Here is a 46,406-nt window from a genome sequence, read left to right as displayed (position 1 = left end):
CACGTTCGGCGACGTCCCGCACGACGACGCCGGCCGTCCGGTCTCGTACGCGCAGGCCATCCGGCAGGTCGTCGACGAAGCCGTCCTGGCCGACCAGATCGGCGTCGACGCCCTCGCGCTCGGCGAGCACCACCGCCCCGAGTACGCCATCTCGACGCCCGAGACCGTGCTGGCCGGCATCGCCACCCGCACCGACCGCATCAAGCTCGGCTCCGGCGTGACGGTGCTCAGCTCCGACGACCCGGTCCGCGTCTTCCAGCGCTTCGCGACGCTCGACGCGCTCGCGGACGGGCGGGCCGAAGTCATCCTGGGGCGCGGCTCGTTCACCGAGTCGTTCCCGCTGTTCGGCTACGACCTCGCCGACTACGACGTCCTCTTCGAGGAGAAGATCGAGCTCTTCGCGAAACTGGTGGAGGAGAAGCCCGTCACCTGGAGCGGCACCGTGCGGTCGCCGCTGACGGACGCGGACGTCTTCCCCAAGACCGAGTCGGGGCTGACCACCTGGGTCGGCGTCGGCGGCTCGCCGCAGTCCGTCGTGCGCACGGCGAAGTACGGTTTCCCGCTGATGCTCGCCGTGATCGGCGGCAGCCCGGAACGCTTCGCGCCGTACATCGCCCTCTACCAGCGGGCCGCCGAGCAGTTCGGCACGACGGCGCACCCCGTCGGGATGCACTCGCCCGGCCTGGTCGCCGACACCGACGACGAGGCACGCGCACAGCACTGGCCGCACTACCAGGAGATGCGGGACCGGATCGGCGCGCTGCGCGGCTGGCCGCCGATCACTCGGGGCGAGTACGAGCGCGAGATCGAGCAGGGCTCGCTCTACATCGGGTCGCCCGAGACGGTCGCGCGCAAGATCACGCGGGCCGTGCGGGCGCTCGACATCGGCCGCTTCGACATGATCTACGGCTCCGGCACGGTGCCCGTCAGCACCCGGCTGCGCTCCGTCGAGCTGTACGGCACCAAGGTGATCCCGATGGTCCGCGACATGCTGGCCGGCTGACGACAGCGACGATCCACGAGTGAGGAGGACGACGACATGACGGTCCACGACGTACGCACCCTCGGCATCCTGGGCGCGGGCAAGGTCGGCACCGTGCTCGCGCGGCTCGCCGTGCGCGCCGGGTACCGGGTGCTGATCGCCGGTTCGGGCGACCCGGCGACGATCGCGCTGACGGTCGAGGTGCTCACGCCCGGCGCGGTCGCGGTCACTGCCCGGGAGGCCGCGGCCGGCGCGGACGCCGTCGTTCTCGCGCTGCCGCTCGGCAAGTACCGCACGGTTCCTGCCGACGCCCTGCGCGGCAAGCCGGTGATCGACGCGATGAACTACTGGTGGGAGACCGACGGCGTCCGCGACGACCTGACCGACCCCCGGACCTCGTCCAGCGAGATCGTGCAGGAGTTCCTCACCGGGGCGCACGTGGTCAAGGCCTTCAACCACATGGGCTACCACGACCTGGAGGAAGGCGCCCTGCCGCCCGGCGCCGCGGACCGCAGGGCCATCGCGCTCGCCGGTGACGACACCGACGCCGTCGACGTCGTCGCGCACCTGGTCGACGCGCTCGGCTTCGACCCGGTCACGGCCGGCCCCCTCGCCGAAGGAGCCCGCCTGCAGCCCGGGAACGAGACGTTCGGCGCGAACGTGGGCGCCGCCGAGCTCCGCGCGCTGCTCGACCGGTCGGCGCCCCGCACCCCGGCCCCCGAACCGGACGCGCCACCAGGAAGGTGACGACGGAACCCCGGCACCGAACTCCCCGTACCGTTTCCGGCACAGAGCGAGGATCGGGAGGAACACGTGCTGGGCCTTGTGCTGGTGGTGCTGCTGGGGGTCGCCGTACTGCTGGGATCCGCCTGGGGGGAGCGGCTGCGGGTCGCACCTCCCGTCGTCCTGCTCGCCCTCGGTGTGCTGATCGGCTTCGTGCCGTCGCTGCGTGCCGTGGAACTCCCGTCCGAGGTGGTGCTGCTGCTCTTCCTGCCCGCGCTGCTGTTCTGGGAGAGCCTCAACACGTCGCTGCGGGAGTTCCGCCGCCATCTCACCGACGTGACGCTCGCCGCGACGGTGCTGGTGCTCGCCTCGGCGGGCGCCGTCGCCTGCGTCGCCCACGAGGTGGGCCTCGACTGGGGACCGGCGTGGGCGCTGGGTGCCGCCGTCGCACCGACGGACGCGACCGCCGTCGGCGTCGTCGCCCGGCTGCTGCCGCGCCGCGACATCACGCTGCTGCGCGCGGAGAGCCTCCTCAACGACGGTACGGCGCTGGTGGTCTACGGCATCGCGGTCGGCGTCACCGTCGGCACCGAGCACGTCACCGTGCCCCACGTCAGCTGGCTGTTCGTCCTCGGGTACGGCGGCGGCGCTCTTATCGGGCTCGTGTCCGCCGTCCTGATGCAGCGGCTGCGGTCGAAGACGGCTGACGGGGACGCGCTGCGCGGGCAGGTGCTGCTGTTGCTGACGCCGTTCAGCGCGTACCTCGTCGCCGAGTACGCCGAGGCGTCCGGGGTGGTCGCGGTCGTCGTGTGCGGCCTGATGCTCAGCCAGAGCGGGCCGCGCACCGTGCGCGCCGAGGTCCGGGTGCAGGCACAGAACTTCTGGACCGTCGCCACGTACCTCCTCAACGGCTCGCTGTTCGTCCTGATCGGCGTCGAACTCGTGCACTCCGTCATGGAGTTGAGGGGCGGCCAGCTGCCCCGGGCGTTCGGGGCGGGCTTCGCCGTCGCGGGCACGCTGATCGCGGTGCGGTTCGCGTACTACTTCGTGGTCGCCGGGTTCTTCCGGGTCGCCCGGCGCGGGACGGCGCGCGCGTCGGGGACGACGTACTCGGCGCGGCGGCTCACGGTCAGCGCCCTGTCCGGGTTCCGGGGCGCGATCTCGCTGGCTGCCGCGCTCGGTGTCCCCGCGACGCTGGAGGACGGCTCGCCCTTCCCCGACCGCGAGTTGATCGTGCTCGTCACCGGTGTCGTGATCGTGGTGACGATGGCGCAGTCGGTGATCCTGCCCTGGGTGGTGCGGTGGGCGCGGATCCCCGTGGACCGGTCGGTGGTGCGGGAGGAGTGGCGCGCCGAGTCCGACGCCCTGAACGAGGCGCTCGCCGCGCTCCCCGTGCTCGTCGAACGGCTGGACACCGCGCCCGAGGTCGCGGAGGCGGTCAGGGTCGCCTGGCAGGCGGAGGCCGACGCGCTCGCGCTGCGCTGCCAGGCGGAACCCGCCGACCTGGTCCTCCACCCGCAGCGCCTCACCGACGACGCCACCGCGCTGCGCCTGGCGATCCTCGCCGAACGCCGGGCGGTCGTGGTCCGGCTGCGCGACCGGGGCGACATCGACGACACGGTGCTCCGCCGCGTCCAGGGCCGGCTCGATTCCGAGGAACTCCACCTGCTGCGCCACGTACCGGTCGACTGAGACTGAACTGAGGGACTGACTCACTGACTGACTGAATCATTGACTGACTGATTAACTGACTGGCACAGGTCCGCCTCCCGGCAGCCAGTAGCCTCGGCCGGCATGGGGATACGGATCGATGTCGAAGTGAGTTACCCGATCAACGACGAGATGGAGCGGGTGCTCGGACTGGCGGAGGCGGTCGACGAGCCCGTCACCCTCACGATCGCGTGGGAGGGCGGTGTGGCCGGGACGCACGGCGTGCTGGTGCCGGCGGCCATGCTCGCGCTCTGGGAACACTGGGCGCCGACCGCTTACCCCTCGGACCGGCCGGATCAGCCGGGTCAGCCGGAACTGGCGCATCCGGCGGAGTTCGGCCCGTTCACGCTCTACCGCCGACGGGTGGGCGGGCGCACGGCGGTCGCCCGTGACGGCGTGGTCGTCGCCGAACTCCTCGACCCGGCCGAGGCGCACTGGCTCGCGGAGAAGGCCCGCAACGTCCGCCAGGGCTTCATGGATCCGAAGCAGAAGGCGGCGTTCGAGGAGTTCCTCGCCCGGCAGGCCGCGCGCGAGGAGCAGTGACGCAGGAGCAGCTGGGGCGGAAGGGCGGGGCGCCGGGATGACCGGCGGCCCGCCCGGGCGCCGGTGGGTTTCAGTCCTGCGGCGGGGGCGGCGGGGTCGGTGCCCCCGCCGGGGGAGCGATCTTCGCGTACGTACGGGAGACGGCGGTCTCGCCGCCCGCGTTCTCGTCGTGCTGTTCGGGCCGGTCCTCGGGCGGCAGCAGCGCGGCACGCTTGGCGCCCGGGTCCCAGCCGGTCTCCACGACCCGCTTCTGCCACACGATCGCCCCGCCGAGGATGACGAGTCCGACCACGAGCATCAGGACGATGCCCGCCACGGTGCCGGCCTTGGCGACGTTGCCGAGGATCAGGCCGAGCCAGCCGAAGTCGGCGTCACCGAACGTGGTGTTGGCCGAACCGAACGAGCCGAGGACGCCGAGCAGGAACGCGGGCAGGAAGGTGATCAGGACGCCGTTCAGGAACGAGCCGATGGCCGCTCCCCGCCGGCCGCCGGTCGCGTTGCCGAAGACGCCCGCCGCACCACCCGTGAAGAAGTGCGGGACGAGTCCGGGCAGTACCAGGGCCGTGCCGAAGGCGGGCTTGAACACGCCGACGAGCAGCCCCAGGCTGACCAGGCCACCGACGAACGAGCAGATGAAACCGACGAGCACGGCGTTCTGCGCGTACGGGAAGACGATCGGCGCGTCCAGGGCCGGGATGGCGCCGGGGACGACCTTCTGCGCGATGCCCTGGAAGGCGGGGACGAGCTCGCCGAGGATGGTGCGCACACCGAACAGGATCACGGCGACGGCGATGCCGAACTGCAGACCCTGGCCGAGCGCCGCCATCAGGTAGTTGCCGACGTCGGCCGAGCCCGCGCCGCCGTCTGTGGCGAACGCCTTGAACGCCTCCTTCTGCCCGACCTTGGCGAGGAAGATGATGGCCATGATCATGTAGATCAGGACCATCGACAGGGCGGTGGCCACCATCGAGTCGCGCAGGAAGCGCAGCCCTTCGGGCAGGTTCATCTCCTCCGTGGAGCGGCTCTTCTTGCCGACCACCTGACCGGTGGCCCCGGAGACGATGTACCCGGCGGTCCCGAAGTGCCCGACGGCGACCGTGTTGTTGCCGGTGACGCGCTTGGTCCACGGATGCGCGAAGGCGGGCATGGAGACCAGCATGATGCCCAGGAGCACCGCGCCGACGACGACCACGACCCAGGAAGTGACTCCCGCCGTGGCCATCACCATCGTCAGCAGGGTGGCCATGAAGAGCATGTGATGCCCGGTCAGGAACACGTACGACAGCGGGGTGAACCGGGCGAGGAGCAGGCTGATGAGGAAGCCGAGGATCATCAGCCACGCGACGCGCGAGCCGTACTCGGCCTGGGCGATGCCGACGATCGCCTCGTTCGTGGGGATCACGCCGTGCGAGCCGGTCGCACCCGTGATCATCGTGCCCAGTGGTGCGAGTGAGTTGGTGACCAGCGTGGCGCCCGCGCCGATCAGCAGGAACCCGAGCGTCGCCTTGATGGCGCCGCCGATGATCTGGCCCGTCGTCTTCTTCAGGGCGATGAGACCGACGGCCGTGATGATGCCGATGAGGTACGCGGGGACGCTCAGGATCTCGTTGACGATGAACTTGGCGATGTCCACGAGGACATTCATGGGAACTCCGAACGGGGAAAGGGCAGGTGGAGCGGGGGCGGCGTCGTGGGTCAGACGTCGTAGAGGTCACGCAGCGCGGCGTCGACCTCCTTGGTACTGGTGAAGTCCTCGATCACCCGCACCGGGATGCCGACGTCGCCGAGCGTGCGCCCGATCTCCCGCGACGTCATGATCGCTACGGCCTCGGACGCCTTGCCCTTCGCGGAGATGGTGTCGGTTGCCTCGGTGGTGATGTACCGGCCCCACTTCCACCGGTCGAGCACCTTGTCCAGCGTGGACTTGAGGAACAGGCTCGTGCCGACGCCGTTGCCGCACACCGTCAGGATCTTGTGCATCCCATGGCCCGACCTCTTGGGCGCGGCCGCCTCGCCGCCCTCGGACGAGGACGTGGGGGAGGAAGCCGTGCCGGTCGAGGCCGCGTCGCCCGCGAGGATCTGCCGCAGTGCCTGGGGTGTCGCCGCGTGGTCGAGGGCCGCGGAGGTGTCGGAGTCCGCCAGCAGCCGGGCCAGCGCACCCATCGCCTCGGTGTGGGCACCGGCGTCGGTGGCGGCGAGCGCGACGACGAGGTGGACCGGATCGTTGGTCTCGTGACCGAAGTTCACCGGGGAGGCGAGCCGCACCCAGGACATGCCGGTGCGGCGCACCGCGGGCGAGGGCCGGGCGTGCGCGAAGGCGAAGCCGGGCGCGATGACGATGTACGGCCCGTTCTCCGCGACGTTGCGGATCATCTCCTGTGTGTACGTGTCCGTACTGACACCGGTCTCCACCAACAGGTTTCCGGCCGTCCGCACCGCGGCCTGCCAATCGGGCGCGGCGACGTCGAGACGGATCGCCTCGACGGGGATCAGTTCACTCAGTTCGCTCATGGAAGCAGTCGTGTGGACATCCCGCGCCGCCGCACGGACGCCACACCGGGCGTTACTGATTCGTTATTCCTGCTGGCCCGGTCGGGGGACCTCCTGCCGTCAGGTGGTCGGGGGCCGGTGAAGGTTCGTGCTCGCTCCGGGGCCGGCCCGAGACATCGGGCAGATGGTCCGGCCCGTTCCCTCTGCTTCCCCGTTGTTCCCCATGCCCGCACGGTAGGTGATGCCGTGTCCGATCGGTGTCAGTGTGCGTGCGGGCGGCCTCTGGGACATGAGGAGTCAGGGTGGGAACGGACCGTCTCAGGCCGATTCCGGCGCGGCCGGGGTGGTGACGGGTGACGGCGTCGCCGGAGCGGGGGAGGCCGCCGTGTAGAAGACGGACGTGCCCTGCTTGCTGCGCTCCGCGTGGCCCTTGGCGACCAGGGCCTCCACGGTGCTGCGGACCACGGTCGTCTTGATGGTGCGGTCGGGGTGGGCCTGCGTGAGGGACTGGGTGATCTCGGTGGCGGACCGGGGCTCGCTCTGCTCGGTCAGGCAGGAGCGCACCAGGTCGACGAGTGTGGGGCCGGAGTCCTTGGCGGCGGCCTTGGCGGGCTTGGACGACTTCACGGCCTTGGCCGTCCTGCTCGCCCTGGCCGGCTTGGGCGCCTTGGTCGAGTTGGCCGAGCCGGCCGACTTGGCCGCGGAGCGAGTGGACGGGACACGGGACTTGGGCGCGGCCTTCGCCTTCGACCCGGCCTTCGACCCGGCCTTCGACCCGGTCTCGGACTCGGCCGACGCGGTCTCCTCGGCCTTGGACTGTGCGGGGATGGCGGCCGCCGGGGCGGCGGGGAGTTCGGTGTCACTGCCGGAGAGTGCCTGCTGCATCCCGGCGAGCAACTCCTGGTCCCTGCGCAGGATCTCCAGCCGCTCCTCGAGTGCGGCGATCTCCGTGTTGACGCTCGCGAGGTCGGAGGTGAGCTGGGAGGTGTAACGGCTGGTGAGGTCGGAGGAAGGCTGGGCGGAACTGTTCGGCATGGTGGGGCCCTTTCGTCAGTGCGTCTCGCGGAAGCCTGGGTACACACCCGCCACGGGGCGTGACCAGTCCCGGCACAAGTGGACGGTGCAACTCCTTTGGCCTGCCCGAGTGTAGGCCGACAGTCAGTGAGTGAACCCTTCCGGGCGGATCGAGTGGCTCGTCTCCGTCGAGAACCGGGCTCCGCGCACGTGCGGCCACTCGACTGTTCAGTGAACTGGCATACGGGTACCGGCAGGTGTCACCTCGTGTCCCGGTGGCCGGTCGGCCGTTGGGGGAGTCGTGAGCAGCACACCCGACAGCGGCACCTCAACTGACCTGGCAGCATGCGACTGGGCCGCGTGGCGTGGCCGCAGAGTCGTCCTCGACGACCGTCGGACTGGTGACGACGACAGCCCAGGGTGCGGGACGCAGTACCAGGGGGTCGTCAGTGACATCGACGTAGGTGACACGGGCGCGGTCGAGTTGACCCTGACCCGCTACGACGGCAGCACGCGACTGCTTTGCCCTGTCGGCAGGTTCACCGTGACCGACGGCGACACCGGCGACGTCCTCTACACACCCGCCCGCCCGACCGCACCGAGGATCCCACTGGAGTTCATCGAGGCGGTGCGCAGTGTCGCCCCCGAGCGCTGGGACGACCTGGAGCGGTTGATGGCGACGATGTCGGATGACGGACTCCCGCCGCGCGAGGCCGAGGAACTGGTCGACACGGCGACCCACGTCGAGTGGGAGTGCACCCGCGAGCGCGACGTCCTGGACGATCCCACGTCACCGGCGACGTCGTACGCGCAGGCCGCACGCCATGTCGTCGAGACGTGGGAGGCCACTGCCCGGCCTTCTCGGGCGTGACCGGTTCCGGTTGCCGGGGACCGAGCGGGCGGCTTAGCTTCGTCGGATGGTGCACAGTGCCGCGAAGGACGTCGACGCATACCTGACCGAGGTGCCTGACGAGCGCAGGGACGCCCTGACCGAGCTGCGGCAGCTGTGCCGCCGGGAGCTGACGGGTTTCACGGAGGTCATGGCGTACGGCATGCCCGCGTACGAGCGCGACGGTGTCGCCGAGATCGCCTTCGCCAGCCAGAAGCAGTACGTCTCCTTCTACCTGATGCGCAGCGACGTACGCGAGGCGTTCACCGAACGCCTCGCGACTCAGGACATGGGCAAGGGATGTCTGCGGTTCCGCAAGGTGCAGTCCATGGACTTCACCCTCCTGCGGGACCTGCTGCGAGCGACGGCGACACGGCCGGGCACCGTCTGCTGAGCCGGTCCGCCCGGGTGGTGTCCCTTCGCATCCCGCGATCAGCCTCTCGAATATTCGGGTGCTCGACCTCCGGCAGAGGAGGCAGGATCCCGGCATGGTCACCGAGATCCACGGATTGATCGAATGCAGGCCGGGCGCGCGCCTGCAGCCGGTCGGCGGCGGTACCCGAACCCGCGCCCAGGTCGCGGGCGATGCCACGCACTGGGGGCCTGCCTGGAGCGTGATGCGGCTGCTGAGCGAGCTGCACGGTGCGGCCAACGTGCGTCTCGTCGTCTGGTTCGTCTGACTGCAGGGCGATTTCGTGCGGAGGCCCCTTGTTCGTGTTCGTCTGTGCCCGCTGCGACGCGGAGCTGACCGCCCCGTTGACCGAGGTCGCCCTTCCGGTCCACGCTCACCAGATCTACGGGAACGGGGCACAACTCCCGGTCCTCATGGAGGCGGGGACGTTTGCCGTGGACCCGGAGCCCTCGGGGCCGCCGTGGCGGATGGGGGACGAGGTCGATCCGGGCGAGGCCGCGGCACGCGGTCTCTACGCGCCGGTCCTTTCCCTGTCCATGGGAGCTCCTGGCGCGGTCGTCATCGCCCCGGGTGATGTCCGGGGCACCCGCCTGGTTCCGGAGCGGAGTGGCGGGGCCTGTTGCGGCCTCGATGGAAGGGACGGGCCGAATGCGGCCTGCTTGGCGTGCGGTCTGCCGGTGGCGACGCGGCTCGACGACTGTTCGCTCTGGCAGGCGGTGTGGCTGGTGCCGACTGCCGTGCGCCGTGTACGCGTTGACGGCGCGGCCGACGCACCGCTCGCCTGGGACGACGTGGTGAGGGCGGCGAACAGCACGCCGCCGATGGAGCCGATCGGTACGTGGGGAGGCGGGCGCTACGGAACGGGTCATTACTGGGCATGGAGTCCGCAGTGGCAAGCTGCGGCCGGCAAGGCTCTCGCCCATCTGCTGGCGGCGTCCGCAGGGCGCCCTGTCACGGTGCCGGGCGGCCTGACCGCCGACGTGTTCCAACGCGCCCTCGACGTCATGCTTCCCGCGGGCGGCCCGAGTCGGCGTGCGGTGCTGGCGGGTCCGGGACGGCCCGCACCTGACGCGGGCGCCGACATCCTCCTCGTACCGACCCATCCGCAGACGGGCCTGACCTGGACACCGCCCGACCCGACGGCAGCGCCCCACCTGGTTCCGCTGCCGCTCGGGATCTGGCTGTGGCTGACCTCGCCCCGGCCGAACCTGCCGATCCCCGCTTCCGGCGGTCTGCCCGGCGGCCTTCTGCGCGACGACCCGCTCCCACCGCGCCCCAACTGCCTTTTCCACGCGGACCCGAGAACGTTCCAGGACACGGTGGCCCGACTGCCGGCCGCCCGTGGCCGATGGCTCCACGAGATCCTCCAGAAGCTTCCGGAGTACACGTCGCGCGGTCTCTTCTAGCGGACTCGTCGACGAGCGGCAGCACCCCGGATCAGGTGGTACTCGTCCGCGCGGCGGTCCCGCTCCTGCGCTGGTTGGCGTGGAAGCGCGCCTTCTTCTGGCGGTTCCCGCACGTGTTCATGTCGCACCATTTGCGGGTGCGGCTCTGGCTGCTGTCGAAGAAGGCCGCGCGGCAGGTCGGTGACGCGCACAGGGCCAGCTTTCCGTCGCGCTCGCCCGCCACGATGCTGATCGCGTCCGCGGCGATGACGCCCAGGGCGTCTTCCACGCAGGAAGCCGGGTCGAGGTGCCATCGACGCCTTCCCTCGGGTGTCAGCACGGCTGCTGCCCGGCCTCGAACGCTGAAGTCGTTGAGGACGTCGACAGCGGACGCGGGGAGTGCCTCCTGGAGCGCGGCCGCCGTCGCCGCGGCGTGCACCGCTTCCCTGAGTTCCCTGGCGCGTTCGAGCTGGGCAGTGGTGCAGGAGTCCACGGCCAGGCCGCTCACCGCCAGCCAGTCGACGAGCCGCTGCGGCGTGGGAATGCGCTCCACAGGGGTGCCGTGACGCTCCGACAGGGTGCCCGTGAAGCTGGTCGCCAGCACGGTGCCGAGGCGGAATTCAGGGAACGCAGCGGGCATGGAACCACCTTAGCCCAGGCGGAAGTTCCGGTTTCCGACGCCGCGACCTGCGGCCTTCCCGGAGCACCTCGGCCGGCCGGTTGAAGGCGCCATCGATGCGTGCTAGAACCGGCTTAGCCGGTTCCGCGATGGCCAGGAGGTTCCATGTCCCGTCCAAGCAGCGACGTGCAAGCGTTTGAAGCCCGTGCGACTGACGCCGACCTCGACGATCTGCGCGCGCGACTGGCCGCGGCGCGGCTGCCGGAGGCCGAGACGGTCCACGGCGCCGGACCCGGCCCCGGCCGATGGGGCCAGGGCGTTCCCCTCGCCGACCTCGTCGACGTCGTGAACTACTGGCGCACCGGGTACGACTGGCGGTCGTTCGAGGAGCGCCTCGACCGGATCGGCCAGTTCCGCACGACCGTCGACGGCCTGGGCATCCACTTCCTGCACCGCCGGTCCCCGCGCGCCGACGCCACCCCGCTGATCGTGACGCACGGCTGGCCGGGCAGCGTCGCCGAGTTCGTCGACGTGGTGGACGAGCTGGCGGATCCGAAGGACGCGGACGCGCCCGCGTTCCACGTCGTGGTCCCGTCGCTGCCGGGCTTCGGTTACAGCGACAAGCCGGCCACCACCGGATGGGGCACCGAACGGATCGCGGCCGCATGGGTGGAACTGATGGGAAGGCTCGGCTACCGCACCTTCCTGGCCCACGGCGGTGACTGGGGCGGCAACATCACCACCGTGCTCGCCGGCCGGTTCCCCGCGCACGTCCTCGGCATCCACACGACGTTCGCCGAGGGGCCGCCCGGACTGTCCACGGACGGGCTGACGGCGGTCGAGCGCCGGTGGACCGAGGAGACCCACCACTTCTGGCGCCAGCGTGCCGCGTACGCGAAGCAGCAGGCGACCCGGCCGCAGACCATCGGCTACTCGCTCGTCGACTCGCCGGTCGGGCTGCTCGCCTGGATCCTCGACAAGTTCGCCGAGTGGTCGGACACCGAGGACAGCCCGTTCGAGACGATCTCCCGGGACCGGATCCTCGACGACGTCACCCTGTACTGGCTGACGCGGACCGGAGCGTCGGCGGCCCGTATCTACTACGAGAGCCACAACTCCCTGGACCCCGAACTCCGGGTCGACGTCCCGGCGGCCATCACCATGTACCCCCGCGACATCGAGAAGTACCCGCGTGCCTGGGCGCAGGAGCGGTACCGGCAGATCGTCCGGTGGCGCACGCCCGAAGCCGGGGGACACTTCCCCTCGCTGGAGGTCCCCGAGTACTTCGTCGAGGACCTGAGGGAAGGTCTCGCGGCAGTACTGGCGGCCGCCGGCCGCTGAACGCCGGCGCGACACGACACGACACGACGACGCCTCCGTGTCCGCGACGCGGAGGGGCCCGCCCAGTAGCGTCGGCCGGGTGAGCGGAGACGATGCGAACCGGCGGTGGACCCGGTCCATGCCCGAGGCCTACGAGCGCTACTTGGTACCGGTGTTCTTCAGTCCTTTCGCCGCCGATCTGGCGGCCAGGGCGGCGGCGTTGCGGCCTCGTGCCGTCCTCGAACTGGCCGCCGGGACAGGGGCGTTGACGTCGGAGCTGCTCGCCGGGGCGCCCGACGCCTCGGTGGTGGCGACCGACCTGAACGAGGCGATGGTCGAGTGCGGGTCGGCCAGGCAGCCGCGGGCGAGGTGGCGGCAGGCCGACGCCCAGGAGCTGCCGTTCGCGGACGGCGCCTTCGACCTCGTCGTCTGCCAGTTCGGGGTGATGTTCTTCCCCGACAGACCCGGCGCCTACGGGGAGGTGCGCCGGGTCCTCGCCCCGCAAGGGCGATTCCTGTTCAGCAGCTGGGGCCCGCTGGCCTCGCACGGTTTCGGGGCGGCGTTCCAGGCCGCCTTGGAGGCGGCGGTCCCTGACGGGGCGCCCACCTTCCTGCCCGACGTGCCGCACGGGTACAGCGATCCGGACGTCGTGGCCGCGGACCTGGCGGCCGCCGGGCTGCTGCTGGACTCGGCGGAGGTAGTGACGCTGGACGGCGTCGCGGAGTCGGCGGCGTCCGTCGCCACCGGGTTCCTCACCGGCACGCCGGTGAGCGCGGCGGTGGCGGCTCGCGGCGATGCGGAGGCCGTCCGGGCCGCGGTGACCCGGGAGATGACGGACCGGCTGGGAGCAGGACCGGTGACGGCGTCGATGTCGGCGACGGTCTACACGGCCCGGCACGACGTCTGAGACTGTCAGTGGGGTGCGGTGGAATGGTCGCGTGACCGTACACGACGTGGCCCGGGCGCTGCCGGGCATCGAGGAGCTGCGCGACCACTGCCGTGGCCTGGCGACGCTGGACGCCGTGCTCAGCCCGGAGTGGGAGTACCGGTTCTTCTCCGTCGACGCGCACTGGGCCGAGGGCGAGCAGCTGGCGTCGATGCGCGACGGGACGGGCAGCGAGTTCTCGATCGTGTTCTCGGCCGCCGGTGCGTACGTGCGCGGCTTCGACCACCAGTCCCTCATGAGCCCGTGGGCCCGTACGGACGTCCCCGCGGTGTGGCCCGGCGTGCTGGACGAGGTGCCGGACGTCTTCCGCGCGTACGTCTGCGAACCGGCCTTCTGCGAGAAGGACGGAGTGCCCACCGTCACGTGCTGCCTGTGGCGGGAGGCGGGCGACACCGCCTGGCGGGCGGGCGCCGTAGGGTTCCCCGAGAGCGGCGACGGTGATCCGGACGGCGCGGACGTCCTCTTCGAGCTCCTCGTCGACCGCTCGCCGCAGGCCTATGCGGCCTGGGCGTCGGACTACTTCGAGACGTCCGTGGACGCCGAGGCGGTCCGTGCCGTGTTGACCGGGCGCCCCCTGACGCGGCAGCTCGTCGCCGCGCTGAACCCGGACGTCGAACTCGCCGATCTGGCCGCGGACATCGAGCGGATCGGATGACCCGCAGCCCCGCAGCCCCCGCAGCCCCGGAGACCCACAGGCCCCGTCAGGAGTGCAGTGTGGTCCGCGGCGTGCAGCCGTACTCGGCGCGGTACGCGGCGGAGAAGCGGCTCGGGTGGAGGAAGCCCCACTGGGCGGCGATCTGGGTGACGGTCACCCCGGTGAGCGGGTCGGCGTCCTTGAGCGCGGCGTGGGCGTGGCCGAGGCGGACGCGCCTCAAGTAGGTCATCGGCGTGGTGTCCAGGTGCTGCCGGAAGGCGGACTGCAGGGCGCGGGGCGTGACCTGGGCGGCGGCCGCGATGTCGCTGAGGCCGATGTCGGTGTGCGCGTGCTCGTCGATGTACACCGTCGCGCGGGCCGTCGTCGAAGGGGTGGCGTCACGGGTGTCGGGCAGGGTCGGCTCCTGGCCCACGACCGTGTTGGGGAAGACCTGGAGGACCGCCCCGGCCAGCAGCCGGGCCGCTGGGCCGATCAGCAGTGGGCCCGCGTCGGCCCCGAGTTCGCAGACACTGCCGGCGTAGGCGCGCATGCGTTCCCAGTGGGCGGCGTGTTGCGGATCGGCCGGGACGAGGCCGGTGAACCGCAAGGGGCGCACGCGGCGTGCGTCGACGGTGGCCGCGGCCTGGGCGAGGAGACCGGCGGGCAGGGTGACGGCGGATGCGAGGACATCCGCTGCGGTGCCCGAGCACTCCTGCATCGGCACGTGGCCCACGTAGACGTCTCCCGCGGCGTAGTTGCCCTCCTGCCGGCCCATGCGGCGCCGCGCCTGGCCGCTCTCGATGCTCACCACGACCAGAGTGCCCTGCGGCTCCTTGGCGAACTCGAAGTGCGCGGGCAGGGCCATCTCGCTGTACTCGAAGGCGTCCGCGTCGAAGCGCCGCATGTGGTGCTCCCGGTCGCGGGGCAGTGACCTCGCGCGGAACTCCCGCCCGTAGGCAGCCTGCAGCAGACCCTGCGCCTCGTGCCCCGAGCGCGTACGCGTCTCGGTGAGTCGTACCGGCCCGTCGCTCACAACTCCGACTCCGATTCAGGCCATTGGCGCACGCTAGCCGTCGAACTGGCATATGCCTCCATAGATTACCCGGCGAGCGTGGACCGTGCGGGGCTTCCGTCCCGATCCGAAGGTCAGAGCGCGGTGAGTTCGGCGCGGCCCTCGGTGATCTCGGAGGCGACCTCCGCGATCTTCCGCTGATGGGAGCGGGCGTAACTGCGCAGGCGGGCGAAGGCCTCGTCCAGCGGGACGCCGAACCGGACCGACAGCATCCCCTTGGCCTGCTCGATGACGACCCGGCTGGTCAGCGCGTGCTGCAGCTGTGCGGCCAGGGCGCGACCGTGCTCCACCTCCCGCAGCAGGAACAGCGCGTCGGCCGTCATCCCCGTGTGCGAGCGGACCATCGTCAGAGCCCGCTCGTCCAGGGACAGTCCCGGGCCGCTGACCAGGATGAGCGCACCGACCGGGGCGCCTGCACCGGACAGCGGCAGCGCCGTGACCCGACCCACTCCCAGCGCCCTGGCCCGCGGCACCCAGCGGGGCCAGCGCACCCGGGCCGGCGTGCCCGTCACGTCCAGGTCGACGAGCGGACGGTCCGCGATGCGTGCCTCGGGTCCCGGGCCCTCGTTCCACGCCGCGGCATCGGCCGTCAGCGCCCGGACCGCGCTGCTGGTCCCCTCCGCCAGGACCGCGCCGCCACTCCGTGGCACGTAGTGCACGGCCGCGTCGGGGACACCTGCCAGCTGCCGGACGCTTTCCACGAACGTGGCCAGCACTCTCGTCACGTCGTGCGGCTCACGATCCGCTTCGCCTATCAACCGCGCAGCCGCAGAAGCGAGTTCCACATCCAACAACATCACGACAACCCCTCGAACCATCCCGCGGGCGCACCCGTCATCCCGGGCCGGAGCCGCAGGCCGACTCCCCACCGTCATCATGACGACCACAGGCCCCGTCGCGCCGCCCGCAAAACGACGGGCCGACGGTCAACTGTCCGCAAAACGCACAGGTCTGCAGACGTTCGCCCGTCGTCGGCCCGTCACCAGCCGGTCAGCAGCAGGTGGTTGACGGCCAAGGCCACCACGGCCTGCGCGGCGAGCCATCCTCGCGGCCCGGGCAGGAACGCCCCGGCGGCCAGCAGCCACAGGGCGAAGGGCAGCCAGATGCGTTCCGTCTCCGCCTTGCTCATGCCGGACAGGTCGGCGAGGAGCAGGGCCAGCAGTGCGCCAAGGACCAGGACGGCGAGGCGGATCCGGGGTTCGGCGAGGCGCGCGCGGAGTCCGGCGCGCGGCAGCAGTTCCGCCCCGGCGCGGCGCAGACCCGCCACCGTCGCCGGTCCCGCGATCAGGACCGTACAGGCGAGATTGGCCCACGCCCAGTACCAGTAGGGCCGGATACCGCCCGCGCCCTGGTAGTAGCGGGTGACCAACAGGCGGTAGGCCTCCCACCAGTTGAAACCGAGGAGAGTGAACAGCGCGGGGACGACGAGCAGCCCGCCGAGCAGCGGCAACGCCAGCCGCACCGGTCGCTCGCGGACGCGCCGGTGGCCGATGAGCAGCACCGCCCCCGCGATGACGGCGAACAGCGTGAGGCCGTAGCTGAGATAGCAGGTCAGACCGAACAGGAGACCGGCGCCCGCCGCCCACCACGGGGAGCGCCCGGTGACGGCCAGGGCGAGCAGGGCCACGGCCCAGGCGGCGACGGCCGCGAAGTACGCGTCGGCCGACGCCCCCATCCACACCGCGGCCGGGGCGAGGACCAGGAACGGCGCCGCACGCCGCGCCAACTCCTCCGAGGCGAGCGCCCGTACGGCGATCAGGACCGCCACGCAGGCGCTCGCGCCGGTGACCACGCACCACGTGCCCGCCCATCCGCCGCCGCCGAGCCCGGCCCGGTCGAGGAGGACGAAGGTGAGCGGGGCGGCCGGCGGGTGGCCCGCGGTGTGGGCGGGCCAGTGGTCGGGGGAGTCGATGAGGATGTGGTGCGTGTAGTCCCGCAAGGTCGCGGGGATGTCCTGGAAGCGGTCGATGACCTGCAAGTACTCGTACTTGGTGGTGAGCCGGCGGGCGACGCCCCGGTGCCAGCCGTCGATGAGGGCGAGGGAGAGGATCCAGACGGTCGCCGTCGCCCAGGACACGGCGAGCAGGGTCCGCCGGCGCAGCCGCGCGGCGAGGGCAGGACCGTACGCCACGACAGCCGCCGCCACCACGAGTGCGGCCGGAGTGCCGGGGCCGACGTGCGGCAGCCAGTTGGCGTACAGCGGCGGCCAGCCGACGTGCAGGGTGTGGGCGGTGCCCTCGACGTGCCGGCCGACCAGCACGGCGGCCACCACGAGGACGGCGCCGGCCGATGCGGCGCACACGTCCCGGCGGCTGCCGCCGGTGTCCGGCGCGGGACGGGACGAGCGCAGGGGGCGGGCGGAGCGGCTGGTGCGGATCACAGGGGAACGCTAGGCCGAGGAAGGACGCGGACCCGGCCGTCCGGGCCGGACGTCAGCGTTTCGTCATGAGTCGCGCACCCTTTTGCCGGGGGTCGCCGTCCTACCGTCACAGCATGCGCGACTCCCTCCGTCTGCCCACCTCGCCCGGACTCTGGCGCAGCCCGCTGCGCGGCACCCGGTTCACGTCGGTGCTCGGCCTCGTCCTGCTCGTCGGCATCGTCGTCGTGTTCGTGACGGGGCTGCTCTCGTACGCGGCGTACAACCCGGACCTCGCACCGGTGAACGACAAGACTCCCGGCAAGGGGCTGCTCGGCTTCTACCTGTTCTCCTGGCCCACCGACCCGTACTGGCTGTACCGGCTCACCCAGGGCGTGCACGTCACGCTCGGCATCACCCTGATCCCGGTGCTGCTCGCCAAGCTGTGGTCGGTGGTGCCGAAGCTGTTCGAGCTGCCGCCGGTGCGCTCCGTCGCCCACGGTCTGGAGCGGCTCTCGCTCGTCCTGCTCGTCGGCGGTGGACTGTTCGAGTTCACGACGGGCGTGCTCAACGTCCAGCTCGACTACCTCTTCCCCGGCTCCTTCTATCCGCTGCACTTCTACGGGGCGTGGGTGTTCTTCGCCGCGTTCTTCGCGCACGCGGCGCTGAAGGTGCCGACCGCACTGCGCACCGTCCGCCGCATGCGGGCGGGCGAACAGGCCGACGGGGGCGAGGAGTCGACGCCGCCGGACCCGGATCCGCCGACCGTCTCCCGGCGCGGTGCGCTGGGGTTCGTCGCCGGGGGATCACTGCTGCTGTTCGCCACGACCGCCGGGCGCAGCTTCGACGGACTGCGGGGTACGGCCCTGCTCGCCCCGCACGGCGGCGCGGAACCGGGCAGCGGGCCGAACGGCTTCCAGATCAACAAGACAGCGGCGTACGCGGGCATCCGCACCGCCGACACCGCCGCCGACAGCTGGCGCCTGACGGTGACGGGACGCGGCGGCACGGTCCGGCTCAGCCACGCGGAACTGGACGGACTCGCCCGGCACAGTGCCGATCTGCCGATCGCCTGCGTCGAGGGCTGGTCGACGTCCGACCAGCGGTGGCGCGGGGTGCGGCTGCGCGACCTCGCGGCGCTGGTCGGCCACGACGGTGACCCGCCGGACGTGCTCGTCGAGTCCCTGCAGACGCACGGCGCGTTCCGCCACGCGGCGCTGCGCGCCAACCAGGTCGCCGATCCGCGCTCCCTGCTCGCGCTGTACGTCAACGGCGCACGGCTGTCCCCTGACCACGGTTACCCGGCGCGGATCATCGTGCCCGCCGCGCCCGGTGTGCTGAACACCAAGTGGGTGGCCCGGCTGACGTTCGGAAGGCCCTGACCATGGATCGCAGAAACCTCCTGCGGGACCCACGCGCCGCACTCCACCGCATCCGGGTGCCGCGCGTGCTCCGGCTCCCGCTCGGCAGCCCTCTTCAAGTCGCCCTGCTGATCTGTTCGTTCGCGCTCGCCGCCTATGCGGGCGTGCGGCTCCTCGACGGTGACTGGCTCGGGGTGACGGTGTGGATCGCGGGGGCGGCGCTGCTGCACGACCTCGTGCTGGTGCCCCTGTACTCGGCCGCCGACCGGGCACTGCTCGCGGCGGCGGGCGCGATGGGACAGCGGGCGCGGGTGGGGTACGTGCGGGTCCCGGCGGCCCTGTCCCTCCTGCTGCTGCTCGTCTGGTTCCCGCTGATCAGCGGGATGACGGACACGCGCTACCGCTCGGCGACCGGAGTGCCGCCGGACGCCTTCCTGCCCCACTGGCTGCTGATCACCGCGGCCCTGTTCGGCGGCTCCGCGCTGTTGCTCGCGGGTTCGGTGCTGCGGGAACGCAGGACGACGAAGCGGCGGCGGCCGTCGCCGTGACGAGCGGGTCCTGAGCGTGTTCCATGAACCGTGGCGGACCTGCGCACGGTCCTGGCCGAGGCGGCTGTGCTGCGGGAGCCCGTCGGGCATCGCGGTGCCGCGCTACGGCTGCTCGGCGCCCTCGCGTTCACCGGCGCTGACCAGGCCGGTCTCGTAGGCGACGATGACGGCCTGGACGCGGTCGCGCAGGGCGAGTTTGGCGAGGATGCGTGCGACGTGGGTCTTCACGGTGGCCTCGGCCAGGTGCAGCCGGGCGGCCAGTTCGGCGTTGCTCAGGCCGCGGGCCAGCAGGCCGAGGACCTCCAGTTCGCGTGGGGTGAGCGAGGCGAGGTCGCGGTGGAGCGCGGCGGTGTCGGCGCCGTTCCGGGTGAACCGCTGGACGAGGCGACGGGTGATGGTGGGCGCCAGCAGGGCGTCACCGGCGCGGACCGTGCGGACGGCCGCGGTCAGATGCTCGGGCGTGACGTCCTTGAGGAGGAATCCGCTGGCTCCCGCGGACAGGGCCGCGTAGACGTACCGGTCGAGGTCGAAGGTGGTCAGGATGATGACGCGCGGCGGGTCCGCGGCGTCCGTGAGGATGCGCCGGGTGGCTTCCAGGCCGTCCATCTCGGGCATCCGCACGTCCATCAGGACCACGTCGGGGCGGGTGCGGCGGACCGCGTCGACCGCTTCCGCCCCGTTCGTCGCCTCGGCGACGACGTCGATGCCGTCGGCACCGAGGATCATCCGGAATCCGGTGCGGACCAGGGTCTGGTCGTCGGCGAGGAGCACCCGCAGGGGCTCGGTCACGGTGTCTCCAGGGGGATGAGGGCTTCCACACGGTAGCCGCCGGTCAGGCGTCGGCCGGTGTGCAGGGTTCCGTCGTAGACGCCGAGGCGTTCGCGCAGCCCGATCAGACCCCGGCCCCCTCCGGTGCCCGCGCCCGGCCGGCCGCCGGTGTCGGTGACTTCCACCCGCAGGCGCCGGGTGCCGTAGTCCACGGTGACGGCCGCGTCGGCGCCGACCGCGTGCTTCACCGTGTTGGTCAGGGCCTCCTGGACCACGCGGTAGGCGGCGAGTTCGAGGCCGGGCGGGAGCGGCCGGGGCGGTCCCGTCACGGTCAGGGCGACCTTCAGTCCGGTGGCCCGGACCCGGCCGATCAGCGACTCCAGCTGGTCGAGGCCGGGTTGCGGGGCCAGATCCGCGACGGGGCCGGCCGTGCTCGCCCCGTCGTCCGCTCCCGCGTCGCGTGTGTCGTCGTCGGGCAGGGTGAGCAGTCCCATGACGTGGCGCAGTTCGGTCATCGCGGCCCGGCCGCCCGCCTCGACGGCGAGCAGCGCCTCGCCGGCCTGCTCGGGAGAACTCTTCATGATCTTGCGGGCGGCGCCGGCCTGGATGACCATCACGCTGACGTTGTGCGTGACGACGTCGTGCAGTTCGCGGGCGATCCGGGCCCGTTCGTGCTCGACGGCCCGGCGCAGCGCCGCCGCCTGTTCGCGTTCCAGGGCGGAGAGCCGGGTGCGGCCCTCGTCGGTCCGCAGCTTCCACGTGCGCAGGCCCACGGCGGCCAAGGCCATCGGGACCAGGATCAGCAGCGCGATGTACTCGTTGGGCACGATCGGCGTCACCGAGTTCCCGGCGGTCCCGACCAGCAGCACCGACACCGACAGCGCCGTCAGCGCCGCCACCCGGTACGGGCTGTGGACGGCGGCACTGTAGACGGCGATGACGAACGCGTAGAAGGTCAGCCGCATGACGCTCTGCGGCGTCGCCAGGGTCGCGGCCGTCACGACGCCCAGCACGGCGAGCGGATAGCGGCGGCGCAGCGCCAGGGCGCCGGAGGAGACGGCCGCGAGGGCCGTCATCGAGGCGAGGCCGCCGGGCCCGGACGGGCGTGGCACGACGACCGCCACGCCGGGGGCGATCTCCCGCACGACGACGTTGCCCGCGTTGTCGATGCCGTAGTAGACCGTGACGACGGCGAGGACCAGCGCCACCAGGACGTCGAACTGCCAGGCCCGCCGGGTGGGTCGCAGCGGCGGACCGCTCGGCGTCCGGGCGTCACGGACCGTCCGGATCGCGGCCTTCCGCAGCGGCTCCAGCGTCGTACGTACGTTCATCACCGGCTCATTGTCGTCGCCGTGCGCACCCGGGGGAGTCCGTCTCGGTGGTCATTCCGGGCGCCGCGGATACCCCGCTCGCCTACATCGCAGGGATGACGTGGGCGCGGGTCGTTCCAGCGCGGTACGGCAAGGGGTCCGGGCGGGCGACGCGGTCCGGCCGGGCCCGCTCCTAGCGTTCGGGCAGCCAACCGCCCGTATCCGAGGAGCCCTTCATGACCATGCCGGTGATCGAACTGCGCGGGGTGAGCCGCCGCTACGACGACGGTCCGCCCGCCCTGGACGACGTGTCGCTCACCGTGGAACCCGGCGAGGCCGTCGCGATCCTCGGCCCGTCGGGCAGCGGCAAGTCCACGCTGCTCAACCTGATCGCGGGCCTGGACCGGCCCGACGCGGGCACCGTCACCGTCGACGGGGTGCGGGTGGAGCGGCTGGGCGAGGCCGGATCGGCCCGGTACCGGCGGTCGAAGATCGGCATGGTCTTCCAGTTCTTCAACCTGCTCGACGACCTGACCGTCACCGACAACGTCGTGCTGCCCGCGCGTCTGGCCGGCACGGGCCGCCGCGTCGCGGACCGGCGGGCCGCGGAACTCCTGGAGGGCCTCGGCGTCGCCCGGCACGCCCGGACCCGCCCGGGCCGGCTGTCCGGCGGCGAGCGGCAACGTGTCGCGGTGGCCCGGGCGTTGATGAACCGCCCGCCGCTGCTCCTGGCCGACGAGCCGACCGGCGCACTGGACACGGCCGCCGGCCAGGACGTCAGCAGGCTGCTCACGGAACTCAACGCGCAGGGCCAGACCGTCGTCGTGGTCACCCACGACCTGGCGCTGGCCCGGTCCTGCACGAACCGTACGGTCCGGCTCGGCGACGGCCGGATCACCGAGGACGTCCGGGTGCCGGTCCTCGCCCCGGAGGCCGCCCGATGAGCACGCTCGGCACGGTGGTGCGCGCGGGGGTCGGCCGACGCCGGGTGCAGACGCTGGTGATCGGGCTCGCCACGATGATGGCGGTGGCCGCGTCGGTCCTGGGCGGAACGCTGATGGTGATCTCCGGAGCCCCCTTCGAGGACGCCTTCCGCAAGCAGCACGGCGCCCACCTGTCCGTCCGGTTCGACGCGAGCCGGGTGACCGCCGCCGAGCTCGCGAAGTCCGCGGCCGCCGACGGGGTCAGCGGCGCGGCCGGGCCGTTCCGCACGGCGACGGTCGTTCCCCGGCCGGACGAGGCGGGTCCTGGCTGGCCGATGACCGTGGCCGGCAGGTCCGGCCCCGGTCACGGCGTGGACGCGGTGGCGCTGCTCGACGGCCGGTGGCCGGCCCGGTCCGGCGAGATCGTGGTGTCCGCCGACTCCGCCCTCATCCCGACCCTGGGCAGGAAGCTCGCCTTTTCGCAGCCGCCCGGCGGGCCGACGCTGACGGTCGTGGGCGTCGCCCGCTCGGTCACACGGACCGCCGACGCCTGGGTGCTGCCCGCGCAACTGCCGGCACTCACCGCGCCGGGCGACGGCGGCTACCAGATGCTCTACCGCTTCACGGACGCTGACACCCCGGCGCAGGTCACCGCGGGCGGCCGGGCCGTGACCGCCTCGCTGGAGCGGGGTGCCGCCGTCGGCCGGCAGTCCTGGCTCACCGTCAAGAAGAACGCCGAGCGGGACACCGCCCTCTACGTCCCGTTCCTCATCGCGTTCGGCGCCCTCGGCCTCGTCATGTCGGTGCTCATCGTCGGCAACATCGTCGCGTCGGCTGTGGGCACGGCCACCCGCCGCATCGGCGTACTCAAAGCCGTCGGCTTCACCCCGGCCCAGGTCGTGCGCGCCTACCTGGGCCAGGCGCTGATCCCCGCCGCCGTCGGCGCGGCCCTCGGCCTCCTCGCCGGGCACCTGCTCGCCGTCCCCGTACTGGCCGAGGCCGAGGAGGCGTACGGATCGTCGTCCCTGGCCGTCGCCCCCTGGGTGGACCTGACGGTGCTCGCGGGGATGCTCGGTCTGGTGGCGGTGACGGCCTGGACCAGTGCGCTGCGGGCCGGCCGGCTGCGGACGGTCGACGCGCTCGCCGTCGGGCGCACCGCGCAGGCAGGGCGCGGCCGTTGGGCGGGCAGGATCGCCGGACGGCTGCCGCTGCCGCGGCCGGTCGCCCTCGGACTGACCCGGCCGCTTGCACGGCCCGGCCGCGCGCTCGCCATGGGCACCGCGATCCTGTTCGGCACCGTCGCCGTCACGTTCACCGTCGGCATGGGCGCCTCCCTCGGGCAGGTGATGAAGGCCAAGGCCCACGACGCGGCGGACGTCGTCGTGCCCGCGCCCGTGCCCGACTTCGGACCGCCCGGCCACGTCCCCGGGAAGAAGCGGCCGAAGACCGATCCCGCCGCGGTCGCCGCGGCCGTCGAGGACACCGCGGGAACGGGCAGGTACTACCGCGCGTCGACGGTACGGGCCACGATGTCCGGCGTGACCGGTACGGTCGACGTGGTCGCCTTCACCGGCGACGCCTCCTGGGGCGGCTACGCGATGGTCGCGGGACGCTGGTTCCACGGCCCCGGCGAGGCCGTGGTCCCCACCCCGTTCCTCGCCGCCACCGGCACCCGCATCGGCGACACCATCACCCTCGACGGCATGGCCGAACCGGTCACGGCCCGCATCGTCGGCGAGGTCCTCGACCCCCGCAACGAAGGCATGCAGGTCTTCACCGACGCCGCCACCCTCACGGCCGCGCACCCTGATCTGACGGACACCAGCCATCACGTCGCCGTGACCGCGGGCACCGACATCACCGGCTACGTCACCACGCTGAACAAGGAGTTGGCGCCCCTGGGAGCCACCGCACGGGCCGGCAGTCCCGACGGCGGCAGCGACATGGTCGCCACGCTCAACGCGCTGTCCGCGATCCTCACCCTGATGCTCGTCGCCGTCGCCGCGCTCGGCGTGCTCAACGGCGTCCTGCTCGACACCCGCGACCGCGTCCGGGAGATCGGCGTCCACAAGGCCCTCGGCATGACCCCGCGCCAGACCGTCGCCATGGTGCTCACCTCCGTCGTGGTGACCGGACTCGCCGGCGGAGCCCTGGGCGTACCGCTCGGCATCGCCCTGCACGGCCGGATCCTCCCGGCGATGGCCGACGGCGTGGGGCTGCGCCTGCCCGATTCCGTCCTGTCCGTCTACCACGGTCCCGAACTGCTGCCGCTCGCACTCGGCGGCCTGCTCATCGCCACGCTGGGCGCCCTCCTGCCGGCCGGCTGGGCCGCCGGGGCCCGCACCGCCACGGCTCTGCGCACCGAGTGACGCCGCGCAACCGAAGCCGCGGGGACCGGACTTGCGATCCGCCGGGCAGACCAAGGGGCGGCGTGCTCTACTCACGGTCATGCCGCTGCTCCTGCTGGACCTCGACAACACCCTGGTCGACCGCGACACCGCGTTCTGCGACGCCGTCGCCGAGTTCCTGGCCGCGTACGACCTGCCGCGGTCCGAACTCACGTGGATCAGGGGCCTCGACGAGGGCGGCTACGCCCCTCGCGCGCAGGTCGCCGCGGCGATGAACCGCCGGTACGGCCCCGCGGTGCCCGCCACCGCCGTCCAGTCCTTGCTGGACGGCGGTGGCGACGACCGGGTCACGGTGGCGGAGTCGACGCGCGAGGCGCTGGAGAAGGCCCACGCCGCCGGGTGGGTGAGCGTGATCGTCACCAACGGCACGACCGCGCAGCAGGAGTCGAAGATCCGCATCACCGGCCTCGACCGCCTCGTCCGGGCCTGGGTGGTCTCCGAAGCGGTGGGCCACAAGAAGCCCGAGCCCGAGATCTTCCACGCCGCGGCACGGGCGGCGGGACAGCCCCTCACGGGTGCGTGGATGGTCGGAGACTCCGCGCACGCCGACATCGCCGGCGCCAACGCCCTCGGCCTGCTCAGCGTATGGGTGTCGAACGGGCGCATCTGGACCGAGGAGAGCCACCGCCCCACGCACGTCGCGGCCCACGTGGGCGCAGCGGTCGAGCACGTCGTCGGCACGCTGTCGGCGTAGGGCGGGCTCCGGGGGCGATCGCGCCAGCGAATCCGGGGCTCACATCCGGGAGCGCAGGACGTCCACCTCACAGCCGGGCGCCGCCGGGTCGAAGCCGTGCTCGACCAGCCAGCGGACGATCAGCAGGCTGCGCAACGACCACCACGCGCGGATCACGTCGAGGTCGACGGCGGCGCCGTAGCCCGCGAGGAGGTCGTCGAGGTGTTCCTCGTGGCCGAGCGTCAGGGTCGCGAGGTCGAACAGGGCGTCTCCACGGCCCGCTTCGGACCAGTCGATGATGCCGGTGACCTCGTCGCCGTCGACGAACACGTGGGCGATCTGCAGGTCGCCGTGCGTGAACACCGGCGTCCAGGGACGCAGCGCGGACCCGGCGATCTCGCGGTTGCGCGTGACCAGGTCGGCGGGCAGGACGCCGTTCTCGACGAGCCACGCGCACTCGCCGTCGAGATCCGCCGTCAACCGGCCGACGCCGGGCCCGGACCAGGGCGGCAGTGGCGCGTCGTGCACCTTACGGACGGCGGCGCCCGCCGCGGCCCACGCCGCCGACGACGCGGTCGTCGGCTCGCCGAGACGGCCGAGCGGCGTCCCCGGGACCGCGGCGATCGCGAGCACGGGCGGCCTGCGCCACAGGACCCGCGGAGTCGGGACCGGCGCCAGGGCCATCGCCTCGACCTCGACGTCCGTGCGCGCCTGATCCGCGTCCACCTTCAGGAACACGTCCCCGACCCGCAGCGTCGCGCGCTCGGAATGGGCGACGACGACCTCGACCTCATCCATGGGGACCAGTATCCCGGGGCAACAACGCCCGCCGGGGGTACTGCAGGAATACTGCGGGGCATGGAACTGCGTGGGGACAACGTCCTGTTGCGGCCCGTGACGGCGGACGACGGAAAGATCCTGCACGGGATCGTGCGGGAGCCGGAGGTCGCGGCGTGGTGGTCGCCGCCGGACGACTTCGACAAGATGCTCGCCGTCGTCCACGAGGGCGAGGTCATCGGAGCGGTCCAGTACGACGAGGAGGCCGATCCCGAGTTCCGGCGGGCCGGGATCGACATCTTCCTGTCGGCGCGCCACCACGGCAGGGGACTCGGCACCGACGTCGTACGAACTCTCGCCCGGTGGCTGGTACATGAGCGCGGCCACCACCGGCTGACCATCGATCCCGCGGCGGCGAACACCGCGGCGATCCGCAGCTACGGCAAGGTCGGCTTCAAGCCCGTGGGGATCATGCGGGCGTACTGGCTCGACCACCGGACGGGTCGCTGGGAGGACGGCCTGCTGATGGACCTGCTCGCGGCGGAACTCACCTGACCCGACCGGACCCGACCTGACCTGACCTGACCGATCGGCCGACGACCTTCGCGAATCGCAGCAGGAAGCCGCCTCACTGGCCCACACTTTTCCCTACGTGAGAACGCACGGACGGCGGGGGTGAACGACCATGGCGGACGGATCGCGGATCCTGCTGGTCGACGACCACGAAGACACACTCGTGGCCCTGGAGGCGGCCCTCGCACCGCTCGGGCACGCCGTGGAACGGGCCGGCAGCGGCACCTGCGCGCTCAAGGCGGTGCTGAAGGGCGGGGTGGGTCTGATCGTCATGGACCTGCGCATGCCCGTGCTCAGCGGGATGGAAGTGGCGCGCTATCTGCGGCGGTTGGACCAGACGTGCCACATCCCGATCTTCCTGGTCACGGGGATGCGGTTGGACGACGACCTGACGGCGGAGGCGCTGGAGGTCGGCGTCGCCGACATCGTGAGCAAGCCGATCGACCTCAACGCCCTGCGGGTCAAGGCCAACTACGTGATGTGCAGGGGCGGGCAGACCGCCGGGCCGCGCTGAGGGCTCCATATCCCTCTTGTCGCGAACCTTCGGGAAAACCCAGAAGGTCGCGCCAGTGGCGGATTGTCAGCCCTAACATCCCCTCACGCGCACACGTCCCTGGGGAGGCGGCATGGTGTGGTTTCGCCCCGCACAGCACGTCCAGTTGAAGGTCACCGGTTCGGAGAAGCTCGCCGTCGTCCATGTGGCAGGTGAGTTGGACGTCGCGTCCGTGCCCGCCGTGGACCGGGAGGTGCAGCAGCTGATGACCGAGGCGGACGCCGTGGCGCTGGACCTGAGCCGCGTCACCTTCTGCGGGGTGGCCGCGGTGAACTGGCTGACGGACCTGCTCTGCCGGCCGGCCACCGCGGGGCGGGTGCGCGTCGAGCGTGCCCACAGCGAGGTCGTACGGATGCTCCGGCTTCCCGGCGAGCCGACCACCCTTCAGATCGCCCAGAACTGCCTGACGGCCGTCGGGATCCCGGACCGCCGTGACGACATCGCCTACCTCGACGAGCTGCTGAGCACGGCCCTGCGGATCAGCGGCACCGGCAAGGGCAACGCCCAGCTGTACGTACCCGAGCGCCGCGCCCTGGTCATCGCGGCCCAGCACGGCCTCCACCGGCCCTTCCTGAGCTACTTCGAGGCGGTTCCGGACGACGACGAGCAGACGAGCTGCGGCACCGCCGCGGGGGACCGCGCAGCCGTCTTCGTGGAGGAGGTGGCGACGTCGCCCATTTTCTGGGGCACGCCGTCGCTGGACGTGCTGGACGAGGAGCACGTGGCCGCCGTCGCCTCCGTGCCGATCACGGCTCCGGGCGGCCGGCTGATGGGAGTCGTGTCCGTGCACGCGGCGAGCCCGCGGCGCTGGAGCCTGGAGCAGCGCCGGGCCCTGTCCAGCCTGGCCCGGGCCAACCAGTCGTCGCCGCGCCCCCGCAAAGCCCTCGTCTGACATCCGGTTGACCCGCGACTACGCGGTCTTGACCGCTCCGCCGTCGATGAGGTGGTCGGTGCCGGTCGTCGCTGCGGCGCGGGGCGAGGCGAGGTAGGTGACGAGGGCCGCGACCTCCTCCGGTTCGACGAGCCGGTCGATGAGCATGCCCATCTGCGTGGGCAGCGCGGCCAGCAGGTCGGCGTGGGGGATGCCCAGCGTCGCGGCGAGTTCGGCGCCGTAGCCGGTCGGGCTCTCCCACATCGCGGTGCGGACCGGCCCCGGCGAGACGGTGTTCACACGCACGCCCCGCGACCCGAACTCCTCGGCCAGCGCCTTGCCGAAGGCGGTGACCGCGGCCTTGGCCGTCGTGTAGGCGACCGGCCCGCCGTGCGGTACGCGTGCACCCATGGACGACACGTTGACGACCGCGCCGCGTGCGGCCAGCAGTGCGGGGAGGGCGGCGCGCGTGACGCGGACGGTGGCGAGGAAGTTCAGGTCCATCACCTGCGACCACTGGGCGTCGGTGAGGTCGAGGAAGCCGCCGCTCAGTCCGCCGTCGCCGCCGCCGACGTTGTTGACGAGGACGTCGATCCCGCCCAGCGCCGTCACGGCTTCGGCGACCAGGCGCTGGGCTCCGGCCGGGTCGGCGAGGTCGACCTTGACGGGTACGACGCCGAACGCTTCCAGCTCCGGGGTGACGGTGCGGGCGGCGGCGACGACGCGTACGCCCTCGGCGGTCAGCGCGCGGACGACCGCAAGACCGATCCCGCGGCCGGCACCCGTGACGAGGGCGGTCTTGCCGTTCAGGTGCAGGTCCATGAGTTCCTCCGTAAAGAACTGCGTCTCGGTTGATGCAATGAAAGTAGAACGTGCGACAGGGCTGTTGCAAGTAGGTCTTGAATGGCGACAACCTTGTTATCGATGGCGGGAGTTGTCAGCGGCCGGGCGTACGGTCGCCGCATGACTGATCATCAGTGGGCGGGTGTGCGACGGCGGATCGAGGCGACGGGTGCCCGGTCCGGCGCTGCGGTGTTCGGGGCGGCGCAGCACGGATGGGTGCTCGAGAAGCCGCTCTCCGAAGGGGAGTTGGGTGAACTCGAAGCCCAGATCGGCGTGCGGCTGCCGGAGGAGTACCGGACCTTCCTGCTGCACGTCGGCGCGGGCGGCGCGGGCCCCGCGCACGGCCTCTTCCCGGTGCGCCGCATCCAGGAACGCTGGCGATGGGAAGGGGATGGCGCGGACATGACCGACCTGTCCCGACTGGCCGAGCCGTTCCCCGATCACGGGCCCGACCCCGAACTGCTCGACGCCCTGCTGTCCGAGCGTCCCGAGGAGGAGGACTTCGACGTCATCGAGGACTTCGACGACGCCATCGAGGCGTGGGACGAGCGCTGGGACGCGGTGATGTTCGCCCCGGAGCGCACCGTCGGCGCCGTCACCATCTGTCATCTGGGCTGCGCCCAGCGGGAGTTGCTCGTCATCAGTGGCCGGCACCGCGGTACGGTCTGGTCCGACCGCCGCGTGGACGACGTCGATCTCGAACCGCTCCTCGACGACGACGGCCGACCCCTGACGTTCGCCCGCTGGTACACCGGCTGGCTGCGTGACGCGGCCGAGCGACCCTGAGAAGATCAATCCCGTGACTGAGCCTGAGCACCCGACCGCTCGCGAGGCCCCGTGGGCGGGCGAGCAGACCCTGTACGACGTCGTCCCCCATCTCGACGCCCTGGTGGAGACGATCGGCCGGGACCTGGTCCTGGGGGAGTTCGCGCTGGCGCGCGACACGGCCCACGCGGCGGCGCAGATGCTCGTGGAGCAGGGGGAGCCGTCGGGGATCCGCGACGAGGCGACGGCGCTGCTCGTCGTCCGCGCACTCGCGGAGGCGGCGGCCGCCACGGAACGGGCGATCGACGCGGCGGGTTCGTAGCGCCGGTGGCCGGTGGCCCGTGATCGGTGGCCCGTGATCGGTGGCCCGTGATCGGTCGCCGCGTCCGCGGAAATGCAGTTGTCCGGGGGCGGGGTGGGTGGAGAGGGTGGCCGGGTGAGATCCGATCTGTGGCCGCGCCTGCTGACCTGGGACGAGGTCGATCCCGCCCGGCATCCCTTCGACGCAGGCACGGCCGCTCGTGACGTACGCCTGCTCGGCCCGGCCCGGTGCGTACCGCGGCGCCCCGATGTCCCCGTGGCCGATCCGGCGATGAGCGCCTGGAGCTTCGGCGACGGCAAGCTGTGGGCGGATGCCATGACGTACGCGCTGATCGAGCGGTACGGCCGGTGGGCCGCGGGCTGGCGGTGGGCGCACGACGAAGGCGACTTCGACGGCGGGCCCGTCGGGAGCTGGTGCTGCCCGCGGGACTCGATCACCACACCGGAGGAGACGCTCGACCGGGTCGTCGCCGCGCTGTGCGAGTGGCGGGCATGGCTGGAGGGCCTCGCCGCGCCGTTCGAGGCGTACCCCCTGGACCCCGCCGCCGTACAGGACCAGCGGATCCTGTGGGAGCGCGCCGCCAGGAGACTGATCGAGCGGGTCGCCGACCGCACGGGCTGCGGCAGCGGCTGGCACGCGCACTGCCGACAGGTGCTCAGCTGGTTCCTCACCCGGTGGGGAGTCGACCCGGACGTGGCGCGGGAGTTGGTCGAGTCGGCCGTCGGCGGGCGGTTCCACAGCTGGACGGAACCCGACACCGTGGTGATCGACGACGTCTCCGAGCGCCTCGCGCTGCTGCTGCCGGCGGACGACCGGCCGCGGCCGTCGTCCGATCGGGCCGCCGACCACCTGGAGGAATGGCTCGCGGTACGCGGTGCTGTCACCTGGTCCGAGGTACCCGCCGACCCGGACGAGGGAGAGCCCGTGACGGCGGTGTGCGACGGCGCGGCCGAGGACATCCGCGCCTTCGACGCCGCCCTCGACCCGGCCCGCGCCCAGGGCCTGCTCACCGCACTCGACCTGCTCCGCGCCGACGCGGCGCGCGGCACCCGGCTCGACTTCGAGCTGCTCCGGTCGTGGCAGCGGCACGTCCTGGACGCCCCTGAGCCGCCCGCGTTCCGCACTCTGCCCGCGTTCGCCAAGGAAGGCCGCGAACGCTACGGCATCGCCGCGGACACCCGAGAGCGCCTGGACGCCTGTCTGCACGAGAGCGCCAAGGACCACGGAGCACCCCTCGCCCTGGCCGCCCGCGCCGCGCGCGCCTACCTGGACGTCTGCTTCTTCCACCCCTTCGACGACGGCAACGCCCGCTCCGCCTTCCTCGCCCTCGTCTACGTCCTGGCGCGCGAAGGCGTCACCCTCGACAGCGTCTCCCTCCTCCGCCGCGTCGCCTTCCAGGCCGGCAGCGCGCAGGACGCCCTGAGCCTCACCCGCTACGTCGGCCTGCACATCGCGGGGGTGCGGCGGCCGGCGTCGAGCTGACATTCGGGGGCCCTGATCTGTCGTAGGGGCAAGGCGGCCCGAGCCGGCTCGGGCCCGAACCCGGAAAGGGCAGATCATGACGTTCACCTCGCACACCCTGCACCTCACCGCGCGCGGCACGGACGAGGCATCCGCCTGGTACCAGCGGGCGTTCGGGGCCGAGGAGCTCACCCGGCTGGTGGTCCCCGGCGGCCGGCTGATCCACGTCCAGGTCCGCATCGGCGCGCTCACCCTGATGCTGGCCGACGAGTTCCCCGAACTGGAGTCCTTCGGGCCGCTGCACTTCGGCGGCACGTACGGGGCCGTCTACCTGCACGTCGACGACGTCGACGCGGCCTGGCAGCGGGCCGTCGAGGCCGGAGCCACCGTGATCCGGCCATTGAGTGACGCCTTCTGGGGCGAGCGGGAGGGGCAGCTGCTCGACCCGTTCGGCCATCGATGGGGCCTGACGCAGCACCTCCGCGACGTCCCGACGGCCGAACTGCAGAAGCTCACGACCGAGGCGTTCTCGCAGGACAGCTGACCGCGTCGCCATCGACGGCGGACGCCAACAGCACGCACCCACAGCCGAGTTGGGGCCGGGCGCGGAATCCGGTCGGATCATGGCCGAGACGCACGGCCTCCATTGACACGCCTCCGGGGACTTCGTAGCTTCTCCAATCGTCGGGAATGCCGATGATTTGAGTTCTAGATCGTTAAGATTTCGGGGGAACGATGTCCGAACGAACGACGTCGACCGGCGGTCGGGGCTGGACCCTGGCCGTGGTGTGCGTGGCCACGTTCATGCTGTTGCTCGACCTGACCGTGGTGAATGTGGCGCTGCCCGACATCAGGGATGCGTTCGACGCGAGCTTCACCTCGCTCCAGTGGGTGCTCGACGCCTACGCGCTGGGGCTCGCGGCGGTGCTCCTGACGGCCGGCTCGCTGGCCGACCGGCTGGGCCGCAAGCGGGTCTTCAACGTGGGATTCGTCGTGTTCCTGCTGGCGTCACTGGCCTGCGGCCTGGCGAACGACGTCGCCGTGCTGTCCGTGGCCCGAGGCGTCCAGGGCCTCGGCGGGGCCGTGCTCTTCGCCGTCGGGCCGGCCCTCATCGGGCAGGAGTTCCAGGGCAAGGACCGCGGCAAGGCCTTCGGGATCTTCGGCGGTGTGGTCGGACTGTCCATCGCCTTCGGGCCGCTCATCGGCGGCGCCCTCACCGATGGGCTGAGCTGGCGCTGGATCTTCCTGGTGAACGTCCCGGTCGGGCTGCTCGCCCTGGCCGTGAGCGGGCTGCGGATGCGCGAGTCCCGCGCGGAGGCCGCCTCCGCCGTCGACTGGTGGGGCATGGTGCTCTTCACCGGCGCGCTCACCCTGCTGGTCCTCGCGCTGCTGCGGGGCGAGGACGAAGGGTGGGGCAGCGCGCCCATCCTGGGGATGTTCGCGGCCTCCGCCGTCCTCCTCGCCGTGTTCGCCGTCGTGGAGCGGCAGCGCGGCGAACGGGCCATGTTCCAGCTGGCGTTGTTCAGGAACGTGACGTTCAACGGGGTGTCGGTGGTGACCCTGGTCTGCGCCGCGGCGACGATGTCGGCGATCTTCCTCCTCGTCTCGTACGTGCAGAACGTGCTGGGCTACTCGCCGTGGGAGACCGGCCTGCGGTTCCTTCCGCTGACGGGCACGCTGTTCGTCGCGGCCGCGATCGCGGGCTCGCTCACCACCCGGGTGCCGCAGCGGCTGCTGATGGGGACCTCCCTGGCCCTCATCGCGACCGGCCTCGGCCTCGTCGCCCTCACCGGCCCGGACACGCCCTGGACGGCGCTGCTGCCGAGCATGTTCGGCATCGGTCTGGGCATGGGGCTGTTCAATCCGCCGCGCGCGTCGCTGTCCATCGCCGTCGTCGAACCGGACAAGGCGGGCATGGCCTCGGGGATCAACGAGACGTTCCAGCAGGTGGGCGTCGCGATCGGGATCGCCGGCTTCGGAGCGGCGTTCCAGGGCCGGGTGAGCGATCTGTTCGCCCAGTCCGACGCGGGTCGTCAACTCGGAGCCTCCGCCCATGAGTTCGGCGACGCCGTCGCCGCGGGCGGCGGAGCCGAGGCGATCGACCGCGCACCGGCCGGGCTCGCACCGGCCCTCGAAGCGGCGGCCCGCACCGCGTTCGTGGACGGACTGACCGACGTGATGCTGGTGTGCGCGGCCCTCGCGGTCGTCGGCTCGCTCGTGGGCTTCCTCTTCATCCGCACCAGGGACCTGCACGAGAGCGCCAGGGGAGACGCCGCGAACGGCCAGGACGCACAGGGGAGTTCGCAGGACGGGGCCACCGGCGAGCAGCCCGTGGGGGAGCCCGTGCCCGCCGGTGGGGAGCGCTAGGGCCTGTCGTCACACCGAAGCACTGGCGGTGGCACCGGCCTTGGAGGCCCGGTTCCACCGCCAGTACGCTTTGCAGGACCGACGATCGGTGTCGGCGACGTTCGACGGCGCCGAGCAACTCAGCCGAGCAACTCAAGGGGGAACGGCCGCATGGCACAGACGACGCCCAGTCCGGCGCAGGCCGCCGGGTTCGACTTCCCTCTCGTCCGCAGGACCGGCTACCTGCTGAACAAGGCCGGCTCGATCCTCATGGAGGACGCGGAGCACGCGCTCGCCGAACAGGGCATGCGGCTGCGCTACTTCTACGTGCTCGCCGCGCTGGAGAGCGACCTGACCCTGTCCCAGCAGGACCTGAGCCGACTGCTCCACCTCGACCCCACGACCATGGTGGCCCTCATCGACGAGATGGAGCGGGCCGGGCACGTGGAGCGGCGGCGCAACCCCGCGGACCGCAGGCGGTACATCCTGCGCCTCACCGACGACGGGCGGGCGGCGCTGGAGCGTGCGGGCCGGGCCGTCGACGCCGTCGAGCGGGACTTCCTCGCGGCGGTGCCCGCGGAGGACCGCGACCGGCTGCGCGCGCTGCTCGGCGAACTCCTCGCCGACCGCTGGCCGCGCGTGATCGCCTGCGAGTGAATCCGGGACTCCGGTGTTTTTGGCGAAACCCGAACCAGAACCGGAACCGGAACGAACCAGATCCATAAACTGGAATTATCGAATCCCTTTATGGGAAACTCTTTTGGATGGATCTGTGGAGGGTGTCACACCTCTTCCTATGAAGCGCTTTCTCCGAAGTGTGCCGTGTTAGTCTTTTTTCTGTTCGGGCCGAGCGGCCCGAACACGGGGGAAGGTTTAACGGGGAATGAACTGCATAGGGAACGGCAAGAACAGCAAAGAGTTATTCTACGGATCTCTTGACAGCTGCCTCGGGCCGGGCAGCTCGCGCTTCTTCGGCAGCGGGTACAAGCGCGTCACGCAGACCCTCACGCACATCACCACCGACGGCGGCGCTCGCCCGGGCGCGCTCGTCACCGCACGCGGGACGCTCACGTACCCGCGCGACTGGTCCCGCAAGTCGGGAGCCGGAGACCTCCGGCCCCATCTGAGCAGCATCGACGCCCTGGTGCTCGCCGCCAATCTGGCGGAGGTGCACATCGCCCGGGCCTTCGGCCTCGACCCGGCCGAGCGGCGCAGGATCTGGCTGCGACACGCCGACGTACGGGCCGGGAGCAGCCCGCACGAGGAGCTCACGGACTTTCCCGTGGAAGGCAGGCTCGTCACCGTCGAAGGCCCGGCCGACGACGCCACCCTGGCCAGCACCTTCGAGTGCCGGGTCGGCCGGCTGAAGGTGCGCTGCACGCTCGTCCACGCACAGGGCGGCAGGGCCGGCGAGCCGGTCACGTACTCCGACGAGAAGCAGGCCCTCGGGCCGGCCCGGTCCCGCCACTACGGCGCGGGCTACAAACAGCACGAACAGCACGCCGAGCAGGTCCGCGTCGACCTGGACCGACAGCAGGTCAGCGTCCTGCAGCGCGTCGTCGCCGACGACGCGGACGCCACCACGCCCACCTGCGGAGCGGAAGCGGCCTACGGTCCTTCGGTCTCCCTGGTCGACGCGCTCGTGGGCGTGGCCCAACTGGCGCAGATCCTGCTCTACGCCCAGGACGGACTGTCGCGCGGCGACAGCGACACCCTCTGGATGCGGCGCTTCGTCATCAGCGCGCGCACGCCGGTACGCCCACTGGGACGCAGCTTCGTCCCGACCGTGCGCACCGAGAACAGCAGGATCCTGCCCATGGGCGACACGCGCTGGCGCACCGCGGAACTGGCGGTCGACGACTTCGCCGGGATCGGCGGACGCTGTTGGCTCGCCCATCGCCTGCCGGACGCCGCGTAAAAGACGCTTCAATTACTGGTCAATTCTGCATCCGGGTCGTCCCATGACATCCGGTCCGCAGGACTGCCGGAGAATTCCCGGTGGTTACCGGAAAGCGTCGGCCTCATTAATTCCTGGACCGCCGGACGGCGAATGCACCGCTCGATTCGCCGTCCGGTAGTCCCGGCCTGCGCGGAGTCAAGGAGCTGCGCGCGCATTTCACGCCAGAAACACCAACGGGGGAACCACGTCATGCGTTTTACACCCACGCTCCGATTAGGGGACGTGCTCGTGATACTCGAAGGTCCGGCCCGCGTGGTCTGGCACGAGACCGCCACCGGGCACGGACAGAAGAACTGGACACCGACGGGACTGTGGCCGGACGAGGCGCAGCGCACCCAGGTGCGCGAGCACCTCGACGGCGAGCGGCCGCTGCTCGTCCTGCTGGACGACGCCCGCAGCCACGTGCCGATGCTGCGCGAGGAGTGGCAGGCCGCACCGTGCCGTGTCGTCCACGATCTGGTGGGCGCCGACTGCGCCGACCTCGCCGACGACGGGGACGAGATCGTCGACGTCCGGCTGCCGTTCCTCGACTGGCTTCCGCAGGCACACCGTGAGCGCGCCGCACGCTTCCTCGCCGAGAGTGACGCGGAGCTGTCCCGCACGCCGATGGCACTGCTGCCGCCCCTGCTGGCCGAGGAACCACGGCCTGGACTGCCCCGCAGCCCGCGCTTCGCCCGCCGACTCCTGCCGAACGCGCTCACCGCGGACCGCCTCGCGGCAGCCGTCGAGCACCTGTTCACCGGCGCGCAGCGCCCGCACGCGGCCACGGCCGGCTGTGAGGCCACCCGATGAAGCAGCCGCCGACGCCGCACGCCGATCCGCTCGGACCCGTCTTCAGCCAGCGGGACATCGGCCGGCTGCTCGCCGAGACCGCCGCACGCAACCTGGCGCTCACCGGCCGACGGCCCGCCCCGCCCACCACCGCCACGAGGAGCCGATGATGGGACGCTCGGTCATGGTCACCGGCGGCAACCGAGGCATCGGACTCGCCGTGGCCACCGCCCTGGCCGCCGACGGCGACCGCGTCGCCGTCACCCACCGCGACAGCACACCGCCCGACGGACTGCTGGGCGTGCGCGCCGAGATGACGGACCCGGAGAGCATCGACACGGCCTTCCGACAGGCCGAGGACGCACACGGGCCCGTCGAAGTACTCGTCGTCAACGCCGGGATCACCCGGGACAAGCTCCTGCTGCGCATGGACGAGCAGGACTTCACCGACGTCGTCGACGTCAATCTGCACGGCGCCTTCCGCACCGTCCGCCGCGCGGTGCGCGGCATGCTGCGGGCCCGCTGGGGACGGATCGTCCTGATCTCGTCGATGACCTACGCGTACGGGGCGCCGGGTCAGGTCAACTACGCGTCGGCCAAAGCCGGAATGCTCGGCATGGCCCGCTCCCTGGCCTGGGAACTCGGCCCGCGGAACATCACGGTCAACGTCGTCGCGCCCGGCCTGATCGACACGGCCATGAGCCACGGGATCACGGCCGACAGACGCGCACACCTCCTCTCCATCACACCGCTCGGCCGCGCCGGCGAGACGGCCGACGTCGCCGCCGCCGTGCGCTACCTCGCCGGTGAGTCCGGCCGCTTCGTCACCGGAGCCGTCCTCCCGGTCAGCGGCGGCCTGGGCCTCGGCGGCTGAGTCCCGCACCGCACACCCCGGCCCCGGCCGGGCCATCCACGACGGAAGAGAAGACACCATGGACACCATGGGGAACACGAGCACCCCGGCCCCGACGAGCGCCTCCGCCGCTGCCACCACGCAGCGGGGTCTGCACCTGGCGATCTCCGGGACGTACTCCAGCGGCAAGAGCACCACGACCGAGACCCTGTCGATGGCGACGGGCATTCCTCGTACCCACGCGATGACCTCACGGGAGATCCTCCTCGACCTCGTCCCGGGCAAGCAGGTCCAGGAACTGAGCGCGATGGAGCTCACGATGCTGGGGCTGCGGCGGCTGGAGGAGCGGATCCACAACGAGTCGGGCGAGGGGGCGTTCATCTCCGACGGCTCCGTGATCCACGAGTGGATCTACGGCGAGGCGCGCATGCGGGTCGGCATCAACCCCGGCGCGAACCTGCTGGTGCGGACGGCGAAGAACGTGGCAGGACTGCCCGTCAAGCGGTTCTACCGCCAGTACATGGACGCGTACGGCGCCGTCGCCAAGGCCCGCGCCAAGCGGATCTACGACGCCTACGTGCACCTGCCGGTCGAGTTCGAGATGAAGGCGGACGGCCACCGGCCGGTCTCCGAACCGTTCCGCAGGATGTCCGACGAGCTGCTCATCGACACCCTGGAGGAGCTGGAGATCCCGTACCACGTGGTGGGCGGCAGCGTCCGGGAACGCGTGGAGCGGATCGTCGAGATCTTCGACCTGCCCCTGGTGATGCCGCTCGACGAGGCGATCGAGCGGGCCGGCGCGAAGGTGCGCGAAGCCACCCGGGTCCTGGAGCAGGACGCCCGCTTCCACGATGCCCAGCGGGTCAAGTCCCTGCGGCGGCGCATCTCGTACGCGATGCGCTTCTGACGGCGGCCGTCTCCCTGCACACGGCGGCCGTCTCCCTACAATCGTGCCGTGTTCGAGTACCACGGCTGGATCACGGTGCGGGAGACCGCGGGGAGCGACGACGACGAGGGCCGGCTGCGGCAGATCGTCGCGGAACTGCAGCGTCGCATCGATCTGATGGCCGACCCCTACCTGCTCGACCTCAGGTGGATGAACGGCGAGCCGTTCATCCACCTGGGAGGCCATGCCAATCACGCCCCGTCGACCGATGTCGTCGAGCTGTTCGAGCAGGTGGCCGCGGTGGCTCCCGGCTCCTACGGGCTGCTCCACGTCCTCGACGACGAGGACCCGGAGCACGGCAACGAGGTGCGGGTGATCCGGCTCGTCCGGGGCCGGGTCACCCGGCACACCGAGACCCTGTTGTCCCCGTGCGTCCCCACGCTGGAAGATCCCTTCACAACGATCTGATAGCGGCAGCCGGGGACGGACCGGCACGGTGTGAGGGTGGGGCGCATGACGTGGAGAACCGCCCCGCCCGCCGCGCTCGTCGCCGTCTGCGGTGTGCTGGCGCTGCTCGCCGGATGCGGCAGCGGAACGCCGGGCGAACGAGACGACGGGGCGTCGCGCAGCGGGAGCCCGACACCGCTCGCCGCGCCGACCGCGAGCCGCGCCCCGGCTCCCGGCAAGGGCTCGCGCGACCCCGACGACCTGAACGGCGACGGCCACCGCGATCTGCTGCTGCCCCTCGACACACCGGGCGGCGAACCGCAGTGGGAGCCCGCCGACGGCCGGATCCTGGTGGTCTACGGGTCGTCGGGCGGGCTCGATCCGGTGACCCGCGCCGTGTACGGGCGCAGCGACCTGGGTCTGCCCGCCGCGGTGTCGACGTCGGGCGTCGAGCGGCCCGAGGACATCGACGCACGCCGGGTGGCCACCGCCGATCTCGACGGCGACGGCTTCGCCGATCTCGTGGTGCCCCACACCGGGCGGGAGCGGGCGACCGACGGGAACGTCACGGCCCAGCGCTCCACGCTGTACGTGGCCTGGGGCTCCCCGCACGGCCCCGGCGCGCCGGGCCGGAAGGCCACCCCCGTACAACTCCCGCAGAGAGCATCAGTGTTGGGGCTCAAGCAGGTGGTCCGCGGGGACTTCGACGGGGACGGGCACCACGACCTGGCCGGGGTGGGGGACACCGGCAGCGACGTCTGGTTCCTGTACGGACCGTTCGACCGGTCGACGGGGGCGCCCGCGCGCACCGGGACGCTGCCCGGCAACGGGGGATCGCTGTACGCCGACCCGGGCGCCGTCGACACGCCCGGCGACGAGCCGCGGACGACCCCGCTGCTCCAGCACGCGACCGACGACGGCGAACAGTCGGGCAACACGCTCTACACCGACCCCGCCACCGGCCGGGGCCGCGAACTGCGCGCGGGCAACGCCCGGGCCTTCGGCGACTTCGACGGCGACGGGCGGCGCGACGTCGCCGTCGGGGACGACGGAAGCCGCAACGACGAGCCCGGGTCGGAGAGCGAACCCCCGGAGGTCGACGGTTCCTTGACGGTGTACCCGGGAGACGGCGGCCCGCCGGTCCGCCGTGAACTGCCGCGGTCCGCGCTCCCGCGCCGCGGATTCTCCACGCCACTCGTCTACGTGGCGGCGGACCCGGACGGCGACGGCCGCGACGGCATCCTGCTGCCGACGTACGACGGCGTGAGCCTGCTGGAGGACCTCGACGGCACGGGAGGTTCCGCGACCATGGTCCGCGAGGGCCCCGCACGGGCCCACGGCAAGAAGCTCTCCGCCCAGCGGCGCCACGCACGCCCGTACACGGCCGCGGACTTCGACGGGAACGGCCGGGACGAACCGGTCCTGAACTGGAGCGCCGACCCGATGTACGGGTACTACGGGGACGCCCCGACACACTGGTGGGTCACGGACGGCGTCACCGCCCGCGACCGCACGGCCTTCGACGCCAGTGCCTGGGTGGAGCCCCGGGTGTGGGCGTCACCGTCCGGCTGAGGCGGCGCGGCCGATCCGTGCGGCCGGTCCGTGCGGCAGATCCGTGCGCACCGACGATGGAGCTCCGACGAGGGAACAACGGGGGAAACGTGTCACTCTACGATCAGCTTCCGGCTCTGATAGGTGTCGTGGTCGGCTCGCTCGGCTCGTTCGCCGCACAGAGCCTGACCGAGCGCCGCAGATGGCAGCGGCAGCGGGAGGAGCGCTGGGACGAGAAGCGCTTCGAGACGTACGGCCGGTACGCCAACGCCCTCAAGGCCCAGCTCAGGATCGCCCAACGCATCGGCTCCGCCCTCGGGTTCACCGACGTGGCCGATCCGCTGCCACCGGCCGAGGGGCTGCCCCTGCTCGCCGAGGCGGAGTCCCGGCGGGCCACCGAGTGGGAGTCGGTCCTCCTGGTCGGGGACGCGGTGACCGTCGCGGCGGCGCGACGCTGGCACGAGACGATCTGGACCATCGAACTCCTCGTACGGGACGGCTCGTTCGACGCCGACAAGTGGTCCAGGGCCCATCAGCTGGCCAGCGCGGCCCGCGACGACTTCTACAAGAGCGCCAGGAACGACCTCGGCATCGGGGGCGGCCCACCGCCGTCGGGGCAGTGGCCGCGGTCGTGGCGGGCCGAGCTGTCCGGCTGACCGGATTCCCGACATTGTTTGACGCGGCCGGATCGGGCCAACCGCACAGCATGGCGAATCCACAGCAGAACGAGACCATCAAGGGCCGCGCCGCGAAGACGGCGAAGCCGGCCACCACCAAGACCACGGAACCGGCCACCGAGTCGGTGACCGGGAAGACCGCGGACGCCGTGGAGTCGGCGGGCAAGGGAGCGGCCCGTGCCGCCGATTCCACGGGCACCGGCGCGGCCCACGCGGTCGCGTCCACCGGCGCCGCACTGGCGAGCGCCCGCGACAACGTGACGTCGGCCGCGCAGCGCGTGACGTCCGTGGCCACGACGGCCTGGGCGCTCGTCAAGAACCGCAAGGCCGTCGCCGCGGGCGTCGGGGTCGGCGCGACCGCGCTGGCCGCGACCTCCTTCGCCGCCGGGCGCCGTGCCGAGCGGGCCGGGCAGGGGCCCGTCACCCGCCTCACCGGTGGGCGCGTCTGACCTGCGACGGGGAGGTCACCCGCGGTCGGCGCGCAGCGCCACCGCGACCAAAGCCGCGTCGCCGGGCCTGCGCACGTCGCGGCCGGTCAGCTGGTGGAAGCGGGCGAAGCGGTGCTGGATCGTGTTCCGGTGGCAGTAGAGGGCGTCGGCCGTGTCCGCGATGGAGCCGCTGCCCGAGAGGTGCGTACGGACCGTCTGCAGCAGCCGGTCCGCCTCCGTGGCGGTGACGTCCGGTCCGTCGAGACCGCCCAGGACGTCGGCCGCCAGATCGCGGGCGAAGTCGCCCGCCCGATGGGCCAGTACGTCCAGCCAGCTGTCCTCCAGCAGGCGTGGTGACGTGGCGTCGGGCGGCAGCACCTGGGCCGTCGCCACGGCGAGGACCGCGGCCCGCGGCACCGAGGAGAGTCCCGTCGTCGGCGGCGCGACACCGCAGGGCGAGTCGCCGAGCTGGTCGAGGACGCCCTCCCGCGTGGTGCGGCTGCCCAACTGCACCACCAGGACGGCGTCCCCGCCCACCATCTGCTGCTGCACCGGCGCGCCCGCCGCCCGCAGGGCCATGGCCGCCCGGTGCAGTCCTGGGCCGTCCGCCGCGGACGACGCCGCGCACAGGTAACGGCCCGACGCCGTGAAACCCAGGGCGAGGCCCGCGTCCCTGACGACCGTCGGGTTGCGGCCCTCGCTCTCCAGGAGCCGGGCGAACCACATGCGCCGCTCGTCCTCCTCGCGCCGCCCCATCTCCAGGATCGTCCGCTGGTACGCCGTCATGATCCCGGTGACGTGGCCCTCGACGGCCTCCCACACGTGGTAGGCGGACTCCACCAGCTCCGTCATGTCCGCCGGGTCCGCGCGCCTGACGAGCGCCGCCCACACCACGCGGAAGTCCAGCCGGGCCGCCTGCAGGAGCGCATCGAGCGGCACACCCTGCCGGGCGCGGTCCTCGCCCACGCGCTGGGAGACGCCGGCGATGTGCGGCGGCACCGGAAGCTGCGCCACGGTGCGCAGCAGCAGCTCGAAGGCGTGCCACGCGGTGTCCCGGAACTGGACGTCGGGGACGCGGTCCGCGTACGTGGTGCGGACCGGGCGGACCATCTCCAGCCAGTCGCCGATCAGCCCGTCGATGTTGTCCAGGCACTGCCCGGCCAGTTCCGCGATGCGCGGTGAGGGCGGTGGCAGTTCGATGTCCGGGCGGAGTGGATTGTGCATGTGACCAATCCTGGGTGACGCAGGGGCGATGTTTCAACGTTGGATTTGTGCCTGCTGCCACGGAAGCTGGGGCAGTCCCGCGGCACCCCGCCCGGGTCCCGTCGCACAGGAGGGCCACTCGGCCGTGCATCTGACCCCTCGAGAACAGGAACGGCTCCAGCTGTTCACCGTCGCCGAGCTCGCCCGGCGCCGCCGCGCACGGGGCCGCCGTCTCAACGCTCCCGAGTCGATCGCCCTGATCTGCGACGAGATCCTGGAGGCCGCCTGGGACGGGCTGAGCCTCGACGAGGTGATCGAGGCGGCGGGCCGGGTCCTGACCGCGGACGACGTGCTGGACGGCGTCGCCGACATCGTGACGACCGTGCAGGTCGAGGCGCTCTTCCCGAGCGGCACCTCGCTCGTCGCCGTCGACCGCCCGATCGGGCCCGGGAGCGCCGAACCGCCGGGCGCGGTCCGCACCGGCCCGGAGCCCGTCGAGATCAACGTGGGGCGCCCCCGCACGACCCTGACCGTGCGCAACACCGGTGACACGGTTGTCTACGTCTCGTCGCACTACCCGCTGCACGAGGTCAACCAGGCCCTCGAACTGGACCGGGAGGCCGCCCGCGGGCTGCGCCTCGACATCGCCGCCGGCACCGCGCTCACCTTCGCGCCCGGCGAGGAGCGCGAGGTCGTCCTCGTCCCCGCCAGCCGCAAGACCCAGGAGCGCGCATGACCAGCATCGACCGCCGCACGTACCACGCCCTGTACGGGCCCACGACCGGCGACCGGATCCGGCTCGGCGACACCTGCCTGTGGGTGGAGGTCGAGGCCGATGACGGCACGCCGGGCGACGAACTCCTCGGCGGCTGCGGCAAGACGGTCCGTGACGGACTGCTCGCCTCCCCGCGCTCCGACCGTGACTCGGCGCTCGACATGGTCGTGGCGGGAGTGGTCCTGATGGACCCGGTGCTCGGAGTGCGCAAGACCGACATCGGCATCAAGGACGGCCGCATCGTCGCCGTCGGCGGCGTCGGCAACCCGGACGTCATGGACGTCGAGTACGCCATCGACTCGCACACCTCGGTCGTCCCGGGGGAGGGGCTGATCGCGACGCCCGGCATCGTCGACAGCCACGTCCACCTCTCCTCGCCCGAAGTGGCGCCCGCCGCGCTCTCCGCGGGCGTCACCACGCTCGTCGGCATGGGCCTCGGCGGCGTCTGGGAGATCGGCTGCAACCCCGCCCACAACCTGCACACCCTGATGAGCGCCTGGCAGGGCACCCCGCTCAACATCGCCTTCCTGGCCCGGGGTTCGTCGAGTTCGCGGGCGCTGCTCGACGAGATCACCCTCGCCGGGGCCGGCGGCTTCAAGATCCACGAGGACTTCGGGGCGACACCCCGCATCATCGACAACTGCCTCGACACCGCCGAGCAGGCCGACCTGCCGGTGGCCCTGCACACCGACTCCATGAACGAGTCGGGCTATCTGCGGGACACCATCGGCGCCACGCGCGGCCGGACCGTGCACGCGTACCACGTGGAGGGCGGCGGCGGGCACCCCGACCTCCTGGAGATCCTCTCCGAGCCGAACATCCTGCCGTCGTCGACCACGCCCACCATCCCGTACACCCCGAACACGGTCGGCGAGCTCTTCCCGATGACGATGACCGTGCACCGGCAGAACCACCACTCCGCGAGCGACGTCGCGATCTCCAAGGGCCGGATCCGCGAGCACGCCATCGCCGCCGAGTACGCCCTGCACGACCTGGGGGCCATCTCCATCGTCAACTCCGACTCCATGGGCATGGGCCGGATCGCCGAGACGGTGCGCCGGACCTGGCAGCTCGCCCACGTACAGGCCCTCGCCAACGGCGGCGGGGGAGTGGAACGGCCCGAGAACGTCAGGGCGTTGCGCTACCTCGCCAAGATCACCCTCAACCCGGCGATCGCCCACGGCCTCGCCCACGAGGTCGGCACCGTGCAGGCGGGACGGATGGCGGACCTCGTGCTGTGGGACCCCAAGTGGTTCGGCAGCAAGCCGGAGCTCGTCATCAAGTCCGGGTTCGTGGCGTGGGGCAACACCGGCTCGGGATCCGGGTCGACCCGGCTCACCCAGCCGCGCGTCTACCGGCCGTACTACGGTGCGCTCGGCGCCGCGCCCGCCCGGCTCGCCAAGGTCTTCGTCGCCGAGGCCGCCCTCCAGGACCGGGCCGCGCGGGCCGCCCTGCCGAGCGGACTGACGTACGCACCGATCCGCGGCAGCCGCGGCCTCACCCGCGCCGACATGCTGCACAACACCGCGACACCGCGCGTCGTCGTGCCCCGCGAGCCCGCGCCCGTCCTCGTCGACGGCGTGGCCACCGGCACCGCGCCCGCCACCGAGCTGCCGCTCGCGCAACTGCACCACCTGGCCTGAGAGGCAGCCACTCCATGCGACTCGACCTGCTCGTCCGCAACGCCCGCATCCGCACCCTCGACCCCGACCGTCCCACCGCCCACACCCTCGGCGTCCTGCACGGCACCGTCGTGGGGCTCGACGACGACGTGGCGGACCTGCCCGCGCGGCGCGTCCTCGACGCGGGCGGCGCCACCGTGCTGCCCGGCTTCAACGACGCGCACTGCCACACCGCCTGGTTCGGCCTGACCCTCACCCAGCTCGACGTCTCCACGGCCCGCTCGGTCGACGAGGTGTACGCCGCCGTCGCCGCGTACGCCGAGCACCTCGCCCCGGACGCCTGGGTGATCGGTGCCGGGCTCGACCACCACAAGCTCGGCGGCCGCCATCCGCACCGCGATGCCCTCGACCGGGCCGCGGGCGGCCGGCCCGTCTGGCTCAAGCACACCTCCGGGCACGCCTGCGTCGTCAACACCCCGGTGCTCGCCGCGGCCGGCGCGCTGGACGAAGCCTTCCGCGATCCGGTCGGCGGTGTCGTCTCCCGCGACGAACTCGGCCGCCCGGACGGCCTGTTGGAGGAGACCGCGCAGCGGCTCGTGCAGCGGCAGGTGCTGCCGTACCCGGTGGAGACCGTCGCCGACGCCGTCGACGCGGCGACCCGCCACTACCTCACCGAGGGCGTCACCAGCTTCACCGAGGCGGGCATCGGCGGTGGCTGGATCGGGCACACGCCGGTCGAGCTCGGCGCCTACCAACTCGCCCGCGACACCCGCCGGTTGCACACCCGTGCCCAGCTCATGGCCGCGTCCGACGTGCTGCACCCGCTGACCGCGCACGCCGACGACGGCATCACGCTCGGGCTCGACCTCGGCCTGCGCACCGGATTCGGCGACGACCGGCTCTCCCTCGGGCCGGTGAAGATCTTCCTCGACGGTTCGCTGCTGGGCCGCACGGCAGCCGTCACGGAACCCTTCTGCGGCTGTCCCCACAACGAGGAGCGGCCCACCGGCTACTTCCAGGGCGACGCCGACGCGATGACGGACCTGGTCGTCGCCGCGCACCGGTCCGGCTGGACGGTGGCCGCCCACGCCATCGGCGACCGGGCCGTCGACCTGGCCCTCGACGCCTTCGCGCGCGCCGGGGCGGAGCACGAGCGCCCCGGCGTCCGGCACCGGATCGAGCACGCGGGCGTGGTCCGCCCCGATCAGCTGGCCCGCTTCGCCGAGCTGGGTGTGGTGCCCGTGCCGCAGCACAACTTCCTGCACGCCTTCGGCGACGCGATGGCCGCCGCGCTCGGCCCCGAGCGCACCGCCTGGTCGTACCGGATGAAATCCTTCACCGACCTCGGACTGCCCGTCCCCGGCAGCTCCGACCGGCCCGTGGCGCCCGGCGCACCGCTGCCCGCGATCCAGTCGATGGTCACGCGACTGACCGAGACCGGCATGCCGTACGGTCCGGACGAGAGCGTTCCGGTTCTTGCCGCGCTGCATGCCTGGACCGAGGGCTCCGCCCGCGCCACCGGCTTCGGCGGGCGCAAGGGACGCCTCGTCCCCGGACAGCTCGCCGACCTCACCGTCCTGGACGGCGACCCCGTCCGCACCGACCCCGACCGCATCGGCGCGATCCGGGTCCTCGC

49 protein-coding genes are annotated in these 46,406 nt (G+C 72.2%); 37 read left to right on the top strand and 12 right to left on the bottom strand.

The features are described 5' to 3' along the window. The 4 genes from M4J07_RS17890 to M4J07_RS17875 form a co-directional block, all read left to right on the top strand. Positions 1-1,003 (top strand): LLM class flavin-dependent oxidoreductase (locus M4J07_RS17890; protein WP_255973041.1); only part of this gene is annotated, 1,003 nt, incomplete at its 5' end. A 36-nt stretch (positions 1,004-1,039) separates the two neighbouring features. Continuing rightward, positions 1,040-1,729: an NADPH-dependent F420 reductase gene (locus tag M4J07_RS17885; protein ID WP_255973040.1), complete on the top strand. Its 690-nt coding sequence runs from the start codon at positions 1,040-1,042 to the stop codon at positions 1,727-1,729. A 66-nt stretch (positions 1,730-1,795) separates the two neighbouring features. Further along, on the top strand, positions 1,796-3,397 hold the full coding sequence (locus M4J07_RS17880) for a Na+/H+ antiporter (RefSeq protein ID WP_255973038.1): 1,602 nt from the start codon (positions 1,796-1,798) through the stop codon (positions 3,395-3,397). 102 nt (positions 3,398-3,499) lie between these two features. After that, positions 3,500-3,958: a hypothetical protein gene (locus tag M4J07_RS17875; protein WP_255973036.1), complete on the top strand. Its 459-nt coding sequence runs from the start codon at positions 3,500-3,502 to the stop codon at positions 3,956-3,958. 70 nt (positions 3,959-4,028) lie between these two features. Here M4J07_RS17875 and M4J07_RS17870 read toward each other — a convergent pair whose 3' ends face one another. The 3 genes from M4J07_RS17870 to M4J07_RS17860 all read right to left on the bottom strand — a co-directional run bounded on the left by M4J07_RS17870 (position 4,029) and on the right by M4J07_RS17860 (position 7,483). Then, positions 4,029-5,603, bottom strand: a complete 1,575-nt coding sequence (locus M4J07_RS17870; RefSeq protein ID WP_255973034.1) for a PTS ascorbate transporter subunit IIC — start codon at positions 5,601-5,603, stop codon at positions 4,029-4,031. Positions 5,604-5,653: 50 nt separating this feature from the next. After that, positions 5,654-6,469, bottom strand: a complete 816-nt coding sequence (locus M4J07_RS17865; protein ID WP_255973032.1) for a PTS sugar transporter subunit IIA — start codon at positions 6,467-6,469, stop codon at positions 5,654-5,656. A 297-nt stretch (positions 6,470-6,766) separates the two neighbouring features. After that, positions 6,767-7,483, bottom strand: coding sequence for a hypothetical protein (locus M4J07_RS17860; protein WP_255973030.1), 717 nt, complete (start codon positions 7,481-7,483; stop codon positions 6,767-6,769). Between the two features lie 280 nt (positions 7,484-7,763). On the opposite strand from M4J07_RS17860, the gene M4J07_RS17855 reads away from it, so the two are divergent. The 4 genes from M4J07_RS17855 (at position 7,764) to M4J07_RS17840 (ending at position 10,169) form a co-directional block, all read left to right on the top strand. Next, a complete protein-coding gene (locus M4J07_RS17855; protein ID WP_255973028.1) occupies positions 7,764-8,333 on the top strand; it encodes a hypothetical protein in 570 nt (189 codons plus the stop codon). 46 nt (positions 8,334-8,379) lie between these two features. Then, on the top strand, positions 8,380-8,745 hold the full coding sequence (locus M4J07_RS17850; protein WP_255973026.1) for an iron chaperone: 366 nt from the start codon (positions 8,380-8,382) through the stop codon (positions 8,743-8,745). 94 nt (positions 8,746-8,839) lie between these two features. Further along, positions 8,840-9,031, top strand: a complete 192-nt coding sequence (locus M4J07_RS17845) for a hypothetical protein (RefSeq protein ID WP_255973024.1) — start codon at positions 8,840-8,842, stop codon at positions 9,029-9,031. Between the two features lie 28 nt (positions 9,032-9,059). Continuing rightward, positions 9,060-10,169, top strand: coding sequence for a hypothetical protein (locus M4J07_RS17840; RefSeq protein WP_255973022.1), 1,110 nt, complete (start codon positions 9,060-9,062; stop codon positions 10,167-10,169). A gap of 31 nt (positions 10,170-10,200) precedes the next feature. Here M4J07_RS17840 and M4J07_RS17835 read toward each other — a convergent pair whose 3' ends face one another. Next, on the bottom strand, positions 10,201-10,788 hold the full coding sequence (locus M4J07_RS17835; RefSeq protein WP_255973020.1) for a CGNR zinc finger domain-containing protein: 588 nt from the start codon (positions 10,786-10,788) through the stop codon (positions 10,201-10,203). Positions 10,789-10,932: 144 nt separating this feature from the next. Between M4J07_RS17835 and M4J07_RS17830 the strand changes: the two genes are divergently transcribed. The 3 genes from M4J07_RS17830 to M4J07_RS17820 all read left to right on the top strand — a co-directional run bounded on the left by M4J07_RS17830 (position 10,933) and on the right by M4J07_RS17820 (position 13,688). After that, positions 10,933-12,108 (top strand): epoxide hydrolase family protein, encoded by a 1,176-nt coding sequence (locus tag M4J07_RS17830; RefSeq protein WP_255973018.1) that lies wholly within the window; start codon positions 10,933-10,935, stop codon positions 12,106-12,108. A 118-nt stretch (positions 12,109-12,226) separates the two neighbouring features. Next, entirely contained in the window at positions 12,227-12,994 is a 768-nt protein-coding gene (locus M4J07_RS17825) for a class I SAM-dependent methyltransferase (RefSeq protein ID WP_255973046.1), read from the top strand. Between the two features lie 31 nt (positions 12,995-13,025). Then, positions 13,026-13,688: a hypothetical protein gene (locus M4J07_RS17820; RefSeq protein ID WP_255973016.1), complete on the top strand. Its 663-nt coding sequence runs from the start codon at positions 13,026-13,028 to the stop codon at positions 13,686-13,688. 46 nt (positions 13,689-13,734) lie between these two features. Here the strand turns inward: M4J07_RS17820 and M4J07_RS48265 are convergent, their stop codons facing one another. From M4J07_RS48265 to M4J07_RS17805, 3 genes are all read right to left on the bottom strand, one after another. Continuing rightward, a complete protein-coding gene (locus M4J07_RS48265) occupies positions 13,735-14,700 on the bottom strand; it encodes a helix-turn-helix transcriptional regulator (protein ID WP_255973015.1) in 966 nt (321 codons plus the stop codon). 113 nt (positions 14,701-14,813) lie between these two features. Then, the gene (locus tag M4J07_RS48260; RefSeq protein WP_255973013.1) at positions 14,814-15,464 is read right to left on the bottom strand and encodes a GAF and ANTAR domain-containing protein; all 651 of its coding nucleotides are present in this window, start codon (positions 15,462-15,464) and stop codon (positions 14,814-14,816) included. A gap of 254 nt (positions 15,465-15,718) precedes the next feature. Then, the gene (locus tag M4J07_RS17805) at positions 15,719-17,116 is read right to left on the bottom strand and encodes a hypothetical protein (RefSeq protein ID WP_374215054.1); all 1,398 of its coding nucleotides are present in this window, start codon (positions 17,114-17,116) and stop codon (positions 15,719-15,721) included. A gap of 116 nt (positions 17,117-17,232) precedes the next feature. Between M4J07_RS17805 and M4J07_RS17800 the strand changes: the two genes are divergently transcribed. Beyond that, entirely contained in the window at positions 17,233-18,477 is a 1,245-nt protein-coding gene (locus tag M4J07_RS17800; protein ID WP_255973011.1) for a molybdopterin-dependent oxidoreductase, read from the top strand. Between the two features lie 2 nt (positions 18,478-18,479). Further along, positions 18,480-19,004, top strand: a complete 525-nt coding sequence (locus tag M4J07_RS17795) for a hypothetical protein (protein ID WP_255973010.1) — start codon at positions 18,480-18,482, stop codon at positions 19,002-19,004. Between the two features lie 102 nt (positions 19,005-19,106). Here M4J07_RS17795 and M4J07_RS17790 read toward each other — a convergent pair whose 3' ends face one another. Together M4J07_RS17790 and M4J07_RS17785 are read right to left on the bottom strand one after the other, a co-directional pair. After that, positions 19,107-19,793, bottom strand: a complete 687-nt coding sequence (locus tag M4J07_RS17790) for a response regulator (protein WP_255973008.1) — start codon at positions 19,791-19,793, stop codon at positions 19,107-19,109. Beyond that, entirely contained in the window at positions 19,790-21,103 is a 1,314-nt protein-coding gene (locus M4J07_RS17785) for a sensor histidine kinase (RefSeq protein ID WP_255973006.1), read from the bottom strand. The genes M4J07_RS17790 and M4J07_RS17785 overlap by 4 nt, the downstream gene beginning before the upstream one ends. A 215-nt stretch (positions 21,104-21,318) precedes the next feature. Here M4J07_RS17785 and M4J07_RS17780 point away from each other — a divergent pair, with 215 nt between their 5' ends. From M4J07_RS17780 to M4J07_RS17770, 3 genes are all read left to right on the top strand, one after another. Continuing rightward, complete coding sequence (locus M4J07_RS17780; protein ID WP_255973005.1) at positions 21,319-22,026, top strand: ABC transporter ATP-binding protein; 708 nt, start codon at positions 21,319-21,321, stop codon at positions 22,024-22,026. Then, on the top strand, positions 22,023-24,374 hold the full coding sequence (locus M4J07_RS17775; RefSeq protein ID WP_255973004.1) for an ABC transporter permease: 2,352 nt from the start codon (positions 22,023-22,025) through the stop codon (positions 24,372-24,374). Before M4J07_RS17780 ends, M4J07_RS17775 begins: the two co-directional genes overlap by 4 nt. A 79-nt stretch (positions 24,375-24,453) precedes the next feature. After that, the gene (locus tag M4J07_RS17770) at positions 24,454-25,107 is read left to right on the top strand and encodes an HAD family hydrolase (RefSeq protein ID WP_255973003.1); all 654 of its coding nucleotides are present in this window, start codon (positions 24,454-24,456) and stop codon (positions 25,105-25,107) included. Between the two features lie 39 nt (positions 25,108-25,146). On the opposite strand, the gene M4J07_RS17765 is transcribed toward M4J07_RS17770, so the two are convergent. Continuing rightward, positions 25,147-25,884 (bottom strand): phosphotransferase family protein, encoded by a 738-nt coding sequence (locus tag M4J07_RS17765; protein WP_255973001.1) that lies wholly within the window; start codon positions 25,882-25,884, stop codon positions 25,147-25,149. A 60-nt stretch (positions 25,885-25,944) separates the two neighbouring features. Here M4J07_RS17765 and aac(6') point away from each other — a divergent pair, with 60 nt between their 5' ends. From aac(6') to M4J07_RS17750, 3 genes are all read left to right on the top strand, one after another. Continuing rightward, positions 25,945-26,418 (top strand): aminoglycoside 6'-N-acetyltransferase, encoded by a 474-nt coding sequence (gene aac(6') / locus M4J07_RS17760; protein ID WP_255972999.1) that lies wholly within the window; start codon positions 25,945-25,947, stop codon positions 26,416-26,418. 130 nt (positions 26,419-26,548) lie between these two features. Further along, positions 26,549-26,950 (top strand): response regulator, encoded by a 402-nt coding sequence (locus M4J07_RS17755; protein ID WP_255972998.1) that lies wholly within the window; start codon positions 26,549-26,551, stop codon positions 26,948-26,950. Between the two features lie 112 nt (positions 26,951-27,062). Next, a complete protein-coding gene (locus tag M4J07_RS17750; RefSeq protein WP_255972996.1) occupies positions 27,063-27,881 on the top strand; it encodes an STAS domain-containing protein in 819 nt (272 codons plus the stop codon). 18 nt (positions 27,882-27,899) lie between these two features. Here the strand turns inward: M4J07_RS17750 and M4J07_RS17745 are convergent, their stop codons facing one another. Further along, positions 27,900-28,682: an SDR family NAD(P)-dependent oxidoreductase gene (locus M4J07_RS17745; protein ID WP_255972994.1), complete on the bottom strand. Its 783-nt coding sequence runs from the start codon at positions 28,680-28,682 to the stop codon at positions 27,900-27,902. Between the two features lie 141 nt (positions 28,683-28,823). Here M4J07_RS17745 and M4J07_RS17740 point away from each other — a divergent pair, with 141 nt between their 5' ends. From M4J07_RS17740 to M4J07_RS17670, 15 genes are all read left to right on the top strand, one after another. Beyond that, positions 28,824-29,489 (top strand): SMI1/KNR4 family protein, encoded by a 666-nt coding sequence (locus M4J07_RS17740; RefSeq protein ID WP_255972992.1) that lies wholly within the window; start codon positions 28,824-28,826, stop codon positions 29,487-29,489. A 13-nt stretch (positions 29,490-29,502) separates the two neighbouring features. After that, a complete protein-coding gene (locus M4J07_RS17735) occupies positions 29,503-29,790 on the top strand; it encodes a hypothetical protein (RefSeq protein ID WP_255972990.1) in 288 nt (95 codons plus the stop codon). A gap of 114 nt (positions 29,791-29,904) precedes the next feature. Beyond that, positions 29,905-31,272: a Fic family protein gene (locus tag M4J07_RS17730; RefSeq protein WP_255972988.1), complete on the top strand. Its 1,368-nt coding sequence runs from the start codon at positions 29,905-29,907 to the stop codon at positions 31,270-31,272. A gap of 76 nt (positions 31,273-31,348) precedes the next feature. Further along, positions 31,349-31,795 carry a VOC family protein gene (locus M4J07_RS17725; RefSeq protein WP_255972987.1) on the top strand — a complete coding sequence of 149 codons (447 nt, stop codon included), beginning with the start codon at positions 31,349-31,351 and terminating at the stop codon, positions 31,793-31,795. 191 nt (positions 31,796-31,986) lie between these two features. Beyond that, positions 31,987-33,618 (top strand): MFS transporter, encoded by a 1,632-nt coding sequence (locus tag M4J07_RS17720; protein WP_255972985.1) that lies wholly within the window; start codon positions 31,987-31,989, stop codon positions 33,616-33,618. Positions 33,619-33,768: 150 nt separating this feature from the next. Continuing rightward, on the top strand, positions 33,769-34,254 hold the full coding sequence (locus tag M4J07_RS17715; protein WP_255972983.1) for a MarR family winged helix-turn-helix transcriptional regulator: 486 nt from the start codon (positions 33,769-33,771) through the stop codon (positions 34,252-34,254). Positions 34,255-34,480: 226 nt separating this feature from the next. Beyond that, on the top strand, positions 34,481-35,515 hold the full coding sequence (locus M4J07_RS17710) for an AvrD family protein (protein WP_255972981.1): 1,035 nt from the start codon (positions 34,481-34,483) through the stop codon (positions 35,513-35,515). 264 nt (positions 35,516-35,779) lie between these two features. Beyond that, a complete protein-coding gene (locus M4J07_RS17705; RefSeq protein WP_255972979.1) occupies positions 35,780-36,349 on the top strand; it encodes a hypothetical protein in 570 nt (189 codons plus the stop codon). Next, positions 36,346-36,498: a hypothetical protein gene (locus M4J07_RS17700; RefSeq protein WP_255972977.1), complete on the top strand. Its 153-nt coding sequence runs from the start codon at positions 36,346-36,348 to the stop codon at positions 36,496-36,498. Before M4J07_RS17705 ends, M4J07_RS17700 begins: the two co-directional genes overlap by 4 nt. After that, complete coding sequence (gene fabG, locus M4J07_RS17695) at positions 36,498-37,202, top strand: 3-oxoacyl-ACP reductase FabG (RefSeq protein ID WP_255972975.1); 705 nt, start codon at positions 36,498-36,500, stop codon at positions 37,200-37,202. The genes M4J07_RS17700 and fabG overlap by 1 nt, the downstream gene beginning before the upstream one ends. Before the next feature lie 67 nt (positions 37,203-37,269). After that, entirely contained in the window at positions 37,270-38,088 is an 819-nt protein-coding gene (locus M4J07_RS17690; RefSeq protein ID WP_255972973.1) for an ATP/GTP-binding protein, read from the top strand. Positions 38,089-38,136: 48 nt separating this feature from the next. Beyond that, positions 38,137-38,535 carry an Imm7 family immunity protein gene (locus tag M4J07_RS17685; protein ID WP_255972971.1) on the top strand — a complete coding sequence of 133 codons (399 nt, stop codon included), beginning with the start codon at positions 38,137-38,139 and terminating at the stop codon, positions 38,533-38,535. Between the two features lie 45 nt (positions 38,536-38,580). Then, the gene (locus M4J07_RS17680) at positions 38,581-40,086 is read left to right on the top strand and encodes an FG-GAP repeat domain-containing protein (protein WP_255972969.1); all 1,506 of its coding nucleotides are present in this window, start codon (positions 38,581-38,583) and stop codon (positions 40,084-40,086) included. An 89-nt stretch (positions 40,087-40,175) separates the two neighbouring features. Continuing rightward, positions 40,176-40,721, top strand: a complete 546-nt coding sequence (locus M4J07_RS17675; RefSeq protein WP_255972967.1) for a hypothetical protein — start codon at positions 40,176-40,178, stop codon at positions 40,719-40,721. A gap of 50 nt (positions 40,722-40,771) precedes the next feature. Beyond that, positions 40,772-41,191, top strand: coding sequence for a hypothetical protein (locus tag M4J07_RS17670; protein ID WP_255972965.1), 420 nt, complete (start codon positions 40,772-40,774; stop codon positions 41,189-41,191). Between the two features lie 15 nt (positions 41,192-41,206). Here the strand turns inward: M4J07_RS17670 and M4J07_RS47910 are convergent, their stop codons facing one another. After that, positions 41,207-42,394 carry a PucR family transcriptional regulator gene (locus tag M4J07_RS47910; protein WP_305127836.1) on the bottom strand — a complete coding sequence of 396 codons (1,188 nt, stop codon included), beginning with the start codon at positions 42,392-42,394 and terminating at the stop codon, positions 41,207-41,209. Between the two features lie 124 nt (positions 42,395-42,518). On the opposite strand from M4J07_RS47910, the gene ureA reads away from it, so the two are divergent. From ureA to M4J07_RS17645, 3 genes are all read left to right on the top strand, one after another. Next, positions 42,519-43,109, top strand: coding sequence for an urease subunit gamma (ureA, locus tag M4J07_RS17655; RefSeq protein ID WP_255972963.1), 591 nt, complete (start codon positions 42,519-42,521; stop codon positions 43,107-43,109). Continuing rightward, entirely contained in the window at positions 43,106-44,791 is a 1,686-nt protein-coding gene (locus M4J07_RS17650) for an urease subunit alpha (protein ID WP_255972961.1), read from the top strand. Before ureA ends, M4J07_RS17650 begins: the two co-directional genes overlap by 4 nt. 14 nt (positions 44,792-44,805) lie before the next feature. After that, positions 44,806-46,406, top strand: a 1,601-nt coding sequence (locus M4J07_RS17645; protein ID WP_255972959.1) for an amidohydrolase, incomplete at its 3' end; no start/stop codon positions are given.

It is taken from the genome of Streptomyces longispororuber, assembly GCF_024448165.1.
Classification (GTDB): Bacteria; Actinomycetota; Actinomycetes; order Streptomycetales; family Streptomycetaceae; genus Streptomyces; species Streptomyces longispororuber_A.
The sequence above is the reverse complement of the archived record's forward strand: the minus strand, read 5'-3'. Positions and strand labels throughout refer to the sequence as shown.

Bases quoted from the DNA above. Each gene is read 5' to 3' on its own strand.
- M4J07_RS17740 (WP_255972992.1), top strand. From the start codon at position 28,824: ATGACTGATCATCAGTGGGCGGGTGTGCGACGGCGGATCGAGGCGACG.
- M4J07_RS17800 (WP_255973011.1), top strand. From the start codon at position 17,233: ATGCGCGACTCCCTCCGTCTGCCCACCTCGCCCGGACTCTGGCGCAGC.
- M4J07_RS17795 (WP_255973010.1), top strand. From the start codon at position 18,480: ATGGATCGCAGAAACCTCCTGCGGGACCCACGCGCCGCACTCCACCGC.
- M4J07_RS17885 (WP_255973040.1), top strand. From the start codon at position 1,040: ATGACGGTCCACGACGTACGCACCCTCGGCATCCTGGGCGCGGGCAAG.
- M4J07_RS17710 (WP_255972981.1), top strand. From the start codon at position 34,481: ATGAACTGCATAGGGAACGGCAAGAACAGCAAAGAGTTATTCTACGGA.
- M4J07_RS47910 (WP_305127836.1), bottom strand. From the start codon at position 42,394: ATGCACAATCCACTCCGCCCGGACATCGAACTGCCACCGCCCTCACCG.
- M4J07_RS17750 (WP_255972996.1), top strand. From the start codon at position 27,063: ATGGTGTGGTTTCGCCCCGCACAGCACGTCCAGTTGAAGGTCACCGGT.
- M4J07_RS17770 (WP_255973003.1), top strand. From the start codon at position 24,454: ATGCCGCTGCTCCTGCTGGACCTCGACAACACCCTGGTCGACCGCGAC.
- M4J07_RS17755 (WP_255972998.1), top strand. From the start codon at position 26,549: ATGGCGGACGGATCGCGGATCCTGCTGGTCGACGACCACGAAGACACA.
- M4J07_RS17825 (WP_255973046.1), top strand. From the start codon at position 12,227: ATGCCCGAGGCCTACGAGCGCTACTTGGTACCGGTGTTCTTCAGTCCT.
- M4J07_RS17720 (WP_255972985.1), top strand. From the start codon at position 31,987: ATGTCCGAACGAACGACGTCGACCGGCGGTCGGGGCTGGACCCTGGCC.
- M4J07_RS17860 (WP_255973030.1), bottom strand. From the start codon at position 7,483: ATGCCGAACAGTTCCGCCCAGCCTTCCTCCGACCTCACCAGCCGTTAC.
- M4J07_RS17875 (WP_255973036.1), top strand. From the start codon at position 3,500: ATGGGGATACGGATCGATGTCGAAGTGAGTTACCCGATCAACGACGAG.
- M4J07_RS17765 (WP_255973001.1), bottom strand. From the start codon at position 25,884: ATGGATGAGGTCGAGGTCGTCGTCGCCCATTCCGAGCGCGCGACGCTG.
- M4J07_RS17780 (WP_255973005.1), top strand. From the start codon at position 21,319: ATGACCATGCCGGTGATCGAACTGCGCGGGGTGAGCCGCCGCTACGAC.
- M4J07_RS17830 (WP_255973018.1), top strand. From the start codon at position 10,933: ATGTCCCGTCCAAGCAGCGACGTGCAAGCGTTTGAAGCCCGTGCGACT.
- M4J07_RS17670 (WP_255972965.1), top strand. From the start codon at position 40,772: ATGGCGAATCCACAGCAGAACGAGACCATCAAGGGCCGCGCCGCGAAG.
- M4J07_RS17775 (WP_255973004.1), top strand. From the start codon at position 22,023: ATGAGCACGCTCGGCACGGTGGTGCGCGCGGGGGTCGGCCGACGCCGG.
- M4J07_RS17725 (WP_255972987.1), top strand. From the start codon at position 31,349: ATGACGTTCACCTCGCACACCCTGCACCTCACCGCGCGCGGCACGGAC.
- M4J07_RS17680 (WP_255972969.1), top strand. From the start codon at position 38,581: ATGACGTGGAGAACCGCCCCGCCCGCCGCGCTCGTCGCCGTCTGCGGT.
- M4J07_RS17845 (WP_255973024.1), top strand. From the start codon at position 8,840: ATGGTCACCGAGATCCACGGATTGATCGAATGCAGGCCGGGCGCGCGC.
- M4J07_RS17745 (WP_255972994.1), bottom strand. From the start codon at position 28,682: ATGGACCTGCACCTGAACGGCAAGACCGCCCTCGTCACGGGTGCCGGC.
- M4J07_RS17700 (WP_255972977.1), top strand. From the start codon at position 36,346: ATGAAGCAGCCGCCGACGCCGCACGCCGATCCGCTCGGACCCGTCTTC.
- M4J07_RS17650 (WP_255972961.1), top strand. From the start codon at position 43,106: ATGACCAGCATCGACCGCCGCACGTACCACGCCCTGTACGGGCCCACG.
- M4J07_RS17690 (WP_255972973.1), top strand. From the start codon at position 37,270: ATGGGGAACACGAGCACCCCGGCCCCGACGAGCGCCTCCGCCGCTGCC.
- M4J07_RS17785 (WP_255973006.1), bottom strand. From the start codon at position 21,103: ATGAACGTACGTACGACGCTGGAGCCGCTGCGGAAGGCCGCGATCCGG.
- M4J07_RS17870 (WP_255973034.1), bottom strand. From the start codon at position 5,603: ATGAATGTCCTCGTGGACATCGCCAAGTTCATCGTCAACGAGATCCTG.
- M4J07_RS17715 (WP_255972983.1), top strand. From the start codon at position 33,769: ATGGCACAGACGACGCCCAGTCCGGCGCAGGCCGCCGGGTTCGACTTC.
- M4J07_RS17850 (WP_255973026.1), top strand. From the start codon at position 8,380: ATGGTGCACAGTGCCGCGAAGGACGTCGACGCATACCTGACCGAGGTG.
- fabG (WP_255972975.1), top strand. From the start codon at position 36,498: ATGGGACGCTCGGTCATGGTCACCGGCGGCAACCGAGGCATCGGACTC.
- M4J07_RS17835 (WP_255973020.1), bottom strand. From the start codon at position 10,788: ATGCCCGCTGCGTTCCCTGAATTCCGCCTCGGCACCGTGCTGGCGACC.
- M4J07_RS17865 (WP_255973032.1), bottom strand. From the start codon at position 6,469: ATGAGCGAACTGAGTGAACTGATCCCCGTCGAGGCGATCCGTCTCGAC.